This window comes from Trebonia kvetii, assembly GCF_007827045.1.
GTDB lineage: Bacteria > Actinomycetota > Actinomycetes > Streptosporangiales > Streptosporangiaceae > Trebonia > Trebonia kvetii.
The window spans coordinates 855,580-911,736 of record NZ_RPFW01000001.1 but is presented as its reverse complement, the minus strand read 5'-3'; the positions used below and the strand labels follow the sequence as shown (position 1 = coordinate 911,736).

General features: G+C 67.9%; 55 protein-coding genes, 1 tRNA gene and 4 pseudogenes (2 of these 60 cut by a window edge). 28 read left to right on the top strand and 32 right to left on the bottom strand.

The window, feature by feature from the left end; genetic code table 11:
* Together EAS64_RS04040 and EAS64_RS04035 are read left to right on the top strand one after the other, a co-directional pair.
* Positions 1–571, top strand: the 3' portion of a protein-coding gene (locus EAS64_RS04040) for a helix-turn-helix domain-containing protein (protein WP_145851327.1). It extends 35 nt beyond the left edge of the window; the window shows 571 of its 606 coding nt (coding positions 36–606); the start codon falls outside the window, past its left edge; the stop codon is at positions 569–571.
* A gap of 48 nt (positions 572–619) precedes the next feature.
* The gene (locus tag EAS64_RS04035) at positions 620–1,699 is read left to right on the top strand and encodes an LLM class flavin-dependent oxidoreductase (RefSeq protein WP_145851326.1); all 1,080 of its coding nucleotides are present in this window, start codon (positions 620–622) and stop codon (positions 1,697–1,699) included.
* A gap of 519 nt (positions 1,700–2,218) precedes the next feature.
* Here the strand turns inward: EAS64_RS04035 and EAS64_RS04030 are convergent.
* Positions 2,219–3,031, bottom strand: a complete 813-nt coding sequence (locus tag EAS64_RS04030; RefSeq protein ID WP_145851325.1) for an IclR family transcriptional regulator — start codon at positions 3,029–3,031, stop codon at positions 2,219–2,221.
* A 184-nt stretch (positions 3,032–3,215) separates the two neighbouring features.
* On the opposite strand from EAS64_RS04030, the gene EAS64_RS04025 reads away from it, so the two are divergent.
* Positions 3,216–4,424: an FAD-dependent monooxygenase gene (locus EAS64_RS04025; protein WP_145851324.1), complete on the top strand. Its 1,209-nt coding sequence runs from the start codon at positions 3,216–3,218 to the stop codon at positions 4,422–4,424.
* Positions 4,425–4,487: 63 nt separating this feature from the next.
* The gene (locus tag EAS64_RS04020; RefSeq protein ID WP_145851323.1) at positions 4,488–5,909 is read left to right on the top strand and encodes an aminomethyltransferase family protein; all 1,422 of its coding nucleotides are present in this window, start codon (positions 4,488–4,490) and stop codon (positions 5,907–5,909) included.
* A 70-nt stretch (positions 5,910–5,979) separates the two neighbouring features.
* Here EAS64_RS04020 and EAS64_RS47305 read toward each other — a convergent pair.
* The 3 genes and pseudogenes from EAS64_RS47305 to EAS64_RS04005 all read right to left on the bottom strand — a co-directional run.
* Positions 5,980–6,549: pseudogene (locus EAS64_RS47305) on the bottom strand (IS3 family transposase); the annotation flags it as partial.
* 737 nt (positions 6,550–7,286) lie between these two features.
* On the bottom strand, positions 7,287–7,895 hold the full coding sequence (locus EAS64_RS04010; RefSeq protein WP_145851322.1) for a TetR/AcrR family transcriptional regulator: 609 nt from the start codon (positions 7,893–7,895) through the stop codon (positions 7,287–7,289).
* An 84-nt stretch (positions 7,896–7,979) separates the two neighbouring features.
* Positions 7,980–8,267, bottom strand: a complete 288-nt coding sequence (locus EAS64_RS04005; RefSeq protein WP_222848970.1) for a hypothetical protein — start codon at positions 8,265–8,267, stop codon at positions 7,980–7,982.
* Between the two features lie 525 nt (positions 8,268–8,792).
* On the opposite strand from EAS64_RS04005, the gene EAS64_RS04000 reads away from it, so the two are divergent.
* Complete coding sequence (locus tag EAS64_RS04000) at positions 8,793–9,686, top strand: SDR family NAD(P)-dependent oxidoreductase (protein WP_145851321.1); 894 nt, start codon at positions 8,793–8,795, stop codon at positions 9,684–9,686.
* A gap of 212 nt (positions 9,687–9,898) precedes the next feature.
* A complete protein-coding gene (locus EAS64_RS03995; RefSeq protein ID WP_145851320.1) occupies positions 9,899–10,303 on the top strand; it encodes a VOC family protein in 405 nt (134 codons plus the stop codon).
* Between the two features lie 518 nt (positions 10,304–10,821).
* On the opposite strand, the gene EAS64_RS03990 is transcribed toward EAS64_RS03995, so the two are convergent.
* Entirely contained in the window at positions 10,822–11,064 is a 243-nt protein-coding gene (locus tag EAS64_RS03990; RefSeq protein WP_145851319.1) for a TetR/AcrR family transcriptional regulator, read from the bottom strand.
* On the bottom strand, positions 11,061–11,372 hold the full coding sequence (locus EAS64_RS03985) for a TetR/AcrR family transcriptional regulator (protein ID WP_145851318.1): 312 nt from the start codon (positions 11,370–11,372) through the stop codon (positions 11,061–11,063). The genes EAS64_RS03990 and EAS64_RS03985 overlap by 4 nt, the downstream gene beginning before the upstream one ends.
* A 212-nt stretch (positions 11,373–11,584) precedes the next feature.
* Between EAS64_RS03985 and EAS64_RS03980 the strand changes: the two genes are divergently transcribed.
* Together EAS64_RS03980 and EAS64_RS03975 are read left to right on the top strand one after the other, a co-directional pair.
* Positions 11,585–11,809, top strand: coding sequence for a hypothetical protein (locus tag EAS64_RS03980; RefSeq protein WP_145851317.1), 225 nt, complete (start codon positions 11,585–11,587; stop codon positions 11,807–11,809).
* A complete protein-coding gene (locus EAS64_RS03975) occupies positions 11,806–12,579 on the top strand; it encodes a DUF427 domain-containing protein (RefSeq protein ID WP_222848969.1) in 774 nt (257 codons plus the stop codon). Before EAS64_RS03980 ends, EAS64_RS03975 begins: the two co-directional genes overlap by 4 nt.
* On the opposite strand, the gene EAS64_RS47300 is transcribed toward EAS64_RS03975, so the two are convergent.
* The 4 genes from EAS64_RS47300 to EAS64_RS03960 form a co-directional block, all read right to left on the bottom strand.
* Positions 12,507–12,710, bottom strand: a complete 204-nt coding sequence (locus tag EAS64_RS47300; protein ID WP_369333556.1) for a DUF2461 family protein — start codon at positions 12,708–12,710, stop codon at positions 12,507–12,509. The two genes, EAS64_RS03975 and EAS64_RS47300, sit on opposite strands and share 73 nt — an antisense overlap.
* A 131-nt stretch (positions 12,711–12,841) precedes the next feature.
* Entirely contained in the window at positions 12,842–13,282 is a 441-nt protein-coding gene (locus tag EAS64_RS45520) for a TIGR03618 family F420-dependent PPOX class oxidoreductase (RefSeq protein ID WP_145851315.1), read from the bottom strand.
* On the bottom strand, positions 13,279–13,443 hold the full coding sequence (locus EAS64_RS45515; protein WP_187365677.1) for a hypothetical protein: 165 nt from the start codon (positions 13,441–13,443) through the stop codon (positions 13,279–13,281). Before EAS64_RS45515 ends, EAS64_RS45520 begins: the two co-directional genes overlap by 4 nt.
* Positions 13,444–13,562: 119 nt before the next feature.
* Positions 13,563–15,023 carry an MFS transporter gene (locus tag EAS64_RS03960; RefSeq protein ID WP_187365676.1) on the bottom strand — a complete coding sequence of 487 codons (1,461 nt, stop codon included), beginning with the start codon at positions 15,021–15,023 and terminating at the stop codon, positions 13,563–13,565.
* Positions 15,024–15,365: 342 nt separating this feature from the next.
* On the opposite strand from EAS64_RS03960, the gene EAS64_RS43280 reads away from it, so the two are divergent.
* Entirely contained in the window at positions 15,366–15,503 is a 138-nt protein-coding gene (locus EAS64_RS43280) for a hypothetical protein (RefSeq protein ID WP_187365675.1), read from the top strand.
* A gap of 55 nt (positions 15,504–15,558) precedes the next feature.
* Here EAS64_RS43280 and EAS64_RS03955 read toward each other — a convergent pair.
* Positions 15,559–16,176, bottom strand: a pseudogene (locus EAS64_RS03955) (SDR family NAD(P)-dependent oxidoreductase); the annotation flags it as partial.
* Positions 16,116–16,310: an SDR family NAD(P)-dependent oxidoreductase gene (locus EAS64_RS46650; protein ID WP_145851312.1), complete on the bottom strand. Its 195-nt coding sequence runs from the start codon at positions 16,308–16,310 to the stop codon at positions 16,116–16,118. The gene EAS64_RS46650 and the pseudogene EAS64_RS03955, both read right to left, overlap by 61 nt.
* 97 nt (positions 16,311–16,407) lie before the next feature.
* Here EAS64_RS46650 and EAS64_RS47295 point away from each other — a divergent pair.
* The 3 genes and pseudogenes from EAS64_RS47295 to EAS64_RS45510 form a co-directional block, all read left to right on the top strand.
* Positions 16,408–16,599, top strand: a pseudogene (locus EAS64_RS47295) (TetR/AcrR family transcriptional regulator); the annotation flags it as partial.
* Positions 16,600–16,682: 83 nt separating this feature from the next.
* Positions 16,683–17,012: a TetR family transcriptional regulator C-terminal domain-containing protein gene (locus EAS64_RS47915; RefSeq protein ID WP_439333584.1), complete on the top strand. Its 330-nt coding sequence runs from the start codon at positions 16,683–16,685 to the stop codon at positions 17,010–17,012.
* A 260-nt stretch (positions 17,013–17,272) separates the two neighbouring features.
* Positions 17,273–17,422 carry a hypothetical protein gene (locus EAS64_RS45510; protein ID WP_187365674.1) on the top strand — a complete coding sequence of 50 codons (150 nt, stop codon included), beginning with the start codon at positions 17,273–17,275 and terminating at the stop codon, positions 17,420–17,422.
* Positions 17,423–18,322: 900 nt separating this feature from the next.
* Here EAS64_RS45510 and EAS64_RS03940 read toward each other — a convergent pair.
* Both EAS64_RS03940 and EAS64_RS03935 read right to left on the bottom strand, forming a co-directional pair.
* Positions 18,323–18,395, bottom strand: a tRNA-Lys gene (locus tag EAS64_RS03940).
* 1 nt (position 18,396) lies between these two features.
* The gene (locus EAS64_RS03935; protein WP_145851311.1) at positions 18,397–18,789 is read right to left on the bottom strand and encodes a hypothetical protein; all 393 of its coding nucleotides are present in this window, start codon (positions 18,787–18,789) and stop codon (positions 18,397–18,399) included.
* A 116-nt stretch (positions 18,790–18,905) separates the two neighbouring features.
* On the opposite strand from EAS64_RS03935, the gene EAS64_RS03930 reads away from it, so the two are divergent.
* A complete protein-coding gene (locus tag EAS64_RS03930) occupies positions 18,906–19,550 on the top strand; it encodes a MarC family protein (protein WP_187365673.1) in 645 nt (214 codons plus the stop codon).
* Positions 19,551–19,771: 221 nt separating this feature from the next.
* A complete protein-coding gene (locus tag EAS64_RS03925; RefSeq protein WP_145851309.1) occupies positions 19,772–20,320 on the top strand; it encodes a hypothetical protein in 549 nt (182 codons plus the stop codon).
* A gap of 369 nt (positions 20,321–20,689) precedes the next feature.
* Here the strand turns inward: EAS64_RS03925 and EAS64_RS03920 are convergent, their stop codons facing one another.
* The gene (locus EAS64_RS03920; protein ID WP_145851308.1) at positions 20,690–22,078 is read right to left on the bottom strand and encodes a ricin-type beta-trefoil lectin domain protein; all 1,389 of its coding nucleotides are present in this window, start codon (positions 22,076–22,078) and stop codon (positions 20,690–20,692) included.
* A 306-nt stretch (positions 22,079–22,384) separates the two neighbouring features.
* On the bottom strand, positions 22,385–22,657 hold the full coding sequence (locus EAS64_RS43270) for a hypothetical protein (protein WP_187365672.1): 273 nt from the start codon (positions 22,655–22,657) through the stop codon (positions 22,385–22,387).
* Between EAS64_RS43270 and EAS64_RS03910 the strand changes: the two genes are divergently transcribed.
* Positions 22,641–23,156: a LuxR C-terminal-related transcriptional regulator gene (locus EAS64_RS03910; RefSeq protein ID WP_342782004.1), complete on the top strand. Its 516-nt coding sequence runs from the start codon at positions 22,641–22,643 to the stop codon at positions 23,154–23,156. The genes EAS64_RS43270 and EAS64_RS03910 overlap by 17 nt on opposite strands.
* Here the strand turns inward: EAS64_RS03910 and EAS64_RS03905 are convergent.
* Both EAS64_RS03905 and EAS64_RS03900 read right to left on the bottom strand, forming a co-directional pair.
* On the bottom strand, positions 23,153–23,884 hold the full coding sequence (locus EAS64_RS03905) for a class I SAM-dependent methyltransferase (RefSeq protein ID WP_145851306.1): 732 nt from the start codon (positions 23,882–23,884) through the stop codon (positions 23,153–23,155). The two genes, EAS64_RS03910 and EAS64_RS03905, sit on opposite strands and share 4 nt — an antisense overlap.
* Before the next feature lie 24 nt (positions 23,885–23,908).
* On the bottom strand, positions 23,909–26,119 hold the full coding sequence (locus EAS64_RS03900) for an MMPL family transporter (RefSeq protein WP_222848965.1): 2,211 nt from the start codon (positions 26,117–26,119) through the stop codon (positions 23,909–23,911).
* Between the two features lie 217 nt (positions 26,120–26,336).
* On the opposite strand from EAS64_RS03900, the gene EAS64_RS03895 reads away from it, so the two are divergent.
* Together EAS64_RS03895 and EAS64_RS03890 are read left to right on the top strand one after the other, a co-directional pair.
* Positions 26,337–27,530, top strand: a complete 1,194-nt coding sequence (locus EAS64_RS03895) for a sensor histidine kinase (protein ID WP_145851305.1) — start codon at positions 26,337–26,339, stop codon at positions 27,528–27,530.
* Positions 27,527–28,228: a response regulator gene (locus EAS64_RS03890; RefSeq protein WP_145851304.1), complete on the top strand. Its 702-nt coding sequence runs from the start codon at positions 27,527–27,529 to the stop codon at positions 28,226–28,228. Before EAS64_RS03895 ends, EAS64_RS03890 begins: the two co-directional genes overlap by 4 nt.
* Positions 28,229–28,255: 27 nt before the next feature.
* On the opposite strand, the gene EAS64_RS03885 is transcribed toward EAS64_RS03890, so the two are convergent.
* Positions 28,256–29,173, bottom strand: coding sequence for a serine hydrolase (locus EAS64_RS03885; protein ID WP_246115511.1), 918 nt, complete (start codon positions 29,171–29,173; stop codon positions 28,256–28,258).
* 257 nt (positions 29,174–29,430) lie between these two features.
* Between EAS64_RS03885 and EAS64_RS03880 the strand changes: the two genes are divergently transcribed.
* A complete protein-coding gene (locus EAS64_RS03880; protein ID WP_145851302.1) occupies positions 29,431–29,820 on the top strand; it encodes a hypothetical protein in 390 nt (129 codons plus the stop codon).
* 50 nt (positions 29,821–29,870) lie between these two features.
* On the opposite strand, the gene EAS64_RS03875 is transcribed toward EAS64_RS03880, so the two are convergent.
* On the bottom strand, positions 29,871–30,683 hold the full coding sequence (locus EAS64_RS03875) for a polysaccharide deacetylase family protein (protein WP_187365671.1): 813 nt from the start codon (positions 30,681–30,683) through the stop codon (positions 29,871–29,873).
* A gap of 133 nt (positions 30,684–30,816) precedes the next feature.
* On the opposite strand from EAS64_RS03875, the gene EAS64_RS03870 reads away from it, so the two are divergent.
* Positions 30,817–31,542, top strand: coding sequence for a DUF929 family protein (locus EAS64_RS03870; RefSeq protein WP_187365670.1), 726 nt, complete (start codon positions 30,817–30,819; stop codon positions 31,540–31,542).
* Positions 31,543–31,557: 15 nt separating this feature from the next.
* On the opposite strand, the gene EAS64_RS03865 is transcribed toward EAS64_RS03870, so the two are convergent.
* Genes EAS64_RS03865 through EAS64_RS03850 form a run of 4 tightly spaced genes read right to left on the bottom strand, consistent with a single transcriptional unit; the run spans position 31,558 to position 35,720 of the window.
* Complete coding sequence (locus EAS64_RS03865) at positions 31,558–33,333, bottom strand: sodium/solute symporter (protein WP_145851300.1); 1,776 nt, start codon at positions 33,331–33,333, stop codon at positions 31,558–31,560.
* Positions 33,326–33,775, bottom strand: a complete 450-nt coding sequence (locus tag EAS64_RS03860; protein WP_145851299.1) for a DUF485 domain-containing protein — start codon at positions 33,773–33,775, stop codon at positions 33,326–33,328. Before EAS64_RS03860 ends, EAS64_RS03865 begins: the two co-directional genes overlap by 8 nt.
* The gene (locus EAS64_RS03855) at positions 33,772–34,548 is read right to left on the bottom strand and encodes a LytR/AlgR family response regulator transcription factor (protein WP_145851298.1); all 777 of its coding nucleotides are present in this window, start codon (positions 34,546–34,548) and stop codon (positions 33,772–33,774) included. Before EAS64_RS03855 ends, EAS64_RS03860 begins: the two co-directional genes overlap by 4 nt.
* On the bottom strand, positions 34,545–35,720 hold the full coding sequence (locus EAS64_RS03850) for a sensor histidine kinase (RefSeq protein ID WP_222848964.1): 1,176 nt from the start codon (positions 35,718–35,720) through the stop codon (positions 34,545–34,547). The genes EAS64_RS03855 and EAS64_RS03850 overlap by 4 nt, the downstream gene beginning before the upstream one ends.
* 239 nt (positions 35,721–35,959) lie before the next feature.
* Between EAS64_RS03850 and EAS64_RS03845 the strand changes: the two genes are divergently transcribed.
* The 3 genes from EAS64_RS03845 (at position 35,960) to EAS64_RS03835 (ending at position 39,224) form a co-directional block, all read left to right on the top strand.
* Positions 35,960–36,595, top strand: a complete 636-nt coding sequence (locus EAS64_RS03845; protein WP_145851297.1) for an acetate uptake transporter — start codon at positions 35,960–35,962, stop codon at positions 36,593–36,595.
* Between the two features lie 19 nt (positions 36,596–36,614).
* Positions 36,615–38,594, top strand: coding sequence for an acetate--CoA ligase (gene acs, locus EAS64_RS03840; protein ID WP_222848963.1), 1,980 nt, complete (start codon positions 36,615–36,617; stop codon positions 38,592–38,594).
* A gap of 111 nt (positions 38,595–38,705) precedes the next feature.
* Entirely contained in the window at positions 38,706–39,224 is a 519-nt protein-coding gene (locus tag EAS64_RS03835) for a low molecular weight protein-tyrosine-phosphatase (RefSeq protein ID WP_439333580.1), read from the top strand.
* A gap of 187 nt (positions 39,225–39,411) precedes the next feature.
* On the opposite strand, the gene EAS64_RS46645 is transcribed toward EAS64_RS03835, so the two are convergent.
* The 4 genes from EAS64_RS46645 to EAS64_RS03815 form a co-directional block, all read right to left on the bottom strand.
* Positions 39,412–41,283 carry a sensor histidine kinase gene (locus tag EAS64_RS46645; RefSeq protein WP_145851296.1) on the bottom strand — a complete coding sequence of 624 codons (1,872 nt, stop codon included), beginning with the start codon at positions 41,281–41,283 and terminating at the stop codon, positions 39,412–39,414.
* 13 nt (positions 41,284–41,296) lie between these two features.
* A complete protein-coding gene (locus EAS64_RS03825; protein WP_145851295.1) occupies positions 41,297–42,019 on the bottom strand; it encodes a response regulator transcription factor in 723 nt (240 codons plus the stop codon).
* Positions 42,020–42,184: 165 nt separating this feature from the next.
* Positions 42,185–42,430, bottom strand: coding sequence for a response regulator transcription factor (locus EAS64_RS03820; RefSeq protein WP_145851294.1), 246 nt, complete (start codon positions 42,428–42,430; stop codon positions 42,185–42,187).
* A 213-nt stretch (positions 42,431–42,643) separates the two neighbouring features.
* The gene (locus tag EAS64_RS03815) at positions 42,644–43,960 is read right to left on the bottom strand and encodes an LCP family protein (protein WP_246115510.1); all 1,317 of its coding nucleotides are present in this window, start codon (positions 43,958–43,960) and stop codon (positions 42,644–42,646) included.
* Between the two features lie 194 nt (positions 43,961–44,154).
* On the opposite strand from EAS64_RS03815, the gene EAS64_RS03810 reads away from it, so the two are divergent.
* The 6 genes from EAS64_RS03810 (at position 44,155) to EAS64_RS03785 (ending at position 52,131) form a co-directional block, all read left to right on the top strand.
* A complete protein-coding gene (locus EAS64_RS03810) occupies positions 44,155–44,379 on the top strand; it encodes a hypothetical protein (RefSeq protein WP_145851293.1) in 225 nt (74 codons plus the stop codon).
* Between the two features lie 893 nt (positions 44,380–45,272).
* Positions 45,273–47,222: a glycosyltransferase family 2 protein gene (locus EAS64_RS03805; protein ID WP_222848962.1), complete on the top strand. Its 1,950-nt coding sequence runs from the start codon at positions 45,273–45,275 to the stop codon at positions 47,220–47,222.
* A 44-nt stretch (positions 47,223–47,266) separates the two neighbouring features.
* Positions 47,267–49,258, top strand: coding sequence for a galactose oxidase early set domain-containing protein (locus EAS64_RS03800; RefSeq protein ID WP_145851292.1), 1,992 nt, complete (start codon positions 47,267–47,269; stop codon positions 49,256–49,258).
* Between the two features lie 15 nt (positions 49,259–49,273).
* On the top strand, positions 49,274–50,347 hold the full coding sequence (locus EAS64_RS03795; protein ID WP_222848961.1) for a glycoside hydrolase family 6 protein: 1,074 nt from the start codon (positions 49,274–49,276) through the stop codon (positions 50,345–50,347).
* Positions 50,344–51,273 (top strand): hypothetical protein, encoded by a 930-nt coding sequence (locus tag EAS64_RS03790; RefSeq protein WP_145851290.1) that lies wholly within the window; start codon positions 50,344–50,346, stop codon positions 51,271–51,273. The genes EAS64_RS03795 and EAS64_RS03790 overlap by 4 nt, the downstream gene beginning before the upstream one ends.
* Positions 51,274–51,402: 129 nt before the next feature.
* The gene (locus tag EAS64_RS03785; protein ID WP_145851289.1) at positions 51,403–52,131 is read left to right on the top strand and encodes an alpha/beta fold hydrolase; all 729 of its coding nucleotides are present in this window, start codon (positions 51,403–51,405) and stop codon (positions 52,129–52,131) included.
* A 22-nt stretch (positions 52,132–52,153) separates the two neighbouring features.
* Here the strand turns inward: EAS64_RS03785 and EAS64_RS03780 are convergent.
* The 4 genes and pseudogenes from EAS64_RS03780 to EAS64_RS03765 all read right to left on the bottom strand — a co-directional run.
* Positions 52,154–52,960, bottom strand: a pseudogene (locus EAS64_RS03780) (mycofactocin-coupled SDR family oxidoreductase); the annotation flags it as partial.
* A gap of 70 nt (positions 52,961–53,030) precedes the next feature.
* Positions 53,031–53,819, bottom strand: coding sequence for a maleylpyruvate isomerase family mycothiol-dependent enzyme (locus tag EAS64_RS03775; RefSeq protein WP_222848960.1), 789 nt, complete (start codon positions 53,817–53,819; stop codon positions 53,031–53,033).
* Between the two features lie 16 nt (positions 53,820–53,835).
* On the bottom strand, positions 53,836–55,644 hold the full coding sequence (locus EAS64_RS03770; RefSeq protein WP_145851288.1) for a PLL family lectin: 1,809 nt from the start codon (positions 55,642–55,644) through the stop codon (positions 53,836–53,838).
* 83 nt (positions 55,645–55,727) lie between these two features.
* Positions 55,728–56,157 carry the 3' portion of a L,D-transpeptidase family protein gene (locus EAS64_RS03765; protein WP_145851287.1) on the bottom strand. The gene runs 374 nt beyond the window's last position, so the window shows 430 of its 804 coding nt (coding positions 375–804); its start codon lies beyond the right edge, outside the window; it ends in the stop codon at positions 55,728–55,730.

The window sequence follows — 56,157 nt, the reverse complement described above, 5'->3', positions numbered from 1 at the left end:
CTGGGCGGGGATGATCCGGCTCCTTATCGGCGACCTTGACGAGCCCTCGGGTCTCACCGCGGCCGGCGCGGAGATCAGCCCATGGTCGGACTTCCTGATGACCGGGCTCCTGCTGGCGCAGCCGCACAACTACTCCGAGCGGCTCGCACGCCGACGATCGGACGCCACACGTCCGCCATCCGTGAGGAGGGTGCTCGATCTCGTGGAACGCGAGCCTGCCGGGGATCTGTCGCTGGCGCGACTCGCCGCCGTCGCAGGCCAGGGGCCGCGGGCACTGCAGCGGAACTTCCGGGAGTACGTAGGCGTCTCGCCGCGGGAGTATGTCAAGTGGATTCGGCTTGGCCGGGCCCACAACGACCTGGTCGTTGGCGCGGGCGGCACGGTCGCGGAGATCGCGTTCCGCTGGGGTTTCACTCACGTGCCGCGCTTCGCCGGCGCGTACCAGGAGCGTTACGGGGTGGCACCCTCGATGACGCTGCGCGCGGCACGGCCCGGTCCCGCACGGAATTTAGGTCGCATTGTGGATCGGCAGGTCGCTCAGCGGATCGGCAAAGCGCCCTTGCTGTTCTAGCGTGTTCCGTGCGAGGGGACGGACACCTCGTATCGGAGGTCGGACCCCATGGGCGCGCTCAGCGACGAGACCGGCACACTCAAGTTCGTCCATACCTACGGCGTCGGCTTGCACTCGGGTGATAGCGACCCAGACGTCCACCAGCCGCGCTGGCAGCAGCGCCAGGTGAACGACTTCGTGGAGTTCGCGGTTCTTGCGGAGGAACTGGGCTTCGACGGGGTCACGGTCACCGAGCACCACGCCCCGCTGATGACGTGCCCGTCTCCGCACCTGCTGCTGGCCGCCGCCGCAGTGAAGACAAGCCGGATCCGGCTGGGCACCGCGGTGACCGTCCTGCCGCTATACAGTCCGCTCAGGGTGGCGGAGGAGGCCGGGACGCTCGACCTGCTCAGCGGCGGCCGGTTCGAACTGGGCCTGGGCCGCGGGATCCCGGGGGAGGCCCAGGTCGCCATGGGCCGGAACGTGAGCGACGACGACCTGCGGCGGGCCTGGCTGGAGGCCCTCGAGGTGGTGAACCTTGCGCTGACCGAGCGGGACTTCACCTTCGACGGGGAGTTCTACCCGGTCGAACGCCCCACCACGATCGCGACGCGCCCGCTGCAGGACCGGCTGCCCGTGTGGCTGGGCGGGGCGAGCCAGGCCACGATGCGGCTCGCCGCCGAGCGCGGCTGGAACGTGATGCGCAACTTCGGCAGCAACGCCGAGCATCGGGACGCGCTAGAGGACTACGTCAAGGTCGCTGCCAAGAGCGGGTACGTCCGCTCGGGTGCGAACATGATGCTCGAGCGCTTCGTGGCGATCGGCGAGACCGAAGACCAGGCGGAGCAAAACCTTGGCAGGCTGGCCCGTGCTTTCGGACAGTTCCTCTCGCTGTACAGCGCCGGCGGCCGGCGGGCCGTCCCGGAGACTGACGGCGAGTTCCACGTCGACAGCGGTGCCGCCACGAAGAACCGGCCAGCCATCGCCGTCTCCGGCACCCCCGGCCAGATCGCAGGCGCCCTCCAGCAGGCCATCGACGAGACCGGCGCACGTCGGCTGCTAGTCGAGACCTTCTCCCGTGACGAGGCGCGCCTGTTCGCCCGCGAGGTGATCCCGGTGCTGAAAGAACGGAATGCGACCACGGCCTGATGCCGGCCGGAGGGGATGGCCGGACTCACAGGTCCCGGCAAGTGTCGACAGTGGGACGGGAGCCTGCCGGGCCATAGTGCAGGAACCACGATTGTGCTTCGCGAGGAAGGAGGCGGCGATGGCGCCGCGAGTATCCAGTGACCTGCTCCTGGTAGGGAGCCTCCCGGCCGGATCGACTGAGGACGCCTTCCGGGCGTCAGCCGAATTGTTCGGTGATCTGGTCTTCGCCCTGCCCGACGGGGAGAATGTTGAGACACGCAGCGGATCTGGCGGCGGTTCCGCCTGTGTCTGGTAATTGGGGAGCCGGGCCTGGACCTTGCCGCGGGGTGGGCGAGGCGGTGGACGGTCTCGTTGCGGGCGGGCGGGCCGGAGGTGGCTTGCCCCGCCCGTGACCTGGGCTCGTTCCCGCAGAGAGGGCACGGCGTCGCCGGGTCGCCGCAGTCTATTACGGTCGCTCGAAGCGGCCACGGCTCCAACTGCTCGTCACGATATTGCGTAGTCGGTTCGCGATCATCGTCCTCAAGGCAGAATCACCTGGCTTCGGCAGGCCGTGCCCGGAGGCCGGACTCCGACTTCCGGCTTCCACCCAAGCCGCCTGGATATGCCGAGTCCAGAGGCCACGACGCTCGGGATCGCCGTCTGCAGCGCCACAGAGCCTGACCGGACAACCACCGACAAGGCGCCAAGCACGTGCCCGTCGGCGTCCATGATCCGGGTCGCGACCGAGTCGGCCAGCAAAGTCAGCTCCTCGCGCACCATCGCTGTGCCAGTTCGTCGGCAGTCGCCGAGCTCGCGGCGAAGCCGGGCCGGGTCAGCGATGGTATGGGCCGTGAACTGGGTGAGGCCGCAGCTAGCTACGGCGTCGAACAGTGCGTTGTCACCGTGGGCAAGCAGTATCTTGCCCACGGCCGAGCTGTGCAGCGGCAGCCGCCCGCCCACCGAGGAGACCAGTCCGACAGCACCGGGTGTGGAGAGCCGCTCGACGACGACCGCCTCGTGGCCGTCGAGCACCGCGAGCTGAACGTGCTGGTGAAGGGCCGTATAGAGGTCTTCCATGAATGGCAGGGCGACCGTGCGCAGCGGCTCAGTGAGCGGGGCGAGAGTGCCGAGCTGCCACAGCCGCGTGCCCACGGTGAGGGTCCCGTCAGGGGCCATGTCCAGTGCCCCTGCCGCCACCAACTCCAGAGCAAGCCTGCGCACGGTGGCTTGCGGCATTCCCGTCTGCCTGCCCAGGTCGGCGAGGGTAAGCCGGGAGTGCCCCGGCCCGAAGGCGAACAGAACCGCCAGAAGCCGCGAGCTGACACTCCGTCCCGGTTCACTGGTCCGCGGCATGGCTGCTCACATGTTCCGTCCCCGGTGGCACGGTGCCGCCCTCGGAACCCTGATCTCGTTCATTGAATGAATGTATGCCTTCCCTGCCTCGACGTTTACCCACATCATGGTGGTTGTCGGCAGCTGATGGCCCGGCAGGCCCGCTGCCTCTTCCCTGAAATCGCCGCAAGGAGTTCGCTCCGCCATGGTTTCCTCCTCCCCGGGTGCAGCACCCCGTCTGGCAATCGTGGGCGGCGGCATCGGTGGTCTCGCCGTGGCTGCCTTCCTGCACCTGGCGGGCTTGCCGGCCGTTGTCTACGAACAGGCGTCAGCGCTGAAGGAGGTGGGCGCCGGACTGGTGCTCGCACCCAACGTCGTGCGACTGCTAAGGCGCCTTGGCGTCATGGGCAAACTGGCCAGCCATGCCGTGCCGCTTGACGTGGGCTGGGAGTTCCGCCGGTGGGAGGACGGGCGGGTACTGTCGTCAGAGGATCTCGCGAGCTCGTGCGAGCGGCTCTACGGGGAGCGCACCTATACCGCTCACCGAGCCGACCTGCACAGCGCGATCGCCTCCGCCGTCCCGGCGGGGACGGTCCAGCTGGGCAGGCGTTGCACCGGTATCTCGGTCCGTGGCGATTCCGTCATGCTGTGGTTCGCCGACGGAACCTCGGTAGAAGCAGACGTAGTCATCGGAGCCGACGGCGTGCACTCGGTAGTGCGCGGCGCGGTGACCGTTCCCTCGCCGGCAACGTACTCCGGAATCTGCGCGTTCCGCGCCATCGTGCCAGTCGGCCGGGCTCCGGAATTCGCCCGCCGCCGCGCCCAGACGCTGTGGATCGGGCCTGGTCATCATCTCGTGCACTACCCGGTTTCCGGCGAGGCCGCGGTCAACCTGGTGGCGTTCGCCCCCGCTGGCGACTACACGACTGAGTCGTGGAGCGCCACCGCGACCGTGGAGGAGTTCCTCGCCGAGTTCGCGGGCTGGGATGAGCGACTGCGGGACCTTATCCGGCAGGCGGGCACGCCGGGGCGGTGGGCACTGCTCGACCGCGCCCCTCTCGCGCGCTGGAGCCACGGCCCGGTTACCCTGCTGGGCGACGCCGCCCACCCGATGTTTCCCTTCTTCGCCCAGGGCGCCGCCCAGGCGGTGGAAGACGCGGCGGTCCTGGCCCGCTGTCTTGCGGAGGACACGCAGGCGCCGCCTCAGGCGCTGCAGCGGTATGAGTCCCTTCGCATAGCGCGTACCACTCGACTGCAGCAGGTCAGCCACGCCCGCGCCCACGTAAACCACCTGCCGGACGGACCGGAACAGGAGGCCAGGGACCAGTCGCTGGCAGCCGCCGACCCGCTCACCGCAGGCGAGTGGATCTACGCCTACGACCCGGGAGCCGCGGACGCGGGCGCCGCGGACTGACACAGCTCATCGCCAGTGTGCCGCCGCTGACCGGCCGGCAATCTGACAGAAAGGAATTTCCCTATGGGTGCTGACGGCAGTTTCACGTCACTCCAAGACCTGATCGACGCTACTCCCGACCTCGCGTCCTACCTGTACAACGACACACCCGGCCCGCACAACCGCGCCCGGGCAGGCCTGTCGCCGGTGCCGGCCGAGTTCTCCAACTGGCGCGACGAGCAGCGTGCCTGGCGCGAAAGCGCCATCCTGTTCGACCAGTCACACCACATGCCCGAGCTCTACGTGAAAGGGCCCGACGCGTTCCGCCTGCTGAACCGCATCGGGGTCAACAGCCTCGCGAATCTCAACCCGGGCATCGCCAAGCAGTTCATCGGCTGCAACGCCCGGGGCCAGCTGATCGGTGACTGCATTCTCTACGACCTCGGCGACCAGACCTACGAACTCGTCAGCAGCATGCCGCTGCTGAACTGGGTCGAATACCAGGCGCAGGCGAGCGGCGCGAACGTGACGATCGAGCGGGACAACAACACCTCTGACAACCCCACCGGGCGGCGTCGCAACTTCCGGTTCCAGCTCGACGGCCCGTCGGCGAGCGAGATCTTCGACGAGGTGGCCGAGGGCGGCACCCCGGTGATCAAGTTCTTTCACACGGCGCGGGTGACCATCGCCGGCACCGGGGTACTCGTGCTCCGGCACGGGATGGCGGGGCACGCGGGCGTGGAGATCTCCGGGCCCTACGAGCAGGGCGAGACGGTTCGCGCCGCGATTCTCCAGGCAGGCGCGAAGTACGGGCTGCGCCAGGGCGGGACCAGGGCCTACTTCAGCACCCTGTACGAGCAGGCCTGGCTGGCCTACCCGCTGCCGGCCATCTACACCGGCGAGGACCTGCGCGAATACCGGGAATGGCTGCCCGCCGACGGCTGGGAGGGGAAGTTCTCGCTCGCCGGGAGTTTCGTATCGCCGGACATCGAGGACTACTACACCACGCCCTACGACGCCGGGTACGGCCACATCGTCAAGTTCGACCACGACTTCATCGGCCGGACGGCGCTCGAGGAACTGGCCCAGAACCCGCCGCGCAAGAAGGTGACGCTCGTCTGGTACAACGAGGACGTGCGGCGCATCACCGGCTCACTGCTCGAACCCGGAGTGCCGTACAAGTACCTTGACCTGCCCGTCGCCGACTACGGCAACATGCAGCACCGCGACGAGGTCCGCAGCTTGGACGGACAGCTCATCGGGCTGTCCGCCTACACCGGCTACACCGTCAACGAGCGGAAGATCCTGTCGATCGCCGTGCTCGATGCCGCGCACGCCACCCCAGGCGAGGAAGTAACCATCCTGTGGGGCGAACCCGACGGCGGCTCCCGCAAGCCGCGCGTCGAACTCCACCAGCAGACCCTCGTCCGGGCAACAGTGGCCCCCGCCCCGTACGCGTCCGCCGTCCAGCAGATGATGCGAGCGCCCGTTGGGCCCAGCGCCTGACCGCGCCCGGCGCCTGCCGCATGCCCTGGTGCGGGCGGTGACCGTTATAGTGCTGGACATACTCGGCCAGCACCTTCCGCAGGTGCTGCTCGCTGAGGATGAGCACGTGGTCCAGGCACTCGCGGCGCAGCGTCCCTACGAACCGTTCCGCGAAGGAGTTCGCCCGCGGCGACCGGACGGGCGTCTTGATCACCCGCATGCCGTTGCCGGCGAAGACGTGGTCGAATGCCGTGGTGAACTTGCTGTCCCGGTCGCGGATCAGGAATCGGAACTGCCCGGCCCGCTCGCCGAGGTCCATCAGGAGGTTGCGGGCCTGCTGGACGGTCCAGGCCCCGGCCGGATGGGCGGTGACGCCCAGGACGTGCACCGTACGGGTCTCGATCTCCATCGCGAACAGCACGTACACGCGCCGGAGCAGCACGGTGTCGACGTGCAGGAAGTCGCAGGCCAGGATGCCCGAGGCCTGGCCAGCCAGGAACTGCCGCCATGTCGGTGACGTCCGCCGCGGCGCTGGGCCGAGGCCGGCGGCTGCCAGGATCCGGCGGATCGTTCCCTCCCCCACTCGGTGGCCCAGGCCGAGCAGTTCACCCTGGATGCGCCGGTAGCCCCAGCGGGGGTTCTGCCGCGCCAGCTGCTCCACGAGAGCGCGTACCTCGGGTGGGACCGGCGGTCACCCGGCTTGCCCGGGTAGGTGCACTTCTTCCTGACAAGGCGACGGTGCCAGGCCAGCAAGGTTCCCGGCGTCACGATCCGGTGCAGCCGCAGGTGCCCGGGCAGCAGCCTTGCCAGGCCGGCGAGCACGGCACGGTCAGCCCAGTTCGGCTTCGGGTGCCCTGCCAGCCGCCGCAAAACGGCGACCTCATGCCGTAGCACCAGGATCTCCGTTTCCTTCGCGGCGTCGCTCCGCGCCAGTCGTACCAGCCAGCCGAACACCCGGACCATGAACAGATAGATAAGGCGAATAGGCACGAGCGCCGAGCTTAGAGCAGCAGGTCAGGCCTGAGACGGAGTTCCGGCACGGCACAGGGTCGGTGCGCATCGGGCGTTTGCACGGACGGCCGCGGACTGGGCGCGCCAAGGCGTGTTCTGGTTCGACGAGCGCCGTTTAGTCGGGTTTGTGGGCGCTTCGGCGATCGTGTTGATGGCGTGGCGCTCATCGGCCACCGTTTGCCCGTGCCCGTTGGAAACGCGGGCTTGATGACATCCGCCGCACCCGGCCGTCTTGGCACCGTCCCGCGCCGCATGGGGGCCACGTTGCCCCGTCACCGGGGCAGCCGCAACCCGCACGGCGTCCGGCGGCATCGGCCTGCCGCCACGTTCGCGCTGACTTCACCAGCCCATGTACCCGTCAAGATGAGCTGGCGGATGGCCTTGGGCTCATCCGCCGATGGTAAGGGCGAGGAGGGTATCGACCGCAGTTTCGAACGGGCGGGTGCTCCGTTGTACCTGGGCGAGGAGAAGCCCTCCCTGGAGCGTGGCGAGCAGGGTGACGGCGAGGTCATCCGGGTCGAGGCTGGGCGGGAGCTGCCCGCGGGCCTGAAGGGACCTGAGCCCTTCGCTGATTTCCGCTGTCCACCGTTGGAACCCGGCGGCGATCAGGGACCGGGCCTCCGGGTCGCTCTCGGCGAGCTGGCCGCCGAGCGAGCCGAGGGGGCAGCCGCCCTTTGCCTGGACGCGCTCCGCCGCATAGATCACCATGTCCCGCCAGGCTTGGACCCCTTGCACGCTGCCGAGATCCGCGTGCCGCTGGTTACTGACGGTGGCGTCGGCCTGGTAGTCGACGACCGCCTGCACGAGATCATTCTTGTCGGGAAAGTAGTGGTAAAGCTGCGAGCCGCTTACTTCCGCCGCCGCCTTGACGTCGTCCAGGGTGGTGCCCGCGACCCCGCGCTCGTGGATCAGGACGGCGGCCTCCTGCACTATCCGCGCCCGGGTGCGCTCGCCCTTGGGGGTGAGCCTCGGCCGGCCACTCATCTTGTTGACCATTCAGCCATTCTAGCAACATTTTGAGTTTGGCAACTCAGCGGGTCAACCAGCGTCCCGTGCAGGTCAAAGGCCAGTACCTCGCGGTCAGTCACTGGCGGCAGCCATCAGGAGGCCGGCGAAATCCTCGGCGCACGCCCCGCATGCCGCGAAGTGGGCGGCGACGCCGGGGTAGCGCTCCGCCGGGTCCTGTCCGGCAGCGGCGAGGTCGACGTAAATGTGCAGGACGGCCATCGCCTCGTCGCAGCCGACGTCATCGAGCGTGGTGCCCGCTGCGCCTAGCTCGCAGATCAGCCGGGCCGCGTCGATGATGCGGACCCGGGTCCGCTCCCCCTTCGGGATCAGCCGGGACCGGGCGTGCACGTCATTCGTCATGCCAGCAGGGTAACTCTTTTTCTGAGTTTGATGACCCAGTCGCTGTCCGTCATAGTGAGTCGCGTAATCCATTTATCGACCCGACGAGAGAGGCACGCGATGGTTCTCGTAACGACGGCAGGGGAGGTCGGCGCCGAAGCCGCGCTCCCGCTCAGTCGGCAGGACGGCACCTCACGTGTCACGGCGGGCATCGACCTCTCCGATATCCGGGGGCTTGACCGGGTTCCCGAGCTGCCGCTCAGGTCTGAGCACGCACTCGGCGAAGAAACCCGGGAGCACCGGCGTACACAAACCCGGCAAGAGCAGTCCAGCCTGGCTGGACCTGCAGAAGATGAGAGGGAATCACGATGAGTACACTCCCCGCCTCCTGGCAACCGAGTCAGGGACCTTACCTCCGACGCCAATCTGCGGCTCGCCAGGTCAACTCCATGCAACCCGCCGGCCTATGAGTTTGACAGCCCACTTCGAGGCTGACAGAGTGGGCTACACGACTCACTCTTACTGCACATCTTTCGAGGAGAGACCATGAGCAGGTTCGATGCTCAATTCGCCGGTCGGCTGGACGGACAGACCGTGCTAGTCACCGGCGCCAAGGGCGGTATCGGCCATGAGACAGCCCAAGGCATTGGGAACTGTGGGGCGACTGTGCTGGTGCACGCCCGCGGTGCCGACCACGCCCGACGCGCTATCGACCTGCTGGTCACCAACGGCAACGGCAAAGGCCAGTACCTGGCCGTAGCCGGAGACCTCGGATCTCTAGCCGGTGTTCGGGAACTGGTCGACGCTGTGCACGAGGCCGCGCCGAAGGGACTCAACGGACTGGTAAACAACGCGGGCGCCGCGTTCTCCAGCAAGGCACTGTCACCCGACGGGTACGAGCGGACCATCGCCATCAATCACGTCGCGCTGGCGGCACTGACCGACGGGCTGCTCGACCTGCTCCGCAAGGGCGCTGATGATTTCGCCGCGCCCTCGCGGGTGGTCAACATGACCGCCCTGATCGAGTCGCGGGGCAAGCCGGTCACCGACTGGAGCTACCCGGGCAAGTACAAGCAGATCCAGGCCTACGCCGATGCCAAACTGCTGGCCCTGATGTACACCTACGCCCAAGCTCGCCGCCATGAGGGCGAGGGCCTGACGTTCAACGCCGTCAGCCCGGGCGCGGTCAAAACCACTCTCGGCAGCAAGGCCGGCGGGCCGTTCAAGATCATCGAGGCGCTGACCAATCCGTTCGTCGGGCCTCCGGAGAAGGGGTCACGCGGCTGCGTGCGGCTGATGGCCGATCCCGAGCTCGCGGCCGCGACCGGGGGCTACTACAGCTCCGCGAAGCTGAAGAAGTCCTCGAAGAAGTCCCAAGACGCCGAAGGCCAGGACCGCATCTACGCCCAGACCGAACGGGAACTGCGCGCCCACCCCTGAGCCGGCGGTCACCTACCGATGAGACCCGCCGACAAAGAGCTCACACAAGCGGCGCGGGCACTACGTGATCCTCGCGCCTGGGGTCGGTGGGGCGTTCCTGGGCCCGTCGCCAAGCGCGCCGACGCCATCGCCGGAGCTGCCGCTCACACCCAGGGCCCAGTCCGTGACGGGGCGGCACTCGCCCCGCCCACATCACCTATAGGAGTTGCGTCGTGGCAGACTTTCCCGCCCCAGCCGAGGGCATCGTGCTCACCCATTTCCTCGTCTCCGACGATGTCGACCGCTCGCGGGCCTTCTACACCGAGGTGCTCGGCGGCGAGGCGCTGATGGATGGCGAGCCGACGATCGTGGCGCTGGCCAACAGCTGGATCATCATCAACACCGGCGGCGGCCCCACGGACGACAAACCCTCGATCACGCTCGAGGCCCCGCACGATCTGGACCGGGTCAGCGCGTTCCTGAATATCCGTGTCGCCGACATCGCCGCCGTATACGCCGACTGGTCGGCCAAGGGCGCGCAGTTCCTCACCGAACCGATCGATCGTGGCCCGGAGATCCGCTGCTACCTGCGTGACCCCGACGGTCACCTCATCGAGGTCGGGCAGAGCCGACGCTGAGTGCCATCCCCGCCATCACTCCTAACACTTGGAGTTAGATATGCAGGACAAGTGATTGCCGTCACTAGAGCCAACTGGGGGTTGGCACAGACGGTCACACCTGACCTGACACCGGATAGTGCGGCGGACCCAAGCCCCTGTCGCGGACATGGGATGGTCAGACCTGAAGCATGATCTCCAACGCTTCCTCGAGTGGACGGACGTCTCCGTGAATTGCGCTGAGACCGAATCCGCCATGCAACACGGTCGACGCGGCGAGGCCAAACATGGATACGTCTGGTAGTCGCAGAACCGGTTCGTTGGAATGGACCCTCTCGAAGCTCTGCGAGAGCGCGAGTCCCCAGCGCACGTACATCGTCCGGATGATGTCCTGATGTTCGTTTGACTCTGAAGCGAGTTCGCCCCACAGGCTTGCCGGCAGGTAGCCGGTCTCGCACGATCTGGATTGGAACGCTTGGATGACGAACTCGCGCCAGCCAACAATGTCGCCGGTCGAGACAAGGGCTTGGAGCGCGGCTTCATGGGCTGCCAGGACTGGGCCGCATTGGTAGGTAAGGCACGGCCGAGATGAGTGCGTTCTTGTCGGCGAAATAGTGGTAGATCTGGGATCTGCTCACGCGCGCCTCGGCATTGACTTGGTCAAGGCTGGTGGCTGCACCGTTCGTCATCATCAGCCGGGAGGCGGTCGTGATGATCCTGGTTCGCGTGAGCTCGCCCCTCGCCGTGATCGATGGCTGGGTCCGCTGATGTTCGGTGCTCACCCGTGGAGTCCGCGAGTGGGTAGCTCTCGGGCGCTCGGCGCGCAAGTCACATTGCCGAGCGCCTTCCGATGGTGCTTGACGATGGTGTCGGCTTGGTAGTCGATGACCGCCTGCACGAAGTCGTTCTTGTCGGGGAAGTAGTGGTACATCTGAGAGCCGCTGACTTCCGCCGCCGCCTTGACGTCGTCCAGGGTGGTGCCCGCGACCCCGCGTTCATGGATCAGGGCGGCGGCCTCCTCCACTATTCGTGCCCGGGTGCGTGCTCCCTTGGGGGTGAGCTTCGGCCGGTCACTCGTCTTGTTGACCATCCACTCATACTAGCGATATTTTGAGTTTGACAGCCCAGTCTGATTCGGCATAATGAGTTCCGAAACCCATTCTTTTTAAGATCAGAGGGAATCACGATGAGCACACTCCCAGGAAAGACCGTGCTGGTCACGGGCGGGCTCGCCGCTAACGGATATCTGACCAGCGTGGGCCCCTCAGGGGATTCCAACGATGTGGATGCGGCGAGGCGATCATGAGCGACTCGCCCGGGCTGGATCGGTTCCTGGCCGCCGATCCCCGCGATGTCGACTGCGAGCAGGCACTGGAGATCCTGGACGTTTACGTCGAGATGGTCCTCGAGGACGCCCCCGGCTTGGCGGCCCGCCGCTTCCCTGGCGTCGCCGTGCATTTGGCGGCCTGCGGACCGTGCGACGAAGACTTTCAGGGTCTGCTCGCCGCGGCCGGAGCCACCCCGTGACCGGCGGCTATCCGCCGGCGCTGCCGCCGGTGAACCACACCGCGCCGGTCCCTCGCCGGATCAGGGCGACGCTGGCCGGGCAGACCGTTCTCGACACGATGTCGGCGCTGTATGTATGGGAGTGGTCGCACTACCCGCAGTACTACATCCCGCTAGCCGACATCGACCCCGCGGTGCTGGTCGATGAGCAGCACGAGCAGAAGCTCAGCCGCGGCACCGCCCGCCGCTACAGCCTGCAGGTCGGGGACGTGACCCGGCCCGCGGCGCTGCGGGTCTACGGCGACGACGCCGTAGTCGAGGGACTGGCCGGACGGGCGCGGTTCGAGTGGGATTCCCTGGACGCTTGGTTCGAGGAGGACGAGCAGGTCTTCGTCCACGCCCGCGACCCCTACACGCGCGTCGACGCGCTGCGGTCCACCCGCAGCGTCCGTGTCGAGCTCGAAGGCGTCGTGCTGGCCGAATCGAGCTCGCCGGTGATGGTGTTCGAGACCGGGCTGCCGACCCGCTACTACCTCAACCGCACTGAAGTCGACTTCACCCACCTCGCCCCGACCAACACGTTGACCGCCTGTCCCTATAAGGGCACCACCAGCGGCTACTGGACCGCGCACCTCGGTGACACGAGCTACTCCGACATCGCCTGGACCTACGACTTCCCGATCCGCCAACTGCTGCCGATCGCCGGGCTGATCGCGTTCTACAACGAGAAAGTCGACACCTTCCTCGACGGTCGCCTCCTTGACCGGCCTGTCGACCTGCCGTCCCGATAGCTGGCACCGATGATGGATCCGATGTGCGTCTTGTACGGGGACTTGTCGGTACTGAAGCGGACGTCCCGATTGGGACGGAATACCTTGCCGTCTCCGAACGCGGGGGTCAATTCGGCAGGGATCGCCTTCATCGGAGAGAGCACGACCGTCTCGTAGACGTCCTTATGCGCAGTCCACTAGGCCTTGGAGTTGTCGGCTTCGAGACCTTCGTAGAACTCCAGGGCCTCGGCAGGCCAGCCGCGGAACATCTTCGTGTCCGTGCTCATCGGTTGGTGTAGACCCGGTCGGGGCGGACGAGCACGGCGGCTCGGCGTTCCTCGGCCATGGCTCGGTCGTAGGTGTCCCCGTCGTCGTGCTCGCCGCCGGCAGCGGAGAAGATCTCCCGGAGCAGTAGGCGGAGTCGTTCGGGGTCGAGCCAGGGATGGGGATCGTCCGGCCCAGCCAGCTCGGCGTGTCCTTCGACTGCCGCCCACTGCCAGCCGTTGCGGAACGTGGCGGTCACCTGGGGCCGGGCGCACAGGTTGGCGAGCTTTACCGGGCCGTTGGTGACGAACGCCAGAGTGGACTCGCCAGTGGCTGGGTGAGGGACGATGCCCGCGTTGACGAGGGATGACTGGATCGTCCCGTCGCCGCGCAAAGTGGCGACGATCACCAGGCCAGGTTCGTTGCGGGCCAGGGCGGCGGCTTCTTCCAGGGTCGTCACCGGACCTCCTTGCTGTCCAAGTTCCCTTCGCCAGGGACGAAGGGTCGCGCCTCCCGGGCGCTCTCGAAGTAGCCGGCGGCGGGGACCGTGAAGTGCGAGGCGAACACCGGCGCATCGAGGTAAGCGTGGTTCTCGATGCGGGTTTGGCGCGTCTCTCGCATCACTGCTCGATTGGTGTCGAAGATACTCAGAATCTCGGGGTCGGCCAGTAGGGAAACCGCACCGACTGGGCGCTTCATGGGCATGACCCATCGGCCAGGCGCGGACGGTCGGTGCAGACTCATGCCACTGAACTGTTGGTACTGTCGGTCGCCGCGGCGACTACCGGAACCGTGACGTCGGCCTTGGCGGGTTGGCGTTTGGGGGTGAGCCCGAGGGAGACAACAACAGCGGCGGCGCACAGGGCGACGGCGACCCACCACAGCTCGTAGAAGCGGCTGGGATCCCCGGTGACCTCTGCCTTCCCGAGGACCACAACCAGGATCGACGCGCCGAAGACGCCGCCGAACTGGCGGCCGCTGTTGACCACCGCGCTGCCGGTGGCGCTCTGCTCAGGCGGCAGGTCAGCGGTGGCCGACCCGATGATGGTCGGGACGGTGAAGCCCAAGCCGAAGCCGATCACCACCCATCCAGGCAGGATGGCTGCGGCGTAGTTGTGGACACCGTGGCGGAGCGTCAGGACCATGAGTACCTGGCCCACAGCGGTGAGGACGAATCCGGAAGCGACCACGGCTCCGATCGGGAACCGCTGGTTCAAGCGCGGGACGATGAGGGACGCTCCGAGTACCGCGGCCGGCCCGGGCGCTAGGGCGAGTCCGGTGGTGATGGTTGACCAGTGCCACGACTGCTGGAGGAAGAGGCTGAGGCCGAGGAGCTGTATCCCCAGGATCGCCGCCGCGATGACAATGGCAATGTTCGAAGCGCTGAACACCCGGCTCCGGAACATCTTCAGGTCGATTACGGGTACCGCGGCACGCCTGGTGCTCACGACGAAGGCCACGGCAGCCGCAACGGCCACCACCCAGCTCCCGATGATCTTGGCTGATCCCCATCCCCAGGAGGACCCGTTGAGCAAACCAAGGGATATGGCGCCGATGGTGACGACGATCATGAGGCTCCCGAACAGGTCCGGCATGCGCGTCGTGCGGTCGTGGCGGACGTTGGGGATCAGCTTCCAGGTCACGAGGACGGCCGCGATGCCGATAGGGAGGTTGATGATGAAGATCCATCGCCAGCTCAGCGCGGTGAGCAACCCTCCGACTACCGGGCCGATGGAGCCGGCTGCTGCGCCGCTCACTGCCCACACTCGCACGCCGTGTTTGACCCGGTCCGGTGGGAGCGTCGTCAGGACGAGACCGAGACTGGCCGGGATGATCATCGCGGCGCCGGCCGCCTGGACGCACCGGAACCCTACGAGGACCCACAAGTCGGGGCTTACCGCACAGGCCAGGCTCGCCACGGTAAAAACGGCCAGCCCGAGGATGAAGGTGGCCTTGCGCCCGTACCTGTCGGCGAAGCGGCCGGCGGGGATAAGGAGCGCCCCGAAGAACAGGGCGTAGGCGTTGAGCACCCAGGCAACGTCGGAGAGCGAGGACTGGTAGTGCAGACCCACGCCGATGTCGTGCAGGGCGACGTTGACGACGAAGAGGTCGAGCAGAGCCATCACGTTGGCCAGCGACAGCGTGGCCAGCACGATTCCGGGGTGGCCGTGCTGCGTCTCGATCGACGGGGAACCCGTCAACGCATCTCCTTGGAACTCGTGACGTGGGCTGGCCGGCGCACGTTCGCCCGGACCGGCGAGGCGGGGAGTGGACCACTGTTCGGTCCTTCGCTGCCATGGAGGTGTCATAGATGCGGCTGCAGGGCGCCGGGGAAGGAATGAGTCCCGCACCGCTTTGGCGGTTCCCTTCAAAAGGTCGGCCCGATGGCCTGCTTCACCGTGTCTGGCCAGCCCGGAGATCGCCGTCGGCGACCTGGACGTGACGGCCTCCGTCGACGCGGCGATGGAGGCCGACACGTCCGTCATCCTGGTCAGCCCGGCCGTGCCCGCGCAGGAGCCCGGCGTCCCGGCGCCGTCGCGGAGATGAGCGCCCGGGCCTTCACCCTGATCGCGGGCGGCGACGCCGGATGGCTCAGCGACGACGTCCCGTCGATCCCCGGCCGCCCGGTCCGCTCCTGCCAGCAGTTCGCCGGCTACGCCGTCGTATCTCCTCGGCTGTGAGTTTGATCTGCCTTCTGTGTCTTCACACCTAAACGTCGCCGCAGCACGACTGGTGTCATGTCGCGACCCGGCCCCCGTCGACCGCAAGAGTGACGCCGTGGACGAAGCTGGCATCATCACTGGCGAGGAAGACGATCGCCGCAGCAAGTTCCTCGGGCTGAGCTACGCGCCCTGCTGGCGCTAGCGCTGCGAGCTGGTTCACCATCTCCTCGGGGACTGCTTCCATCATGCGGGTGCGCGTCGGGCCGGGGGCAACGGCGTTGACCCGGACACCACTCGGGCCGTATTCGGCGGCCCAGGCCTTGGTCAGCAGTTCGAGAGCCGCTCGGCTGGCGCCGTACAGAGCCATGCCGGCCTGTCCGAAGCTCGCGACCATCGTGGAGACGTTGACGATCGAACCCCATCCGCGTTCGGCCATGGCTGGCGCCAGTGACGCGACGAGGAAGAACGGAACCTTGACGTTCAGTGCAAAGCTCTCGTCGAACTCTGCTTCGGTGGCTGCGCTGCTTGGCCCGAGCCAGGCGACGCCAGCGTTGTTGATGAGGATGTCGACGTGACCGTCGCCTGCCTCATTGGCCCACTCGACCAGCTCCCGGGCCGATTCGAGGTCGCTCAACGTAGTGAGCCGGAACGTCGCGCTGCCTCCGCTGCCTTCGATCTCGGCGACCACATCTTTGGCTCGTGGTTCACATTGCGCCCGACTACCAGTACGTGAGCGCCGCGGGCGGCCAAGCCGATGGCCGTAGCCTTGCCGATCCCGCTCGTCGAGCCCGTTACCAGAGCTGTCTTGCCCTTTAGGTCAGTCATGCGCTGTGTCGTCCTCTCGCTCCAGAATGGGTGGTGCGACTCACTCTGGCAGCTCGGAACTGAGTTGTCAAACTCAAAATCCTACTAACATTGGTGCATGGTCAACGAGACGAGTGACCGGCCGAAGCTCACCCCCAAGGGAGCACGCACCCGGGCACGAATAGTGGAGGAGGCCGCCGCCCTGATCCATGAACGCGGGGTCGCGGGCACCACCCTGGACGACGTCAAGGCGGCGGCGGAAGTCAGCGGCTCTCAGATGTACCACTACTTCCCCGACAAGAACGACCTCGTGCAGGCGGTCATCGACTACCAAGCCGACACCATCGTCAATCACCAGCGGCACGCGCTCAGCAGCGCGAACGGAGTCGAAGCCTGGCGGAACATGGTGATCACCGCAGCGAAGCGCACCGAAGCAAAGGGGGGCTGCCCACTCGGCTCGCTCGGCGGCCAGCTCGCCGAGAGCGACCCGAGGCCCGAGCCCTCATCGCGGCAGGGTTCGATCAGTGGGCAGCCGCCATCGGCGATAAACTCAGATCCCTTCATGCTGACGGGAAACTCCCGTCCGACATCGACCCGGACGACCTCGCCACTACTCTGCTCGCCACGCTCCAGGGAGGGCTTCTACTCGCCCAGGTGCAACGGAGTACCCGTCCGTTCGAAACTGCGGTCGATACCCTCCTCGCCCTTGCCATCGGCAGATGAGCCCAAGCCGGATTCATTCACAGCCACCGCCGAGGTCGGCTCACGGCTCTTGGATAAAAGCAGTTGCGTGAGCACGATGCGCTTGTTGACCCGCTGCGATTACCAGTGCCGGACACCTGGTTGCGCCCGGTGGGTTGCTCCGAGATGGCACTCTGTGAGCCCATCTCGCCGACCTGACTGCCTGTCGACTATGGCCCCATGGCCAAGCTCGCGGACGGATTACTCAGCGGCTCGCCGGAACCCGTGGCGTACTCCTGTCCATGTCGGGCTATTCAGACGAGGCGCTGGAGGGCATCGTCCGAGGCCAGCAGCTGGACATGCTACTGCTCGACCGGACGCACCTGGAAGCAATGCTCTCTGGCCTCCGGTCTCCGGCGGACCTGCCGGCGACGGCCACGTCGGCGTCGTAGACCTCGACAAGACCTCCACGGTTCCGATCGACGACCGGCTCCGCTCACCGCACCCACACGGGCACGGCTTCGCGGTCCTGCTCAAGATCTACGCCCACTGCATCGACGGCCAGGCCACCGCGGCCAACCAGCGCATCGCCGAGGCCCTCGGCACCCGGGACACCGAGCAAGACCTCGGTGACGAGGGCGACGGCGACATGGAGCAGGCATCCTGAAATGGCAGGTCAGAGCGGGAATCCGGGTGAGAGGGGTCTGTATAACCGCTCCTGCCGGCCCCGTCCGTGGCCTTCTCCGCCCCCGTCCGTGGGCTGGTCCGTGGCCGTCCGTGAGCCGGTCCGTGCCCGTCCGTGGCGGGTTCCGCCTCGGTCCGTGGACCACACGGACCCCGAAACCCGGCACCCACGGACGCATAGCGGACGGCGGCGGGCCCGCTAACGCGCCTCGAAGCGCGTCCGCGCTGGTCAGCGGGGGGTGACTCGGGCGGAGCGAGCGTGCTGTAAAACCGTCGGCTCAGACACCTTCGACACAACACCTTCGACCTGAGCGACCGTCGGCCCGTAATCCCTGCCCGAGGCGTGGCGTCGCCGGCGTATCGCCATGCGAGTGCCGGTTACCAGCGGTCTCACTGAGCGTGATGGCATCCGCATAGGGGACTCGGGCGCGCTCCCGCTGCCCAGATGGAAGGTCTAGACCATTGGTCTAGTGAGCCCGAGGCGGCGTCGGCCAGGCATGGCGGGGTGATTCTTGGGCGCGCGCCCTCGCATCCGGCCCCGCATGGGCCGCTTTTGACAAGCCCCGGATTGCTGGGTCCGTGCGCGCGAGCAACCACGGAGCAGCCATCGGGACAAAACGGGCACATAAAAAATGACCTGGAGCGATAAAACCCCAGGTCAGAACGGGTGCGCCGCCAGGGACTTGAACCCCGAACCCGCGGATTAAGAGTCCGCTGCTCTGCCAATTGAGCTAGCGGCGCGCTAGCAACGTCCAGATGTTAGCAAGGATCGGCCGCTGCGGCGAATCGGACGCGCGCCCGCGGGTGAAGCCGCGCGGTCCAAGGCTGCTGCCTGCGCGGACGTCGCGAGCATCTGCGCCCGGTTCGCGGTAACACCGGGCGGGGAATGCCCGGTCGTCGGCAGGCACAGAAAGGCCCTTCCAATGCCCTGCCGACGGGGGCGGCCGTGACGGCTGGTGCCGGCCAGCCGGCGCACGTAAACGGGCCCGGTGCCCGGATCCCAGTCCAGTTCCCCGGCCACCGCCATGTCTCCGAACGCGGCGGCATGGAAGACGCCTTCCTGCTCCAGCAACCGGTCGACACTGGCCCGGAGGATGCCGGCGAGCAGTTCCGCGTCGCTGGTCCTGTTCGGCACTCCGGGTCTCTTTCCGGCTGGCAGAGGCTCGTGAGAGTCCATGCATTTCACCCGCAAAGACATACCACCCGGATCGGATGAGGCACCGTGGCCTGGTCCGTTGCCACACTCGCGGGATGGACCAGACGTCGATCACCGCTGCCGGCGCGATCGATACGTTCCTTGTGCTGCTAATCGGTATCGGGCCGAAGATCGCACTGGTCCCGTTCCTGGAAATGACCGCTTCCCTTGACCAGACCGTCAAGCAGCGCGTGCTGCGCAAGATGATGACCACGGCGGCCGCGGTGGCCGTGGTACTCATGGTGCTGGGCGAGCTGCTGCGCGCACTGCTGCACTTCACGATCGGATCCTTGTCGATCGCTGGTGGCGTGATCTTGCTCGTGCTTGCGGTGTGGATGGTGCTCGCGCCGCCCGCTAGCGACAGCAGCGAGCGCAGCGCCGGTAAAGACCCGATGCAGCTTGCGGTGTTCCCGCTAGCGGTGCCCTACCTGCTCAACCCGGTGGGCATCGTCGGCCTGATGACGATCTCCGCGGAGGCGGACTCGATCGGCGTTTTCGCCGTGGAGTTCGGCATCCTGGTGTTCGTCCTACTGCTGGACCTGGTGGTGTTCCGCTGGGCGAACCGGGTGAGTGAGAAGCTCGACCAGAACCGCATGCTAGTCACCGAGAAGGTCTTCGGGTTCCTGATCGCCGCGGTCGCCGTGCAGCTGGTTCTTGACGGCCTGGCCTCGGAAGGAGTCATCGGGCCGGTCCCGCACTAGAAGTTCAGGATGGTCGTGATGTCGTCGGGCCTGCGGGCATCCTCCCAGGTCTGCCGCACCATCGGCATCGGGCAATTCCCGCCCGCCTGGAGCTACCTCGGAACTGAATCATTCCTTACGGGTGAGGCCTGATCTCGGCGGCCGGTCATAGCGTCTAGTCACCTGCTGGGTCGTCACAGGCGACCCGCGGTTCGAACTCAAGCCAGAAGAAGGGTTTTTACATGGCTATCGGACCGGTACAGCTCATCGTCTTGGGGTTTAACCATCCCAACTTCCACGGTGAGATCATCAGCGAGCTTGAGCGGCTCCGCAACAGCGATACGGTACGCGTCATCGACTCGCTGGCCGTTTACAAGGATCAAGCCGGTGAGCTGGAGGTTGAGCATCTCAGCAACCTGACCGAACAGGAGGCAATTGAACTCGGCAGCAAGATCGGCGCGCTCATCGGGCTCGGCATCGCCGGGGAAGAGGGGGCGGAGGCCGGCGCGGCCGCAGGCGCACAGCAGGCCGAGGCCGAGGGCATTGATGTGCTCGGCGAGGCCGGAGCATGGGATGTGATCGAGGACATCCCTAACGACTCGGCGGCGGCGCTCATCTTGCTGGAGCACCACTGGGCGGTACCGCTGCGGGACGCCATCGCCCGCGCGGGCGGGTTCCGCATCAGCGACGGATTCATCAGCCCGCTCGACCTGGTCGAGATAGGGCTGGTGTCGGCCGAGGAGGCCAAGGAACTTCACGAGCTGGAAACCGCTGCTGCGAGCAAGCAGTGAGCAGGCCCAGCGCGACAGACCGGAGGAAATGAAGATGTTCGGATCCCGCAGGGTCGCACGCCGGACGTCGCGGCGCACCGCGCGCCGCGTCTCCCGCCGCCGGTGAGCGCGGTCGCGAGCCCGTTCCCGAGCTCAGCGGCTGCCACCGTGGCGTCCGCTCGCCCATGAGGTCAAGATCCGCGGTACCACGGGCTTGACGCCGCACTGGTGTCGGAGGGGACTAGTCATGCCCGTGACAACTGAGCCGATCGTCGGCTTCGCCGAAACCTACGCCGACCAGAACGAACGCAGCTACGCGGCGTTCCAGGCCGCCGTGCCGTGCTGCTGCGGGCCCGGTGCAGCAGGGATGCCTGCTGCACCGGGGCCGGGTTACGGCAGGTGCCACACTTGGGCAGCGTCGCCTGCAGTGCAGTCCCAGATCTGCAGCTGGGTGCCTGAGCCGCCGAAGTTGGTGTCGTCGAGGCACTTATTCGATTGCGGGTTGTAGAGACTTCCGTTGGATTGGGGGATGAAGACCTGCGCGCCGGTGTTGTTGCAGTCGTACAGGTCCACGGTGGTCCCGTCGGCGGTGCCGCCGCCGTTGATGTCCAGGCACTTGCCGAGGGCGTGCAGGGTGCTGCCCGCCTGGACCACGGTCCACTGCTGGGCGTTGGTCCCGTTGCAGGTGTACACCTGGACGGGCGTGAAGTTGGCGCTGTTCGCGCCGCGGACGTCAAGGCATAGGCCGTTGTAGCCGGTGACAGGACCGGTGCCGCTTCCGCCGCCACCCCCGCCGCCACCACTGCCGCTGGTCGAGTACGCGGCCACATAACCCACGCGCATCGTGCCGCCGGACGTCGTTGAACTGGTCGGTGAGGTGCAGCCGCAGACGCCGTTCGGATAGCCGCCGCCCATTGCCAGGTCCAGGATGATGGACAGATTGTGGTCGAACGCCGCCTGCCATGTCGACGTGCCGACCTGCGCCTCGGTCACGGTGAAGTAGGCGGTGCCGTCCAGGTAGAAGGTGACGGACTCACTGGAGGTGTTCGTCCGGTTGAGGATCATCGTGTAGGTGTGGTAGCCGGACTGGCAGCCGGAACACGAGCGCAGTCCGCTGCCGACGCCGTTCGGCTCGTTGCACGGGCCGCCGGGATCGGTGCCGCAATGGACGGTTCCGGAGACCTCGGACAGCGAGTTGACGTCCTCGATGATGTCGATCTCGCCGTTTTCCGGCCACTGGCCCGGGCCGAGCATCCAGAACGCCGGCCAGTAGCCAAGGCCGCCAGTCGGCTGCTGGATGGAGGCGGTGACTTCCAGCTCGCCGCCCGCCGGCGCGCCGACGTTGGCGCTGGTGGTCTGGATACGGCCGGACGTCCACGAGCTGCCGCTGCCGATGGCCGTGATGTCGAGATTGCCGCTGCCGTCGAGATGGACGTTGCTGGTCGAGTTGGTCATCGTCTCGATTTCGCCCGTGCCGAAGCTCGAGCCTGGCCCAGTGTCGTACATCCACTGCGAATCCACGCCGGACCCGGACCCGCCGTTGAAGTCGTCGCTGAAGATGGTGGACCAGCCGGATGGCGGCCCCGGCACCGCAGCAGGCGCTGCGGCAGCAACCGCCGGCGTGGAGGCCGCTGGTGCGGCGAGAGCCGAGGCGGCGGGCACTGTGGCCCCCGTCACCGCGATGACCGGCGCGATGATGGCGAGCGCCAGCCCGCCTCTTAGGCGCCACCTGGTGGCGCGCTTGCAGATACCCGTGACGCGTTCCGATACGCCAGGCATGTACCCGGACTCCTTACCCCCGCTCCAGGGGTGTAAATAGGAAACAAACTTTCCTATTTGTCCAGAAATGTAACGTCACGGTTTCGCCGCGTCAATAATGCAAGTCGTAAAAAATCTGTAAATCCCCATCCTCCATCGACAGTGCTCAGAACGGACCGGGCGTGCTCTGCCGGCTCCCGGATCTGCGGCCGTGACGGGGCCGTCCCGTGGCCCTTAGGAAGATTTAAGATTGTGACGATTAAGTATTAAGAAACTTTGTTATTTAATTCAGCTAACGCGATGGGCCGATTGGGGAGCCGACCTCGACTATCCAGGAGGAACGATGGGTCCAGCCGTCCCGGAACCGCGCCGAAGCGCCAGGAGCAGGCGGGGCCGGGTGCCCATTGCGATGACGGGCGCGGCGCTGCTCGCGGTCGCCTGCGTCCAGGTCACGGGCTCATCGGCATCCGCGAGCGCGTCCGGCTGTATGACGGTGAGATGACCACGGGCACGCCCGACGGCGGAGGTTTCCTGCTCCGACGGGATCGAGGCAGTCGCGAAGGCCGCGCGGACGGACCCGGCGGTGATCCTGATGGACATCAGGATGCCCGAGCTTGACGGCCTCGAGGCGACCCGGCGCATCCTCGCGGCCAACGGCGCCGCGCGGGTCCTGATCCTCACCACTTTCGGGCGCGACGAGTACGTCTACGAGGCGCTCAGGGCGGGCGCCAGCGGGTTCGTGCTGAAAGACGATCCGCCCGAGCAGCTGATCAGCGCGGTCCGCATCGTCGCCGCCGGCGACGCGCTGCTGTCTCCCGCCATCACCAAGCGCGTGATCAGGCAGTTCACCCGCATCCCGCGCCCCGCCCCGCCGAAGGAACTCAGCGAGCTCACCGAACGGGAGCTGGAGATTCTCCGGCTGATCGCCACCGGCCTGTCCAACGTGGAGATCGGCCGCACCCTGTTCATCGGCGAGACGACCGTCAAGACCCACGTCACGCACATCCTGCAGAAGCTCGGCCTGCGTGACCGGGTCCAGGCGGTCGTGCTCGCCTACCAGGCAAGGTTGTTCGGGCAAGGACACGGTGATGCCAGTTAGCTCTCCTTGACGGCATGCAGCAGTGTGATGCTGAGCCAGGGGCCGCCGTACCAGTAGCCGGGGCCGAGCCCGCGCAGCGTGCCCTGGCCGATGTGCGCGGCATATTTCCTGGCCATGGGCCAGGGATCGGCGATGAGCAGCTGCCCGCCTGGGCGCAGCACCCGCATGGCCTCGTCGACCGCGCGGTAGCGCCCCTCGGGGGACGGGATGTTGTGGATCGCCATCGCGCTCGTCACGACGTCGAAGGAGCCGTCGGGGAACGGCAGCGCGGTCATGTCGGCCGTGTGCACCTCCACCCGGTCGGCGACTCCGGCAGCCGCGGCGTTGGCGAGAGTGGCTTCGGGTCTGTTGCCGCTCTGGTCCGTTGTCCACCGGTCCGCGCCGACGGCGCGTCCGGCCGGCAGCCGCCTGGCCGCCGCGATCAGCACCGCGCCACGGCCACAGCCCAGGTCAAGCAGCTGCTCGTCGCCGCGTAGGCCGGCGCGGTCCAGTTCCCGCTCCCAGATGCGCAGCTTGCCGCGCAGCGTGGTGTGCAGGTAGACGCCGGCGTTGGCCAGCAGTACCGTCCCGGCAGCCGCCATCGCGATCCTGCCTGACCGCCGCCGGGCGGCGGCCAGGCAGCATGCCACCCCGGCGGCGCCGAGAACCGCCGGGATCGGTGCCGCGTCAACGCCGTACCGCGGGCGCTGAAGAGCCGGCGCAGAGGATTCATTCGGGTACTCGGACACAGGTGATCCTTCCGGTAAGGCGAGCTAGGCGCGGGCGGACTCGGGGACGGGGGCAGGCTGCTCATCCGTGGGCGGCTCGATGGCCAGGTGCGGCAGGCGGCGGTCCAGCCAGCGCGGCAGCCACCAGTTGGCCCGGCCGCCCAGGTGCATCACGGCAGGCACGAGCACCGTCCGCAGCACGAACGCGTCAAGCGCCACGGCGGCGGCCAGCCCGATGCCAAGCTCCGCCACGTTGACCTGGCCCATGAACACGAACGCGATGAACACGGCAATCATGATCATCGCCGCGGCGGTGATCACCCGGGCGGTCTGGTTCTGGCCGACGAGCACTGACCGCGCGTTGTCGCGGCTGTGCGACCATTCCTCGGCCATCCTGCTGACCAGGAACACCTGGTAGTCCATGGACAGGCCGAACAGGATCGCGAGCACCAGCTCCGGCATGTACCCCTCGACCGGGCTTGGCGCGCCGAGGCCGAAGGCCCTGGTTCCCCAGCCCCACTGGAAGAAGGCGGTAAGCACGCCGAACGCGGCCGCCGCCGACAGCAGGTTCAGCACCGCAGTGATCGCGGGGATGAGCAGGCTGCGGAAGGCGAGCAGGAGCAGCAGGGAGCTGAAGCCCACGATCGTGGCGAGCAGCCAGGGCAACTTGGCGCTTGTCACCGCGGCCAGGTCGTCGAACGTGGCCGTCGCGCCGCCTATGTAGACCTTGATCGTGGTGCCGTGCGTGTAGCGCGGTATGACGGTGTTCCGCAGCCGGCTGATCAGGGCGGAGGTGGCCTGGGCTTCGGGTGCCGTGGTGGGCAGCACCTGTGTCACCTGCACCGCAGGCCCGCCGGCCGGCAAGGGCCGCCCAGCGGCCGGCACGGCCCGGACAGCGGCCGGCAGGGTCCGCACGGGGGCAGGCCCGGCCTGCACGGCGGCCACCCCGGGCACGGCGGCGAGCGCCCGGTCGAGCCGGCCGAGCGCGGCACGGTCGGCCGCCGACTGAGTCTGGGCGACCAGGAACAGCGGCCCGTTGAAGCCGGGCCCGAATCCCTTGGCGAGCATTTCGTATGCCTTGTAGGTGGTGCTTGACGTGGGGTCGTTGGAGTTGTCCGCGAAGCCAAGCCGCAGGTGCAGCACGGGAGCGGAAATCACGATCACCAGCGCGAGCCCCGCTGCGGCAAGCACCGCGGGGAACCGCTGCACGGTGCGCGACCACCGCGCCCACGTGCCAAGACCGCCGCGGCTCTCCGCGTCGAACGGCCCGCCGGTGCGCAGCCGCACGCGCTGCCTCCGGCTCAGTACGCGCACGCCGAGCACCCCGAACAGCGCGGGCAGCAGCGTGACGGCCGCGGTCACGGTGCACACCACGGTGATCGCCGCCGGGACGGCCAGCCCGTCGATGAACCCCACGCCGACGGTGAGCAGGCCGAGCAGGGCGATGCACACTGTGCCGCCGGCGAAGAGAACCGCGCGGCCCGAGGTGTTGAGTGCCTGCACGGCCGACCGCTCCGGGTCGAGACCCGACTGCAGGCCGCGGCGGTACCTGGTCACGACGAACAGGGCGTAGTCGACGCCGACGCCAAGGCCGATGAGCGCGCCGAGGATCGGCGCGATGCCGTTGACCGGCATCACGTGGCTGAGCGGCCCCACCAGCAGCAGGCCGCTGCCCACGCCGGCCACCGCGGTCACGATCGGCAGCGCCATCGCGAGCAGCGAGCCGAACGCGAAGAGCAAGATGACGGCGGCCGCGCCGATGCCGATCGCCGACGCGCTCGACAGCGACTCCTCCTCGGCGTGCGAGATGGCCAGCCCGCCAAGCTCGACCGCGAGGCCAGGCTCCCTAGCGGCGGCGGCCACCGCGACCACCCGGTTAATGTCGGCCTTGTCGAGGTTGTCGGACGTCTTGGTGAAGTTGATCGTCGCGTACGCCGTGCGTCCGTCCGAGCTCACCTGCACCGCGGCGCCCGGCCGGTAGGGACTGGCGACCGACGCGACCTCGGGCAGGTGCGACACCCGCGCGAGCATGGCCGACATCCGCTGCTCGATCGCGCGATCTCTTACGCTGCCACGGCTCACCCGCCACACGATCTGGTCGGCGTCGCCCGCCTGGGCGGGCACGGACCGCAGTAGTTCCTGGGCGCTGCCCGAGCCCGTTCCTGGCAGGGTGAGCGAGTTGTCATACGACGTCTTCACCGCCTGTGACATCACCGCCAGGCCGATGAGCAGGCCTAGCCAGGCAGCGATCACCACGAAGCGGTGCCTGTAACACCAGCATGCAAAAGCTGACATCATCCTCCGTCCTCCGGTTCAGCTCCCTATCGTCCGGATCGGAGGTGCCCTGGTCGTCGGCCAGCCGCAGTGATCGCCGCGGGAATCACCGAGCCATACGGAACGGTTTCCTGCTTCGCCTACTGCGCCCGCAGTAGTTCAGTTGTGTGCGGCGACGGCGGGTGCTTACAGTCCAGCTATGTGGGCGAGTGCCTGGAACAGGGTGATGGCCCGGCAGCAGCTGCTGCTGATGTCGGCGTTCATGGCGATGGTGCTGTTCGCGGTGGTGACCATCCCCGCCGACATCCGCCACGAGCTCAACTCGGGGCAGCCGCTCGGCTGGGTGGTTTCCGTCGTGGTGTACGCGGCCCTGGCGGCGCGCAGGCGGTTCCCGCTCGGCGTGGTGGCGGTCACCGTCATCGGGTCGGTGGTGCTGATGGCCGACGGGATGGCCTACCCGCTGACCTTGCCGGCGGTTTTCTACGCGCTGTACGCAGTCGCGCTCGGCGCCACCCAGTTCCGGGCGCTCGCTGTCGGCGTCACCGCCAAGGCGGCGCTGCTCACCGCCTCGCTCATCACCCATCCCGGCATCACGGGCTTCGTCATCCTGCTGGTGGCGGCCCTGGCGGTCACCACCGGCACCGCCGCCCGCAGCCACCGTGCCTGGGTCGCCGAGGCCGAGGAGCGCGCCAGGCGCGCCGAGCGGGCCAGGGAGGATGAGGCGAACCGCCGCGTTGCCGAGGAGCGGCTGCGGATCGCACGGGAACTGCACGACGCCGTGGGGCACCATGTCGCTCTGATCAACGTGCAGGCCGGCGCCCTGGCCTGCCTGCTTGACGACGAGAACCTGCTCCAGGCTAAGGAGTCGGTGGCGCACATCCAGCGGGCCAGCGAAGAGGCCCTGGAGGACCTGCGGCTGACCGTCGGGCTGCTCCGCGAGCCAGGCGCGGCCGAGCCGGGCGAGCCAGGCGTGCCGGCGGAGCCGGTACCGGGACTTGACCAGCTCGAGGAGCTGATCTGCTCGTTCGCCGACGCGGGCCTGCGGGTCACCCGCACGGTGACCGGCCAGGCCAGGCCGCTGCCCGAGGCCGTGGAGCTGACCGCCTACCGGGTCATCCAGGAGTCGCTGACCAACACCCGCAAGCACGCCGGCTGCGACGCCGCCGTGGTAAGGCTCGGCTACACGCCAGGCGCGCTCAGCCTGGCGGTCGAGGACGAGGGAAAGCCGGCCACCGGGAGCAGCAGGCAGCCGCCCGGCGGACACGGCATCGTGGGCATGCAAGAGCGGGTGGCGGCCCTGGGCGGACGGCTGTCGGCGGGTCCGCGGCCCGAGGGCGGGTACCGCGTCGCCGCGGAGCTTCCGCTGCGGCCGGCCAGGATCGAGGGGTCATGACCCAGACCGCACCGGCCGTGCAGCCGACCCGCGTGGTCCTCGCCGACGACCAGGACCTGATCCGCACGGGCCTGCGGCTGGTGATCGACCGCGCGCCTGGGCTGACGGTTGTGGGGGAGGCGGCCAACGGCCACGACGCGGTCCGGGTCGCCCGTGAGGCGCGCGCCGACGTCGTCTTGATGGACATCAGGATGCCGGGCCTTGACGGGCTGGCCGCGACCCGGCGGATCGCCGCCGACGACAGTCTCGCCGGGGTACGGGTGCTGATCCTGACGACGTTCGAGGTCGACGACTACGTCTTCGAGGCGCTGCGGTCAGGAGCCAGCGGTTTCCTCGGCAAGGGCGCGCGCCCGGACGCCCTGATCGACGCGATCCGCACGGTCGCCCGCGGCGACGCGCTGCTCTCCCCGGCTGCCACCAGGGGCCTGATCGCCAGGTTCCTCCGGCTGCGCGACAGCGAGCCGGTCCAGGCATCACCGCTGCTCGCCGCCCTCACCGACCGCGAGCGGGAGGTGACCGTCCTGGTCGCCGACGGGATGTCCAATGCGGACATTGCCCGCCAGCTCACGCTCAGCCCGCTCACCGTCAAGACGCACGTCAACCACGCCATGACCAAGCTCGGCGCACGCGACCGCGCGCAGCTCGTCGTGCTCGCCTACCAGACTGGCCTGACCCGCCCGCCAAGGCTCGCGCCCTGAGCTACCGGGTTTCCAGCAGCCGGATTGCTACGGGGTGGCGGGGAGTGCCGGGATCAGCTCGTCCGGCGTTCCCCAGCTCGGGCTCGGCGTGGACGGCGGGACTACGGACTTCACCGTCGGGTTCAGGTCGCGGTGGATGACCCGGGCGACGGTCTCGACGGTAGTAATCCCGTAGGACATGGTCGGGTTGTCCATGGACAGCACCACGATGCTGTACCAGCCCTTAGACCAGGTGAAGCCGCCGATGCTGTTGATGCGCCAGCCGTGGGTGGCGCGAGGAAGCCATCCGTTCTTCACGTGGACGGTGACGGTGCGCGGCGCGCCCGCCGGGACGCCCCACCGCTGGGAAGAAATGACCTGGGCCATCAGGCCGAGCGCGTAGGCGCGGGAATTGTTGGAGAGCACCGTGTTGGACTTTAGCAACAGCCGCAGCAACAGCATCTCGTCATGCGCGGTGACCTGAGTCAGGCCCCAGTAGCCGCCGGGCCCAAGAACCGTCTGCCGCATCCCGGCGAGGTTAAGGAAGTGCTGCAGGTACGAGTGCCCGAGCCGTGCCCACAGCGTGGACGCGGCGTTGTTGTCTGACTTGGTGATCATGGCGCGCAGCAGGGTCACCTCGTTGCCGGTCAGGTACCGGTCCTGATCCAGCGCCTTGCGCAGCACCGCGCCGAGGATGGTCACCTTCACGATGCTGGCCGAGTCGAAGTGCGCGGACCCGCTCAGCGAGCAGGTAATCCCCGCGCCGGGATCGTCGACCCATACCGCCACCGTGGAGGAGCGGCCGCGCCGCGCTGCCTGGATGTCACGCGTGAGCGCGGCGGCTACCACAGGATGCGCTGTCGACGTGCACGCGACCGTGGCGGCAGCCAGACTGGCGCCGACTGGAGTCGCGCTGGCGGCAGGCGCGCCCGGAGCCAGCAGCGCGATGAACGATCCGAGCAGCACGGCCGTCGCTATAGCCGGCAGCCGGTGCCGCGACGTACCTCCGAAATTCAGGGCGTGCATATCCCGACCCCCTTTATCTCAGTAGATGCCAGGCGAACTCACACCACCAGTGTCGGACGTCAGTACGTGCGAGGCCTATAGTCCGGACTTCTGCACCACGACCGGCTTGACTCTCCTGTAACGGGAGCGTCGAGGCTCGTCTTGTCGGCCTGAACAGGCCGTCAGCCAGGACGGACAGCCGGAAAGGACGCAGCACCATGTCACAGACCACCGATCTAGACACCACCGCGATTGCGGCCCGCTACCTCGCCGTGTTCAACGAGCCGGACGCCAGCACACGCCGTGCGGCCATCGAGGACATCTGGCTGCCAGACGCCACGGAATTCGTGTTCGAAGTCCAGTTCCACGGCTACGAGGAACTCGAGGCGAGGGTCATCCGCGCACACGAGGCGTTCGTCGCCAGCGGCAAGTACACGGTCCAGGGCGCCGGCGACGTGACGTGCCACGGTGACATCGTCATGTTTACCGCTCAACTGGTCACGCCCGACGGGGTGGTCGACTGGACATCCCGCGTCTTCCTGCTGGTCGACGACGACGGCCGCATCAAGGAGGACTACCAGCTGACGACCAAGCCGCTGCCTGGGTAAGCGCTCAGGAATGGCCATGGCCAGCTAAGGCCAGGCCAGGCTGGCCATGGCTAGAGCGTGACGAACCGGTAGCCGTGAGAGCGGAAGTACTTGATGATCACGGGAAGCGCCTTCACGGTCGCCGGGTTCCCCGCCGCCTGGTTATGCATCAGCACGACCGGATGGTGCAGCCTGCCGCCCTCGGTCTCGGCAAGCCGGATGATGCGCTGCACCCAGTAGGCGGAGTCGGAGCCCGGACCGTGCGCCTTCCAGTCCTCGGTATCGACCGACCACAGCCACACGCTCATCCGGCGCTGCTGCGCCAGTCGCAGCGTGGTCGCGTTATAGGTGCCGTACGGAGGGCGGAACACGCACGCTACGGTGCCGGTGAGGGTGCGCTGCTCGGCGTTTGCCCGGTCCATCTCCGTGGCTTGCCGTGCCGCGGACAGCCGCGTCATGTCCGGGTGGTCCCAGGTGTGGTTGCCAAGCACGTACCGGTCCTTGGCCTCGGTGCGGACGGGCGTCGGGCGGCCCGCCATATTCGCTCCGATGTTGAAGAACGTCGCGGGAACCTTGTACTTCGCCAGGATGCTCAGGACTGCTGCGGTGGTCTTGCCGGGTCCGTCGTCAAAGGTGAGAGCGACGGTCTTCCCGGTGCCCGGCGCGTAGTGCCGCGGCCCGTAGGGTGGCGCGGGGCAGCGTGCGGTGGCCGCGGACAGTCCGGCAAGCGGCGGCGGCTGCGCCAGGCTTCCGCCGGGCATGGTCGCCAGCGGTCCGGCTGGTCCCTCCGGCAGGGGACCCGGGCCGGCCGCGGCAGCCGTCCCGCTCAGCACCGCGGCAGCAAGCGCCAATCCGCAGCAGGCGGCGGTTATGGAACGCCACATGGGGACATCACCTCGTCCATTAGCGGCGCATGTCCAGTTGCTGATTCCAGCGTCGCGAAGGCCGCAGGTCCGCACCAGAGTCCTAGGTCGCCAGTGCCAGGGGCTTCCGCCGGGAGCGGCACTGGCCGCCACGGTGCATGACCTGACCACGGTGCCCGGGCGCACCCTGGACGCTGTCGGCGGCGGGTCTCTGGCCACCGGCGACATCGGATCTGCGACCGCGGTCGGCGGCGGCTACCTCGCCCCGGTCACCGGCCCGCCGCTCACCGCTGGTGGTAAGCCGGAGGTGCTGTACGTGGGCGCGGGGTTCTGCCCGTACTGCGCTGCGCTGCGCTGGCCGCTCATCGTGTCGCTCAGCCGCTTCGGCTCGTTCTCAGGGCTCACTTCCGACCGTTCCGCGGTCACCGCGGGATCCGGACAGCGGGAGCCGTACCCGGCGACGCCGACCTGGACGTTCTACGGCTCGTCATATGCCAGCAGATACCTCGCGTTTACCCCGGTCGAGATGAGCAGCAGCGTTCCCGACCGTGCCACCGGTGGCTATACCCCGCTGCAGAGTCCGTCGGCACTGCAGCAGGCGACGCTGGCCAGGTACGACGCCGGCAACGCGATTCCCTTCATCGACATCGGCAACCGGTACGTCGAGATATCGGTGCTCATCCCGTACGGCCCCCAGGACCTGGCGAATAAGACCTGGAGCCAGATAACCGCGGCCGTGCGCGACCCCTCCAGCGCACTGGGCAGGGAGATCGACGCCTCGGCGAACTACATCACCGCAGCGATCTGCACGCTGACAGGAAACAAGCCTGTCAGCGCCTGCACGCAGGAGATCAGGCTGCTCCAGCCGCGGCTGAGGTAGCAGAAGCCCGTTCCGTCACGGGCCAGGTGCCCGCCGGTCTGGTGCGTGCCACGACGCCTGGCTCGCCGTCCGGTAGGCCACCTGCCTGCTGAGCGCCTCGGGCAGGTGCATCCGCAGCATCACCTGGCCGACGTTGGCGGGGAGGGTTCGCGGCGTAAGCAGCGACACCACGGTCATCACGCCGAACGCCAGCGGGACCGTCCAGATCGCGGGCTGGCCGGTGAGCACCGCGCCCCAGCCGGTTTGCGCCACGCCGAGCATCGTCGACACAATGGCCGCCAGGCATGATCCGCCGCCGATGACGATGCCCGCCATGGCGCCGATCCTGGTGAGCCGGCGCCACCATATGCCGAGCACCATCAGCGGGCAGAACGACGACGCCGCGATGGCGAAGGCCCAGCCCACCAGGAGGGCCAGCGAGAAGCGCTCGACCAGGAGGGCGGCGATGGTCGCGATCGCGCCCGCGCTGATCGCGCACCAGCGGAATGTGGTGACTCCGCGCTTAAGGAAGTCGTGCGACAGTGCGCCGGCCACGCTGACGAGCAGACCGGACGAGGTGGACAGGAAGGCGGCGAACGCCCCCGCGGCGACGAGCGCCGCGAGCAGTTCGCCAGGCAGCCCGGGTAGCAGCACCGATGGCAGGGCAAGGACGATGCTGTCGGAGTCGCTGGAGAGGTAGAGCTGGGGTGCCTGCGCACGGGCCAGCACCGCGAGCACCGTCGGGAACAGGTAGAAGCTGCTCAGCAGCAGGACCACGATCAGCGTCGTCCGCCTGGCCGCCTCGCCGTCCGGGTTGGTGTAGAACCGCACCAGGATGTGCGGTAGCCCGATCGCGCCGAAGAACGTGGCGATGATGACGCCGTACGTCGCCGCCAGCGGGTGGGCGCCGCTTGTGGTCGAAGTCAGGAACGGGGAATCCCACGATTCGCTCGAGGACGGTTCCATCGCCAGGCTGACCGGGACGGGAGCGCCGGCGGCGAAGCCGATGCGGGTGCTCGCGCCCGCGACGTGCCGGCATGCGCATAGCCGCACGGCCTGGTCCCGGTACGTGCGCTGGTCGAGAAGGCCGGTAACCGTGGCCTGCGCGGAGCTGGTCAGGGTGAAACCGGTCTCCTGCGTCATCGTGACGACGGTGGCCCGGGTGAATACCGCGGCGCGGTCCGGGGTCAGGTTGGGACTGGAATGGTGCCCTGCGGCGATCAGCAGCACGAGCGCGGGAATGCCGATCGCGCACAGCTTCAGCCAGTACTGAAAGCACTGCACGAAGGTGATTCCCTTCATGCCGCCCATCGCGATGTTGCAGCTCACGACCACGCCGAGCGTCGCCGCGCCCACCCAGTACGGCGTGCCGAGCACCCATTGCAGCGTGATGCCCGCGCCCTTCATCTGCGGCAGTAGGTAGAACCAGCCGATGACGAGCACGAGCGCGGTCGCCGTCTGCCGCAACCCGCGGGATCCCAGCCGGCCGACGGCGAAGTCGGGGATGGTGTACGCGCCGAAACGCCGCAACGGCGCCGCCACCAGCAGCAGCAGGACCAGGTAGCCGGCGGTGTAGCCGACCGAGTACCACAGTGCGCCGAGGCCTTGCACCACGACAAGCCCGGCAATGCCGAGGAAGGAGGCGGCGGAGAGATACTCGCCCGAGATGGCGGCCGCGTTGAGGGCCGGCGGAACCCGGCGGGCGGCGACCATGAAGTCATCCGGTGTCCTCGCGACCCGGATGCCGCGCGCGCCGACGATGATCGTCAGCAGCGTGACGAAAGCGATGGCACCGACGGCCGCGTCAGGCATCGGGCCGTCGGCTCACCGGGTCGACCAGGCTGGTAAACCGGGCCTCGAGCTGCCGCGCGTGACGGTTGTAGAACCAGCCGACCGCGAGAAAGACAGGGTAGAACGCGAACCCGAGGACGATCAGCGTGAGCGGGACGCCGGCGACCGTGATCCTGGCGACGGCCGGCACCATGGCCGCGATCAGCGGGAACGAGGCGGTCACCGTGAGCGCGAACGTGAGGCACATGAGGGACAGGCCAAGCTGCGCGCGCACGAACGACTTCAGCAGCAGGCGGCCGGCACTCGTATCGTCGCGCAGGTCGCTCAGTCCCGGAATGTCGTGCTGTACAAGGACCTGATCGGGCCGCCAGACAACGCGCTGCCTGCCGGGCGCGGGATCGCCGAGGCCGGGCGCGGTATCGCCGAGTGCAGGCGCGGTATCGCCAGGCTCGGGTGCGGTCACGTTAAGCCACGCCTTCCGGCCCGGAGGATCCGGTCGCGGACGTCCCGCACGTGACGCCGGCTTACCGGCAGGGAACGGCCGGCGACTGTTACGGCATGAACGCCATTAGTCACCGAGAATTCGGTGATGTGCTTGAACTGCACGAGGAAGCCGCGGTGTATGCGGATGAACCCGTAGGAAGACCAGCGTTCCTCCAGATGAGAAATGGGCATGCGCAGCAGGTGAGCGCCGCCTTCCGTGGTGTGCAGCCGCACGTAATCCCCCTCGGCTTCCACCCAGCGCACCTGCTCGCGGGGGATGAATCTGGTGCGTCCCGCTGTCTCGACCGGGATCGTGGCGAATGGGTCGTCGTCCGGCGAATCCGGGTGATCGGGCGAGCGTTTGAGCGCACGCCCCAGTGCGGTGCTCAGCCGCTCCGCCGATACCGGTTTCAGCAGGTAGTCGCATGCGCCGAGCTCAAAGGCGCGGACCGCGTATTCCTCGAAGGCGGTGACGAAAACGATAGCCGGGGGAGTGGCGAACCTGCGCAGGATATTGCCGAGTTCGATCCCGTTGAGCGCGGGCATCCTGACATCGAGGAAAACGACATCATAAGACCGCTCCTGCAGGTAGCGGAATGCATCGCTTGAATTCTGCGCCGCATCCACCGGCGCGATGGAGAATGTGGTGCGCAGCAGGTAGCTCAGCTCGTCCCTGGCTGGCGCCTCGTCGTCGATGACCAGCGCCGACGCGGTGCGTGGGGTGGCGGGCGGTGAGGCCGGCAGAGGGCTCATTGCGCGCTCACCTCCGGGGCGAACTTAGGCAGGCGCATCGTGACCTTCGTCCCCGCGCCTACCCCGGTTTCTATCGTCAGCCCGTGGTCGTTGCCGAAGGTGGCGCGAAGTCGCTCGTCGACGTTGCGCAGCCCGACAGACTGGCCGCCTGTCCGCCCCGTGAGCACGTCGGCGAGGTGCTCCGGATCGACTCCGATGCCGTGATCCTCGACCGTGACGATGGCCTCGTGGCCGCCGTCTTCCGCGGAGATCTGCAGCCGGGCGGTTCCGGCGAACCGCTCAAGGCCGTGCCTGACGGCGTTTTCCACCAGGGGCTGCAGCACGAGCGACGGCACCCGCACGGGAAGTACCTCCGGGGCTACTCGCAGGCTGACCGCGAGGCGGTCGCCGAAACGTGCGCGCTCCAGTTCCAGATAGGTATCCACGAACCGCAATTCCTCGGCCAGGGTTGCATACTGGCTGTGCTCGCGGAAGGACCAGCGGATGAATTCCGCGAAACCGACGAGAAGGTCCCGCGCCCGCTCCGGATCAGACCGGACGAACGATTCGATCGCGGTAAGCGCGTTGTAGACGAAATGCGGGCTTATCTGGGCCCGCAGAAAGTTCAGCTGGGCCTGCACCGTGCGCGTGCGGGAGGCGTCGAGTTCGGCAAGCGCGAAGTGGGTGGACAGGAAACTCGCGACCTCGGTCGCGGTGCGCATCAGGGCCGCGTCGGCGGACGGGCCAAGTGCCGCGAGTGCTCCGATGACCGCGCCGTCGACCGCGATCGGCACGGCGACGCCGGCCCGCATCAGGCAGTCACTGCCGTGTCCGCAGCCGAGATCGGAGGCGGACAGCCACTGCGAGCGGCCGGATGCCACTACGCCGCGCAGGTGGCGGCCGAGCGCTTCGGCGTGCTGGTCGGAACCGTGGCAGGCGAGCAGGGCTGACTGGTCGGCGATGGCGACTGTCGGGGTGCCGAGCAGGTGACGCAGGGTCGGTGCGGCCTTGACCGCCGTGGCTTGGGTCAGGCCGTCGCGCAGCACGGAGACCGCCTGGCTTGCCGTGTGCAGGACCTCGTAGGTGGCTCGTTGCGGCGGTGCCCCAACGCGGCGCGAGCTTGCCTTCCAGAACAGGAACGCGCAGCAGAGCGCCGCGGCAACGGAAACGAACATGATAGTGAGCACCACCATCGCCGCACTATAAACCCGCAGGCACTTTCCCGGATACCCCTCGAAAATGCCGGCGTTACCCCGCCTTTTGCTAAAAACCTGCCTCATGACCGCTTGCCGGCGGTACACGACCGTTCCTCGCCCCGGCATGCCCGTTCCGCGCATTATCCGCGGCATTCATCGCACGGCTTGCCTGCGGTCGCGGCCGGCACCGTACTTTCCGCCTTAGTACCCAGGGCAACGACGCAATGGAGCAAGCCATGTCAGAAGAAGCACGTACTGTCCCCGCCGCCCCTGTCGCCGACCCGGCCCCGCTCGGGCTAGCAGCCTTCGCGCTGACCACGTTCCTGCTGTCGGCCGCCAACGCCAACTGGATGACCGCCGCTACCGGCAGCGCCTGGCTGGGTTACGCGCTGGCTTACGGCGGTGCCATCCAGCTGCTCGCCGGCATGTGGGAGTTCAAGAACAGGAACGTCTTCGGCGCCACCGCGTTCTCCACGTACGGCGGATTCTGGATCGGCCTGTTCCTCTGGGTCCAGTTCGTGGCGCCGCACGCCGCGAGCGCCTCCGCCGCGGACCACGACCTCGGCTGGATCCTGCTCGCGTTCGCGATATTCAACACCTACATGCTCATCATGTCCACGGCGCTCAACCTGGCGGTGTTCGGCGTTTTCCTGACCCTGGAGATCACCGAGATCGTCCTGTTCATCGGGAACTTCGCGGGGAACACGTCGGTCGTGAAGGTCGGCGGCGTCATCGGCGTCATCACTGCGGTCGTGGCCTGGTACGCCTCCGCCGCCGGCGTCTCCAACGGCATCGCGGGCAACAGGCTCAGGCTGCCGGTCGGCCCCCCGCTCCTGGCGCCCCGCACAGTTCGCGCGACCGTAAACGCCTGAGCCCGGAGACGTGACGGCCGTGCCCGAGACTGACGACAGCCCGCTTTCCCGCGATATCGATACGGCGCTCGCCGAGGACCGGCGATTCCCGCCCGATGAGGTATTCGCGGCGACAGCGAATGCGGACGCATCGATCTATGAGCGTGACTTCGAGGAGTTCTGGACCAGCGAGGCCCGCTCGCGGATCAGCTGGTTCCGTGACTTCGAGACCCTGTACGAATGGCAGCCGCCCTATGCCAAGTGGTACCTCGGGGGGTCGCTCAACGTCTGCTACAACTGCGTCGACCGTCACGTCGAGGCCGGGAACGGCGACAAGGTCGCGTACTTCTGGGAGGGCGAGCCGCTCGGAGACCGGCGGGCGCTGACGTTCGCCGGCCTCCAGCGGGAGGTCGTCCGGTTCGCCGCGGGCCTGCGCCAGCTCGGCGTGCGCAAGGGCACCCCGGTCGGGATCTACATGGGCATGGTTCCCGAGCTGGCGATCGCCATGCTGGCCTGCGCGCGCCTCGGTGCGCCGTTCACGGTCGTGTTCGGCGGTTTCTCCGCCGAGGCCCTGGCCGGGCGGCTCACCGACATGGAGTGCGAGGTCCTCATCACCCAGGACCAAGGCTGGCGGAAGGGCCGCACCGTGCCGCTGAAGGCCAACGCCGACGATGCGGTCAGCCGCGCGCCGAAGGTCACCACGGTGGTCGTACTCGAGCGCACCGGCCAGGGCGCCGCGCTGACCGAGGGCCGCGACCACACCTGGGCGTCCGTCGTAGCGGGGCAGCCGGACGATCCCGCCGCCTGCCCGTGCGAGCCGATGGACAGCGAGGACCTGCTGTTCCTGCTGTACTCCTCCGGCACCACGGGCAAGCCCAAGGGGATCGTGCACACGACAGCGGGCTACCTCACGGGCGTGGCCACCACGCATCACTACATCTTCGACATCTCGCCGGCGACGGTCTACTGGTGCGCCGCCGACATCGGCTGGATCACCGGGCACAGCTACATCGTGTTCGGGCCGCTCGCCAACGGCACCACCAGCGTCCTGTACGAGGGCGTACCCGACTTCCCCGAGCGGGACCGGTGGTGGGACATCATCGAGCGTTACCGGGTCACCGTCCTGTACACCGCGCCGACCGCGATCCGCACGCACATGAAGTGGGGACCGCAGTACGCGGAGCAGCACGACCTGTCCTCGCTCCGGCTGCTCGGCTCGGTAGGCGAGCCGATCAATCCCGAGGCATGGATCTGGTACCGGAAGCACATCGGCGGCGACCATACCCCGGTGGTCGACACCTGGTGGCAGACCGAGACCGGCATGATCATGATCACGCCGCTGCCGGGCGTCACGACGCTCAAGCCGGGCTCGGCCACCCGGCCGTTCCCCGGCGTCCAGGCGGCCGTCTACAACGAGAGCGGTGAGCCTGTCGGGCCTGGCGCGGGCGGTTACCTGGTGCTCAAGCGCCCATGGCCGGCGATGCTTCGCGGTCTTTACAAGGATGACGAGCGCTACCGTGCGACCTACTGGAGCCGCTACGACGGCGTGTACTTCACTGGCGACGGCGCCCGTGTCGACTCCGACGGTGACCTGTGGCTGCTCGGCCGGGTCGATGACGTCATGAACGTCTCCGGCCACCGGCTATCCACCATCGAAGTCGAAAGCGCGCTGGTCGATCATCACGATGTGGCCGAGGCCGCGGTGGTCGGCCGGGCTGACGCGCAGACCGGCCAGGCCATCGTCAGCTACGTCACGCTGAAGGCCGGCGTTGACGCCTCGCCAGCCAAGCTGACCGAGCTGCGTGAGCACGTGGCCATGCGGATCGGGCGGATCGCGATGCCTGCCAACATCGTCTTCACGCCGGAGCTGCCGAAGACCCGGTCGGGGAAGATCATGCGCAGGCTGCTGCGGGACGTCGCGGACAACCGCGAGCTCGGCGATACCACCACGCTGGCCGATCCGGCCGTGGTCGAGGAGATCAAGACCAGGGCGGTCACGGAGGCATCCACGGAAGACTGACCACCCCCGCCCAGCCCCGCCAGCCACCCGCCTCCTTCTCCCCTCCAAGGAGCGGGTGGCTGGCGGTTCCTGCGGGCGGGGCCGCCCAGGCACTACGGCATCATTGACGTCATGACGCATCCCGCCGACCTGACCCTGCCGCCACCGCGCACCCCGGGCGGTCCCTACCGCATCTGCTGTGTCTGCCTCGGCAACATCTGCCGCTCGCCGATGGCCGAGGTAGTCCTGCGCGCGCAGCTCGACAAGGCAGGCCTCGCGGACAAGGTCGTGGTGGACAGCGCGGGCACCGGCGACTGGCACATCGGCGATGCGATGAACGGCCGGGCACGCGACCAGCTGGCCCGCGCCGGCTACGACGGCGAGGCGCACCACGCCCGCCAGATCGACGCCTACTGGCTGCCGGGACGCGACCTTATCCTCGCCATGGACGAAGCCAACCTCCGCGACCTGCGCGCACTCGCCTCCGCCACCGACGCCGGCCGCATCAGGCTCTTCGGCGAGATCGCGGACCTCGGCGGCCGCGACGTCCCCGACCCCTACTACGGCACCGCCGACGACTTCGCCGCCGTCCTCACCCTCCTGGAAACAGGCATGGCCAACCTGGTGGCCCAGCTCAAGCAAATCCAATAATCCCGAACGGGATGAGCTGACTCTCCACCCCCACGAGTCACCCTCACTCGGCCACCGCCAGCCCGCCGCGAAGCCTGACCGCCGCCCTCACCTGCCCCCGCCCGAGACATGTACTGACTTCGGGGGGACAAACCAGGTCAAATAGACCCGATTCTTGCCCCAAACGCGGTATATGTCTGCGCGCGCGCTAGGCGGGCAGGTCGTCGTCGGCCTCGTCCACGGCCGCCAGCGCGTCGGGGGACAGCGGCAGCTTCACCTGGAAGTCCGCGCCCCGGCCGGGCGCGGTGCGCACCGAGACGGTGCCGCCGTGCGCGGCCACCAGTCCGGCCACGATCGCCAGGCCGAGTCCCGTTCCGCCGGAAGCCCGGTTGCGGGCCGCGTCGGCACGATAGAACCGCTCGAAGATGCGCTGCGCCTGATCGCCGGACATTCCGGGGCCGTCGTCCTCGACATCGAGGACGACCGCGGACACCGCGTGCTCCCCGTCAGGGCGCTCGCCGTCCCGCCGCGACTCGTCGGCCCCGGCGCCCCCGGCGCCCTCGTCGGCCGCCATGGTGCCGCGGCCGATCTTCACCCGGACCGCAGTCCCGGCCGGCGTGTGCGTGAGCGCGTTGTTGACCAGGTTGCCGAGCACCTGGCGGAGCCGGGCCTCGTCGCCGTCCACCAGGAACGCGGTGCCCGGCGCCACCGACAGCGAGATCGGCCGGTCCGGCTGGACGATCCGCGCGTCCTGCACCGCGTCGGCGGCGACAGAAAGCACGTCGACAGGCGCCTTGGCCAGCGGCCGCTGCTGATCGAGCCTGGCCAGCGTGAGCAGGTCCTCGACGAGCAGGCCCATCCGCGTCGCCTCGGACTCGACCCGGCCCATCAGGTGGTCGAGCTCCTCAGGCGTCAGTTCACCGGATGGGAGATCGTTTCCCTGGGCGCCAGGCGAGCCGGGGGAGTTGCCGGCGCCGGCGGAGTAAGCCGCACCCGTTCGGGACGATGAAGGAGCCAAGCCCTCGGGGACCGAGACCTTCGACCGGGTGCCGTTCGCGCCGCCCCGCTGCCGGTAGTGCGCGGCGAAGCCGCGGATCGTGGTCAGCGGCGTGCGCAGCTCGTGCGACGCGTCCGCGATGAACCGCCGCATCCGCTCTTCGGACTGGTGGGCCGCCTGCTCGGACGCCTCCTGCGCGCGGAACGCCCGCTCGATCTGCGACAGCATCGCGTTCAGCGACCGGCCGAGCGAGCCGACCTCGGTCCGCGGGTCGCCCTCGGGAACCCGGTGGTCCAGGTGCCCGGCGGCGATCTGCCCGGCGATCAGCTCGATGTCGTCCAACGGCCGCAGGTTGGCCCGGACGACCCCGGCGCCGACCGCGGCGAGCACGATCACGATCGCGCCGCCCACGATCAGGTCGAACATAATCAGCCGCATGGTCATCGCGTTGATGTTGCCGAGGTCGACAGCGAAGACGAGGGTGAACTTCTCCTGTGTTCCGTTTTCCAGGGGATACTTCTGCGTTTGCGCGATGACCCGCCAGCTGTCGGGGCCCGACTGGGCTGGCACCGTGAGCAGCACGCTATTGGGCGAGTTCGCCCAGGTCTTGCTTGTCGGCAGCTGCGGCAGCGGTGCCTGGTGGGTCGGCTGGGTGTTGCCGGTGGTCGGCCCGGGGGGGTTGTACCAGCTCACCTGCTTGCCCGGCACCTGGAGCGCCCAGATCACGTCGGAGTTCGACGAGTACGCGGTGCCGGGATGGATCTGCTGACGGCCGCCAGGCCCGAAAATCGTCGGAAGGTTGGCGCTACCGTCGGGGAACGTCGGTGAGTTGAAGTAGTAGCCGGCGGCCGCCTTGAGGTCGCTGTCCTGCCTGGTCTCCACGTAGCTGCGCAGCATCACGACGCTGGCCACGCTGATGGCGGCGATCGCGATGATCACCAGCCCGAGCAGCGCCGTGATCAGCTTGGTGCGCAGCGAGGTGCGATCAGAAAGGTTCCGCAACCGCCGGAACCGCTGGTTCCCGCGCCGGCTAGGCGGCGGGGGAGGCGTCGCCGCCTCGTTAAGGATGTCCGGTTCCGGCATGCCAGTCACCCCGTTACGACGAGGGGAGCCGCAGCACGTACCCCACACCGCGCAGGGTGTGGATCAGCCGTGGCTCCTTGGTGTCGATCTTCCGCCGCAGCACCGACACGTAGGACTCGACGATCCCGGTGTCACCGCGGAAGTCGTAGTCCCAGACGTGGTCGAGTATCTGCATCTTCGACAGCACCCGGTTGGCGTTGGACATGAAGTAGCGCAGCAGCTTGAACTCGGTCGGCGACAGCTGCACCTGTGCGCCGCCGCGCCACACCTCGTGCGACTCCTCGTCGAGCTCGAGGTCGGCGAACTTCAGCCGCGGCGTCGGCTCAACGCCGTCGCCGCGGGTGCGCCGCAGCACGGCCTTGATCCTGGCGATGACCTCTTCGAGCGAGAACGGCTTGGTGACGTAGTCGTCGCCGCCGAGCGTGAGCCCGCGGATCTTGTCGTCGGTGCCGTCTCGCGCGGTCAGGAAGACGACTGGGATGCGGGCGCCGCCGCCCCGCAGCCGCCTGATGACGTCGAAGCCGTCCATGTCGGGGAGCATCACGTCGAGCACGATCAGGTCGGGGCGGTGCCGCTGGGCGGCCTGAACCGCCTCGGTGCCGCCGGACGCGGTGATCACCTCGAACCCGGCGTAGCGGAGCGAGGCCGAGAGGAGCTCCAGGATGTTCGGCTCGTCCTCGACGACGAGCAGCCGGGCATCGGCCGCTGTTCCCGCTTCGCTGATCGACGTGTTCATGGTGCCATCATCGCTCGCCTTGCTGAAGGAACCCTGAATGTTTCCTCGGGGACGACTGTCGCATTCCAAATGTACGCCGAAGCGACAGCATGGGGACGAGCGGGCGCCCAGGGAAGAGCGCCCGGCACTTGACGTGCCGGGCGCCCGCGCGGTGCCGGATGGGGGCTAGGAGTCTGGTGCGGGTGTGCGAGCGGTGCGCGCCGCCAGCCAGTGCGAAATGGCGGCGGAACGGTTGTGTACTCCGAGTTTCGAGTAGATGCGCCTCACGTGGTTCTTGACCGTCTTCTCCGCTAGGAACAGGTGTGCCGCTATTTCGCCGTTGGTGTGCCCGCCGGCGATCAGCGACATGACCTCACTTTCGCGTGAGGACAGGCCGAGGCTGGTTTGCTCATCAACCCCAATGCGGCTCATGAGACCCTCCGGTTAAGCCAGATCGCAGCACGCCGGAGGGGTTTATGGCGGCATGCCCCGGCCACCGCGAGCCGGGGGGACGCCGCAAGCACCGACGCAACACGATGTCAAGACCTACCTTTACAGGTACAGATACACCAAAACAGCGTTCCTCAAACCGCCAGAAACGGAGCAGGCGTTGCCGCCTGCCCCACTGGCGACGGGGCGCTAGCTCTAGGATCCGACCTTGGTGCCGGTCAGCAGCCCCTTAGGCACCGGCTTGTTGTCCTTCAGTGCGGCGAAAAGTGCCAGCGCCTTCGCCCGGTCCCACTGCACCGCCTCGCCCGCGCTGGTCGGCAGGGCCGCGTTGGCGATCGGCACGGTGCCCGTTTCCGGGTTCTTCAGCGCCATTGCCGCCTGGATCAGGTCGTACAGGCTGCTGCCCTTGTCGACGGCGATAGAGCCCGCCGCCGTCGAGGCGAACGGGAGCGCGGTGAACGGGTTGAGGTAGACGCCAGGCGAGGTGGCCTTGGACAGCAGCGCCTTGAGGAACGCGCGCTGGTCCTCGATCCGCTGCAGGTCCGAGGTGGCGAACGAGTGCCTGTCGCGGACGAAGGCGATCGCCTGCGAGCCGCTGAGGTTGTGGCAGCCGGCCTTCATGCCCTTGAAGCCCGAGTACGAGTCGGGCGGGATCGCGGTCGTGACGCAGATCCGCACCCCGCCGACCGAGTTCACCACGCCGGCCAGGCCCACGAAGCCGATGCTCATGTAGTGGTCGATGCGCAGCCCGGTGACCGATTCCACCGTCTGCACGAGCAGCTTGGGCCCGCCGAACGCGAGCGCCGCGTTGATCTTGTTGTAGCCGTGGCCGGGGATGGGCACGTAGGAGTCGCGCGGGATGCTGACGAGCACCGGCTTGGGGCCGCCCATGTGCAGCAGCATCAGGGAGTCGGATGCGTCCGCGCCCGTCGAGCCCAGGTGCAGCTTGGCCCGTTCGGCGCGGCTGATGCCAGTTCGCTGGTCGGAGCCGGCGATCAGCCAGTTCGTCCCCGCGGACGTCCCGGTGAAGGCCGGAAGAGTGACGGTCTTGTGCAGCTTCCCATCGACCCAGAAGTACGTGCCGGCCACCGAGGCGATGAGCAGGAGCACGACGATCCCGATGATCAGCGCGATCCGCCGCCCGCGGCGGCCCGGCTGCCCCCAGAACCGCCAGCGCCGGCCGCCCTTCACCGGCGTCGTGCCGTACTGGGTGCCGTAGGAGTATCCGCCGGGCCCGCCGGGTGAGGAGGTCGCGGGGGGCTGTGCGGGCCATGCGCCGCCCTGCGGCGTGCCGCCGCCGGGGCCACCGTATCCCTGGCCGCCGTATCCCTGGCCGCCGTTTCCCGGGCTGTTCACGCCGGGTCCGGCGACTCCGGGGCCGCCGGTTCCCGCGCCGCCGCCCGGAGCGGGCATCGGCGACGCGATCGTCATGTCGCGTGTCTCGTCCGCCGGGTTGCCAGCGGGCGGCTGCTGCTGTTGGTACCAGCCCTTAAATGGGTCCTCATCGGTCATCGGGGATCCTTCCGCCAGCTATCGACCCGCCCATCGAACGCTTCCCGCCGCCCGCCTTTCCAGTCAGGCCAGGGGACCCAGATCGTCACGCGCGATACGCGTCAGTGTACTTGCCGTTCGCATGGCCACTGGTTAAGCCGACTTACGGAAGGGAAACATGCTCCCCAGGTGCTGGTGCGGAATGAAGGGGAACCGTGTCAACACAAGTAATCAATGATGACGGCTCGGAAGCGGACATCATCGAGCATCTGGGCATCGTGCACCAGAAGGGCACCAAGGGGTTCACCGAGGACTACCTGGCGAGGCTGCACAAGACCCTCCACCAGCGCAGGCGGGACCCGCTGCCCGAGCACACGCATCCCGGGGACGAGAACCAGGACCCGGATTCGGATTCGGCGGGCGAGTTCGCCGGGGTCTAAGACAGCACAAGGCAGGCGTCTGGCTAACCCAGACGCCTGCTTGTGCTCCGGCCGTGCGGGCGACGCCAACTTCAACGGCTCCACGGCCAGCAAGACCGTCACGGTCTCCAGCTAGGCCAGGCCCCCGCCGCCTCCAGGCGGATCATCGGCTAGGGCGTAAAATATGTCAAATATCACATTGCTACGGCATTATTGATCAACGAGTTCATCAATGAACGTCCTCCCATAACCAAATAGTGAGAATGGCCCGGAGCCTTCTTGCCGACGGCGGACGTGATTGGAGCACTGCGATGATGCCGGTGTTCCCGCCTGTTAACTTGCCCGTTTCATCCCTGACATGTCGAAATCACACTGGTCGGTCATTATGGTCTTGAAGTTCACTGTGGGTATCACGCAAGGCGAACCTGCCTTGTCTGAAAAATTAACCTTATGGGCGTGAACCGGTCGTCGCCGGCAGGTGTCTCTCATATGAGTGGGAGCTCGCGTGCCTGCCGGACGGTGGAGGTGGGCACTCGACGGCGGATGCGCCTGAGCTGGGGGGAGAGTCATAGGGTCAATGAGAACGTGCCTGCTTTGCGGCGAGCGTTAGGTGGGCGGGCGCAGTCGCGCAACCCATCGCCGCGGTTTATCGAGACGTTACTCACTTGGGGCGAGGCAACCCGCGGCCTCGCAAGCTGACGCTTCGCGCACCGTCCGCGCGTGAGTCATTTCACCGTCACTAACGGCCGTTCGTGTTGCATTTTTCGGATGCGCCACGTCGGCGGCTGTTTGCTGCTCCTTAACAGCCCATTTTCAAACAGCCTTCTCCTTACGTGATGGATTCACTGCGCATGATCAGCTGAACTGCCGCATTGACCTCGATGGAACGCGTCGATCCCGATAGGAAGCAAAAAATGTGGACACGTCAAGGATCTTCCGCCCAGGCCTCAGCCGAGGCAGACGAGACACCTGACACCTCCCCGGCGCCCGGAAACCCGGGCAGCGAAGTGCTTGCCGAAGATCCCGCCGACACACGGACGTACATGACGGCCGGCGGTGAACGCGTCCAGGCCGATGAGGGACTGGGCCGCTCGGGCTATGCGTACGAGCAGTTCTCCGCCCTGGCGGGGCCGCTGACCAGCCTGCCGGAGGGCCAGCCGTACCGGGTGCAGTACCGCAGCATCCATCACAGCAGGCGGGAATGGCTGCTGACCCGGCTCATCGCCTTCGTCCTCGTTGCGCTGGACATGGGGTTCATGTACTGGCTGGTCTTCAAGTCGCAGTACCCGGATCTCGGCGGCTGGATGTGGCGCGGTGGCATGCACGGCATCGGCATGGACGCCTACATCCTGCTGCTCGCTGGCATGGCGGGCGGCTCGATCCTGATGCAGCTGTTCCTCCTGGCGAATGTGCTCACGGTTTCGCGAGCGTGCCTCGTCGCCTGCGACCCCATCCCTGTGGCGCCGGACACGAGGCTCCGCGTCGCGTTCATCACCACGATCGTCCCTGGCAAGGAACCGGTCGAGATGGCCGAGCGGACGCTGCGCGCCGCGAAGAAGATCGTCTACGACGGCAAGCTGGACGTCTGGCTGCTCGACGAGGGCGACTCGGCAGAGGTCAAGGAGATGTGCCAGCGCCTCAACGTCCGGCACTTCAGCAGGAAGGACCGTGGCTACCTGGACTTCGACGCCGGTACCTTCGCCGCCAAGACCAAGCACGGCAATCACAACCGGTGGCTGTGGGAACACGGCGGCTGGTACGACGTGGTGATGTTCGTGGACACCGATCACGTGCCGCTGCCGAGCATGGCCGAGCGGCTGCTCGGCTACTTCCGTGATCCGGATGTGGCGTTCGTCGTCGGGCCCCAGTTCTACGGCAACCAGGAGAGCCGGATCACCCGCTGGGCGGAATCGGCACAGTACCTGTTCCACAGCATCATCCAGCGGGCAGGCAACCACCGCCGCTGCGCCATGCTCGTCGGCACCAACGCGGCCGTGCGGATCAGTGCCATCAAGAAGGGGTACGTCGCGTCGATCACGGAGGACATGGCGACGAGCCTGCGGATCCATGCGACGAAGAACCCCGCCACCGGGAGGTACTGGCGGTCGGTCTACACGCCTGACCTGGTCGCCGTCGGCGAGGGGCCGCGATCATGGACAGAGTTCTTCGGCCAGCAGACACGCTGGTCGGCGGGCACGTTCGACGCCATACTGCACCAGGTGTGGCGCGTCGGGTTCAGGCTCCGCCCTGGCGCGATGCTGCACTACTTCCTGATGCTGACCTACTATCCGTCCGTCGCCATCGGCTGGCTGCTCGGCATCACCATCAGCGCCTGCTACCTGGGCTTCGGTATCAGCAGCCTGCACAGCAACGAGGGCTGGTGGCTCAGCTTCTACGCCGACATCGCCTGGCTTCAGTTCATGCTCTACCGGTTCATGCGGCGGCACAACGTCAGCCCGCATGAGCCTGCCGGGTCATCAGGACTTTCCGGCATGGTGGTCTCCGCGCTGACCGCGCCGATCTACGCGCGCAGCCTGCTCAAGGTGCTGTTCCACCGGAAGCTGGCCTTCAACGTTACCGCCAAGGGTGACTCGGCGAGCCCGGACCGGCTGGCGACGTTCCGGTACTCGCTGATCTGGGCGGTCGTGCCCGTGGTCATCCTGACCATCGCGGAAATACGGCACCGGCCCTATCCCATGATGATGGCCTGGACGGCGATCATCTTGACGGTCTGCCTGGCGCCGATCGGCGTCTGGCTCTTCGACGAGCACCTGGTCAAGCTCGGCAAGCGCCGGGGGCGCAAGGCGCCGGCGCCGCAACGTCAGCGCAGCCCTCGTGAGGAAGCGACCGAAGTCGCCGCTTAACAAAGATCTTCTGTCTGGCAGGGCATTCGAAAGGCGGGAATCAGATGAGCAATGTACTGCAGTCAGGCGACCTTGACGCGCCGGCACCGCCGGCACCGCCGGGTCTCCGGCCGCGTCGCCGCGGCAGACGCCTGATCAGCGCGCTTGTCGGCGTCGTGGCGGTGTGCGGGGTGATCGGCGCCAACGTGCCGACCGTCGGCGGGGCCGTCGAGGACTGGTACCACCACTACCAGATCACCAGGCCGGCCTACGAGGCGAAGTACGGGCTGTGGAACGAGTTGAACATCCCAGCCGGATTCCGGGTCAACGGAATCCACGCGACCTTGCTCTACAACGGAGACATCCTGATCATGGCGGGCTCCGGCAACAACCAGTCCTTCTTCAACGCGGGGACGTTCAAGACGCTCCTGTTCAACCCTGCGACGATGCGAATGAAGCTGATTCCCACGCCGTGGGACGTGTTCTGCGCCGGGCACATCGAACTGCCTGACGGGAACATTCTTGTCGCGGGTGGCACCGCCAGGTACGAGAACCTCAACCCGGTGTACGCCGGCGGCAGCATGACCGTCACCAACTACGACATGAAGGAGGCACTCACCCTCGGGAAGGGCACGGTCTTCACCGCTCCCGACGGCGCGAAGTTCAAGTCGGCGTTCCCGCTGAGGGTGCCGAGGGCGACCGTCGGCAAGGCCGCTGCCAACGGCGCGAACCCGGTCATCACCCCCGGGCAGCAGAACGTCTGGGTGGACGCCGTCAAGAAGGGCAAGGGATCGCTTCAGTCCAAGAGCGTTCGCTACCAGGTCCAGGGCCTGATCGGCTCGCAGTCGAACGCGCTGCTGTTCGGGATCGGCACGCCCATGACACTCCAGAAGCAGAACTTCATGGGCACGAACGACGCCTACGTCTTCGACGTCAAGACTGAGCGGTTCGTCAAGGTCAACTCGATGAACTACGCCCGCTGGTACCCGACGCTCGCGGAGATGGGCAACGGCATGGTCATGACCATGTCGGGCCTTAACGGGCAGGGCCAGGTCACCATGCAGAACGAGATGTACAACCCCAAGACCGGCAACTGGACCAAGGGCCCGACCCGGGGGTTCCCGACGTATCCGGCGACCTTCCTGACCGAGAACGGGCAGTTGTTCTTCACCGGTTCCAACTCGGGGTACGGCCCGGCGACACCCGCCTGGCGGACGCCCGGGTTCTGGAACATCAAGACCAACGCCTTCAAGCCGGTGCCAGGGATCAAGGACCCGCAGGACCTGGAGACCAGTGCCTCCGTCCTGCTGCCGCCGGCGCAGAACCAGACCGTCATGGTTCTCGGCGGCGGCGGGGTGGGGCAGTCCAACTCGGCGACCGCGCGGACGGCCCTGCTCGACATGGCGGCACCGAGCCCGCAGTGGACGCCGGGCCCGAGCCTCGCCGAGCCGACCCGCTACCCCATCACGGTGCTGCTGCCTGATGACGATGTGCTCGTCACCGGCGGCTCGCGGTACTACCGAGGCATGCACGGCAGCGACAACAGGGACACCCGCATCTACAACGTGGCGGGCAAAGCGTTCTCCCGGGCTGCCGACTCGATCACCGGCCGCGACTACCACTCGGGCGGGATCCTGCTGCCCAACGGCAGCGTGCTGACCCTGGGCGGCAACCCCCTGTTCGGCAACGCGCAGGACACGCTGCCGCAGACCTTCAACCAGGAGATCGACGTTTACGATCCGCCGTACATGTTCCAGGGCTCCCGGCCGTCCATCATCGGCGCGCCCACGGCGATGAAGCTCGGTGACGGCTACGTCATCAAGGTGTCGCAGGCTTCGCGGATCCGCTACCTGCGGCTGATGCGGCCGGACAACCCCACGCACGTCACCGACGTCAACCAGCGCTCGATCGCCGTGAAGTTCAGCAACCTCGGGAATGGCTACCTGAAGGTGTCCGTGCCGCCGAACCCCAACCTGACGCCGCCTGGCTACTACATGCTCTTCGCCGTCAACGACAGGGGGGTTCCTTCGACGGCCTCCTGGGTGCGGGTTTCATAGGGATCCTGAATGCAGATGCGGACAATGTTCAGGTCACGGCGCCACTGGCCGGCTCTCGCCTTGACGGCGGCGCTAGTCGCCGTGCTGAGCCTCGTCGCCGCCTGCGGCTCGGGATCGCCCGCCGGCGTCAGGCCGAGCCCGACGGCAGCGAGCAGGTCAAGCACCGCCGCGGGGAAGCCCGCGCCAAGCGGCCCCCTGTACGCATACCGGGAGCAGCAGCTTTATGACACGGTCGCGCTGCTTGAGCGAAACCGCCGCACCGGCGAGGCGGCCGCGCTGACGGCGATCGCACGGACGCCCGCGGCCCTGTGGGCAGCAGGGCAGCAGTGGGAGATGCAGGAGGTCAGACAGGCCACGCTGGCGGGCAGGCGCGCGGGCTCGATTCCGGTCATCGTCGCCTACAACCTGCCCGACCGCGACACCTGCGGAAAGTACTCGGCCAATCGCGGGACTGACGGAGCGGCCTACGAGGCATGGATCAACCAGCTCGCGGACGCCATCGGCTCGGGCCGTGACATCGTGATCGTGGAGCCCGACGCCCTGCCCGACATCGTGCGCGGCTGCCTCAGTTCCGCACGGGCGGCGCTTCGGTATCGGCTGCTCGATTACGCGATGAGCCGCCTGAGCCGGCTGCCGCACGTCTATGTCTACCTCGACGCGGGTAACCCCGGCATGTTCGCGGATCCCGAGGTGCTCGCGGGCCCCGCGGTCAGGGCGGGCATCCGGTACGGCCGGGGCTTTGCCGCGAACGTGTCGAACTTCCAGTGGACAGCCGTCACGGTCGCCTGGAGCCAGCGGCTTGAGGCGGCGATCGGCGGCAACCTAGGCGCCGTCGTCGACACAAGCAGGAACGGCAACGGCCCGTATAGCGGGCCGGACAGTCCGCAGTGGTGCAACCCGCCGGGCAGGGCGCCAGGGCCCGATCCGCGACTCGCGCCGGGCCCGGCCGGGATCGACGCCTATCTCTGGATCAAGGACCCGGGCGTCAGCGACGGGCCGTGCAACGGCGGTCCCGTCGCGGGCCGGTACTGGGCCGCGTACGCCGAAGGACTCGCTCAGGCGGCGAGCCGTTCCGGCGGCACGACGTGATCGCCTACGCCCTGCGCCGCACCGGGCTCGGCGCCGGTTCCGCCGCGCGGCCAGGCACCCGTCCCGGCGCCGGGACGGCGCTGCGGCTGGGCCTGGCGGGCGTGTGGCTGCTCGACGCCGCGCTCCAGTATCAGCCCTTCATGTTCACCAGGGCCTTCGGCAAGGCGCTGGCCACGACCGCCATGGGCAACGCTGCCGTGGTAAGCGACCCGATCCTCTGGAGTGCCAGCCAGGTTGAACAGAACGCCGTGCTGAGCAACGCGGTGTTCGCCACCATCCAGCTCCTGCTCGCCGCCGGGATCGCCTGGCCGCGCACGGCCCGCATCGGTCTCGCCGCCTCTGCTGTGTGGTCTCTCGCCGTGTGGTGGCTCGGCGAGGGCTTCGGCGGCATGCTCGCGGGCATGGCGAGCCCGCTCAACGGGGCCCCGGGCGCTGCCATCCTCTACGCGCTGCTCGCCGTGCTGCTCTGGCCGTCAGAGCGCCCGGCGCAGCAAGCGCCGTTCACCGCGGCGGGAGCGGTCGGCGTCCGCGCCGCCCGGTCGCTGTGGTCCGCCTGCTGGCTGATACTCGCCTCCGCCGCCCTATGGCCGGGCAACCGCGCACCGCAGGCCCTGGCCCTGCAGATCCTGGACGCCGGTGACGGCGAGCCGGCCTGGCTCGCCGCCCTCGACAGGCACGCCGCCGTCTTTACCGCCACCCTGGGGCTGGCAGCTCCGCTCACGCTGGCGCTGGTCCTCGCGGTGATCGCGGTCGCCGTGTGGCTGCCCGCGCCTGCCGCCAAGGCGGGCCTTGTCCTGGCCATCGCGACGGCGGGCCTCATCTGGGTGCTCGGGGAGTCATTCGGCGCCATCCTGACCGGACAGGCCACGGACCCGAACACGGGCCCGCTTCTCGCGCTTCTGGCCCTGGCCTACTGGCCGGGATAGTCGCGCACCAGGGCCGTCAGCCGCCGCTAGCCGTGGCCAACCTTTCCGACCAGGGGGGACTGGCATGGCGAGAGGATATATTGCACACTTAGCTAACTGAAACGCCTCTTCACTGGGAGTGGAAGCAGCGTGGCTATATATGTCCTGGTTCACGGCGGCGGGCACGGCGGATGGTGCTACCAACGGGTCGCACGGCTGCTGAGGGCGGCCGGGCACGAGGTTTACGCCCCCTCGCTCACCGGACTCGGCGAGCGCTCGCACCTGGTAAGCCCGCAGGTCGACCTGGACACGCACATCCGCGACATCACCTCGCTGCTGCACTACGAGGACCTCACCGACGTGATCCTGGCGGGCCACAGCTACGGCGGGATGGTCATCACCGGCGTCGCCGACCGGGCCGCCGGCCAGGTGCGGCGCCTGGTCTACCTCGACGCCGCCAACCCGGAGGACGGCCAGTCCCTCGCCGACGTGGCCGGCGATCACATCAACTGGACCAGGCAGTTCGGCAAGACCATCGACGGCACCGAACTCGTGCTGTGGCCGGAGACCACGGACGTCGGCATGTGGTACGGCGTCACCGACCCCGCCGACGTCGCCTGGATGAACGACCGGCTGACGCCGCATCCGTGGAAGTGCTTCGAGCAGCCGCTTGTCTTCACCGACGAGGCCGCCTTCCGTGCCATACCGCAGTACCACGTCGTCTGCACCTCGACGATCGCCACCAGGGACCCGGGGCTCATCGACCAGGCCAGGGCGGCCGGGCGGCTGTGGGACATCGACACCGGGCATGACCTGATGATCACCGAGCCGCAGAAGGTGGCCGACGCTCTCCTGGAAATCGCCGCAGGCGCCGCCTAGCGAAATCGGGCACCGGCAAACGTCACCGCGTTATAACCGGGTTATAGCCGGACAGGGTCAGGTGCCCCGCGTCGACAGGCAGGGTCGCCCCGGTGACCTTCGATGCCAGCCCGGAGTTCAGGTACAGTGCGGCGTTCGCTATGTCCTGCGGGTCCAGCCAGGATGTGCCGGCGAGCAGCGTGTAATGGTGCCCGGCCTCGGTCATGTCCTCTTCAGTTCCGCCTGGGTGGCCGGCGAACATGTCCCAGGCACCCTGATGGTTGGTCATCGGCGTCTTGACCGCGCCGGGGCAGATGGCATTGCACCGGATGCCGTACGGCGCGAGTTCCAGCGCGATGTTGCGCATCAGCCCGATGAGACCGTGCTTCGCGGCCACGTAGTGCGCGGTGTACTGGCCAGCTTCCAGGGCGTTCACCGACGCGGTTATCACAATCGACCCGCTGCGGCGGCCGATCATGTGCGGCGCGACAGCCTTCGCCGCCTTCCAGACGCCGGTGAGGTTGACGCCGATCATCTCGTCCCACTGCGCATCGGTGAGTTCCCAGAACGAGCCGAGCGTCCAGATGCCGGCGTTCGCGATCAGAATGTCGATCTTGCCGAACTCGGCCAGGCCGGCCGCCACTGCCGCGTCGAGCTGCTCCTGCGAGCGGACATCGGCCTTCACCGCGACCGCGCGCCGGTCGTGCGCCTCGACGAGCCGCACCGTCTCCTCGAGGTCGTCCACGGTCGCGAGCTTGTAGGGCACGGTCGGCAGCTGATCGGCGACGTCGGCGACGATCACGTCGGCACCCTCGCGCGCGCACGTAACCGCGTGGGCCCGTCCCTGCCCGCGAGCGCCTCCGGGTGATGAGGGCTACCTTGCCGTCGAGCAATCCCATCGCGACTCCCGTCGTATTCGGTCAGATGGTGAACCTCAGGTTGCGGGCGGCCCGGTCGCCAAGCTGGTCGTTCCCTGTCCAGGTCACCAGGCCGGCGTCGATCTGCCGCTGCGGGTCGATCCGGCCCGCTGCCAGCTGGATGAAGGTCACCGTGTCGGTGGTCAGTTCCACGTCCGGGTGCTCGACGTGGTCCACCGCCTTGGCCCGGCCGTCGACCACGACCGGCAGGTCGCGCCCCGCCGGCCCGGTGAGGTGGAACACGATGCTGGCGCCGTCAGGCAGTCCGATCTTCTTGCCGACGATGTAGCCGATCGAGTCCGTTACCTGGCCGAGGGCGATCTCCGCGCGCGGCCCGGCGTCGTCGCACGGCCAGCCGAGCGGGGTGCTGATATCGCGCTCGTGCACCCAGAAATCGAAGACCCGGATCTTCAGGAACTCCCCATAGCCGCGCGGCCCGATCGGCGTCCAGGACGACCTCGCGAGGTCGGCCTCGGTCAGCAAGGCTAGATCGGCCCGGCGGCCGGCGAAGATCTCGCCGACCCGGGCCGCGAACGCCGCGTCGTCAAGCGCGGCCATTTCTTCGTGGTACGGGCCGACCCGGTCCAGCGGCGGCGTGTCGTCTGCCGACTCGGGCAGCCAGCCGGTCAGCACCCGTTCCATCATCCCGAGATGGGTGACCACGCCCCGCATGTCCCAGTCCGGGCACAGGGACTGCGCGTGCCACTGGGCGTAGTCCATCCGGCCGGCCAGCGACTCGATCGCGTCGTAGCACTGCTCGAGCGAAGTCCGGATGGTGGCCAGTTCGGTCACGGCGTCTCCTTGAGAGCTATGGCTTCAATTGCTGAAGGTACGGCCAGAACTCAGGCTTCGTAGTCCGGTAGTCGAAGAAGCTGCCGCCGGCCGCGGCGGTCTCCCGGGCGGCGCGGACAAAGTCGGCCACCTGGGCGACCGTCACCGTGTCCCCAGATCCGCCGATCACGTGCACAGGCAGGCCCGTGTACTGGCGCGATAGCAGTACGTTGTCGCGGGTGTACTGGTACGCGCAGTACTGCGCGTCGCCAGCCGCGCAGCGCGGCGCGGGCGTGTATGACGTCCAGTAGTCCATCGGCGCGACGGCATTCGCGTACGCGGCCAGGGACGACCACGGGAACGTCGACCAGCGATCGGGGTAGAGCCGCATGAACACCGGCGGCAGCACGATCGCCGCGAGCGGCACCACGGTGCGCGCGCGGACCTGGGCCAGCTGCGTACCGACCGCCTGATTCCACGCGTTCACGTTGGGCGGATTAAGCGGGTACTCGATGTCGAGCCCGATCGCGTCGAACCGCTGCCCTGCCGGGCTGACGTAGCCGGCTATCGCGAGCGTGCGACGCACGTCGCGCGCTGTATCGGCGTAATCGGGTACGTACCAGCCGACTACCCTGATGCCGGCGGCGTGTGCCGCGGCGAGCCAGGCCGCCACGTCATCCGGGTAGAGGATGTCGGCGGCGCTGTCATACCGCGCGGTACCCAGGTACAGGGTGCGCACCCCATGGGCCTTCAGGTCCGCGACCGTGGTCGCCGGGTCCAGTGCCGTGTAGTCGTACACGTCCACCCAGGCGCCCAGGCCGCGGAACGTCAGCGCGGCATCGGCAAGCTGCCAGCCCGACCATGTCAGCGCGGCTGAACGCTGCAGGTAGTAGTAGCCGCCGTTGGCGTTGCGTACGAACACCGTCACGACGCCCGCGGCAGGCACCGTCGCGCTAGGGCTGGAGGCCAGGGCGCCGCCCAGGCTTGCCCATGCCGACCAGCCGGTCTTGGTGACGTTGTAGTTCCTGTTGAGCAGCGCGTTGCCGGTACCGCGGGCGAACAGGTCAATCTTGCCTGTCCCGGTCGACGCGGCGCCCGGCTCGCCGACGATGACTCCGCCGAGCGACTGCCATCCGGACCACTTGCCGCCGCTGAACCACTTGTGCCACACGGCCCTGTCGGCACCGCGGACAAACACGTCCAGGCGCCCGGGCCCCCACGACGCCACCGCGGGCCCGGATGTCAGGATGCCGCCGAGGCTGCTCCACCGGGACCAGCCAGTCGATGTGGTGTAGTGCCTGGTGTAAAGCTGGTTGTTGGTGCCGCGGACGAACACGTCAAGCCTGCCGGTGCCCCATGCGGCCGCGGCAGGCGGCGATGTGGCCACCTGGCCAAGCGATTGCCATGCAGACCACTTGCCGCCGCTGAACGACTTGTACCAGATGGCGTTGTCGGTGCCGCGGGCGAAGACGTCATAGCGCCCGGCGGCCCACGAGGCGACGGCGGGCTGTGAGGTGAGCGCGCCGCCAAGCGATTCTGCTGCTGTCCAGGTAGCCAGCGCCCCCGGCACGTACCGCTGGTGGGCCAACTGGCCGTTACGAGCGTTCCGGTAGAAGAGATCCAGCCGCCCGCTTCCCCACGTACCTGCCGCCGGGCCGCTTAGCGCAGCAGGTGCCGCCGCGGTAACCGTCGCCGCGCCGCCGTTTGACCGCAAGGCTGCAGATGAGTTGTGCTGGGCCGCGCCGCCGAACCCGCAGGCAGGCGCCAGCAGCGCAAGGCCGGCAAGCATTGCGGTAGTTACGCCGAGCCGGACTCGCCTCGGCCGGCTCGTAGGCGGCGCACCCATGCCTCAAGTATCACGGGGAAGCGCAAGCTTACAAAGCTGCCGGAAGTCCCTCCTGTCACAGACGTAAGCCACCTGGTCGGGGCCTAGTAGATGTACACCGGCGTGCCAGGAGTCTTCACCAGCGTGTGGAAGAACTGCGCGATGTCGTATGGGATGCGCACGCAGCCGTGCGATACGGGTTCCAGCGGCACGTCGCCGCCGTTGGGTCCGTAGGTCAATTCGCCGTGGATCGCGTACGAGGTCCCGATGAAGAGCACCGAGTTGTACATCGTGCCCAGCGGCACCGTGATCCAGCCTGGCATGTAGACCGTGGTGCGGAAGTGCCCGGTAGGCGTGATGGCACGGGCCCCATGGTCGTACACGTAGCCGCCGCCGGCCGAGATGTGGCTGATCAGCGCCACCGCGCCGGCGCGGTAGACGACGAGCACCCGGGTTCGCAAGTTGACCTCGACGCGCATCCGGCCGCCGCTCGCGTGCCGGGCGGGGTAGGCGCTCGGGTGCTGCAATGCCCGG

Coding starts and splice junctions, on each gene's coding strand:
- EAS64_RS04035 (WP_145851326.1), top strand. CDS start 620: ATGGGCGCGCTCAGCGACGAGACCGGCACACTCAAGTTCGTCCATACC.
- EAS64_RS04030 (WP_145851325.1), bottom strand. CDS start 3,031: ATGCCGCGGACCAGTGAACCGGGACGGAGTGTCAGCTCGCGGCTTCTG.
- EAS64_RS04025 (WP_145851324.1), top strand. CDS start 3,216: ATGGTTTCCTCCTCCCCGGGTGCAGCACCCCGTCTGGCAATCGTGGGC.
- EAS64_RS04020 (WP_145851323.1), top strand. CDS start 4,488: ATGGGTGCTGACGGCAGTTTCACGTCACTCCAAGACCTGATCGACGCT.
- EAS64_RS04010 (WP_145851322.1), bottom strand. CDS start 7,895: ATGGTCAACAAGATGAGTGGCCGGCCGAGGCTCACCCCCAAGGGCGAG.
- EAS64_RS04005 (WP_222848970.1), bottom strand. CDS start 8,267: ATGACGAATGACGTGCACGCCCGGTCCCGGCTGATCCCGAAGGGGGAG.
- EAS64_RS04000 (WP_145851321.1), top strand. CDS start 8,793: ATGAGCAGGTTCGATGCTCAATTCGCCGGTCGGCTGGACGGACAGACC.
- EAS64_RS03985 (WP_145851318.1), bottom strand. CDS start 11,372: ATGGTCAACAAGACGAGTGACCGGCCGAAGCTCACCCCCAAGGGAGCA.
- EAS64_RS03980 (WP_145851317.1), top strand. CDS start 11,585: ATGAGCGACTCGCCCGGGCTGGATCGGTTCCTGGCCGCCGATCCCCGC.
- EAS64_RS47300 (WP_369333556.1), bottom strand. CDS start 12,710: ATGAAGGCGATCCCTGCCGAATTGACCCCCGCGTTCGGAGACGGCAAG.
- EAS64_RS45515 (WP_187365677.1), bottom strand. CDS start 13,443: ATGCGAGAGACGCGCCAAACCCGCATCGAGAACCACGCTTACCTCGAT.
- EAS64_RS43280 (WP_187365675.1), top strand. CDS start 15,366: ATGAGCGCCCGGGCCTTCACCCTGATCGCGGGCGGCGACGCCGGATGG.
- EAS64_RS46650 (WP_145851312.1), bottom strand. CDS start 16,310: ATGACTGACCTAAAGGGCAAGACAGCTCTGGTAACGGGCTCGACGAGC.
- EAS64_RS45510 (WP_187365674.1), top strand. CDS start 17,273: ATGTCGGGCTATTCAGACGAGGCGCTGGAGGGCATCGTCCGAGGCCAG.
- EAS64_RS03930 (WP_187365673.1), top strand. CDS start 18,906: ATGGACCAGACGTCGATCACCGCTGCCGGCGCGATCGATACGTTCCTT.
- EAS64_RS03925 (WP_145851309.1), top strand. CDS start 19,772: ATGGCTATCGGACCGGTACAGCTCATCGTCTTGGGGTTTAACCATCCC.
- EAS64_RS03920 (WP_145851308.1), bottom strand. CDS start 22,078: ATGCCTGGCGTATCGGAACGCGTCACGGGTATCTGCAAGCGCGCCACC.
- EAS64_RS43270 (WP_187365672.1), bottom strand. CDS start 22,657: ATGTCCATCAGGATCACCGCCGGGTCCGTCCGCGCGGCCTTCGCGACT.
- EAS64_RS03895 (WP_145851305.1), top strand. CDS start 26,337: ATGTGGGCGAGTGCCTGGAACAGGGTGATGGCCCGGCAGCAGCTGCTG.
- EAS64_RS03890 (WP_145851304.1), top strand. CDS start 27,527: ATGACCCAGACCGCACCGGCCGTGCAGCCGACCCGCGTGGTCCTCGCC.
- EAS64_RS03880 (WP_145851302.1), top strand. CDS start 29,431: ATGTCACAGACCACCGATCTAGACACCACCGCGATTGCGGCCCGCTAC.
- EAS64_RS03875 (WP_187365671.1), bottom strand. CDS start 30,683: ATGTGGCGTTCCATAACCGCCGCCTGCTGCGGATTGGCGCTTGCTGCC.
- EAS64_RS03865 (WP_145851300.1), bottom strand. CDS start 33,333: ATGCCTGACGCGGCCGTCGGTGCCATCGCTTTCGTCACGCTGCTGACG.
- EAS64_RS03855 (WP_145851298.1), bottom strand. CDS start 34,548: ATGAGCCCTCTGCCGGCCTCACCGCCCGCCACCCCACGCACCGCGTCG.
- EAS64_RS03850 (WP_222848964.1), bottom strand. CDS start 35,720: ATGGTGGTGCTCACTATCATGTTCGTTTCCGTTGCCGCGGCGCTCTGC.
- EAS64_RS03845 (WP_145851297.1), top strand. CDS start 35,960: ATGTCAGAAGAAGCACGTACTGTCCCCGCCGCCCCTGTCGCCGACCCG.
- EAS64_RS03835 (WP_439333580.1), top strand. CDS start 38,706: ATGACGCATCCCGCCGACCTGACCCTGCCGCCACCGCGCACCCCGGGC.
- EAS64_RS46645 (WP_145851296.1), bottom strand. CDS start 41,283: ATGCCGGAACCGGACATCCTTAACGAGGCGGCGACGCCTCCCCCGCCG.
- EAS64_RS03825 (WP_145851295.1), bottom strand. CDS start 42,019: ATGAACACGTCGATCAGCGAAGCGGGAACAGCGGCCGATGCCCGGCTG.
- EAS64_RS03820 (WP_145851294.1), bottom strand. CDS start 42,430: ATGAGCCGCATTGGGGTTGATGAGCAAACCAGCCTCGGCCTGTCCTCA.
- EAS64_RS03815 (WP_246115510.1), bottom strand. CDS start 43,960: ATGACCGATGAGGACCCATTTAAGGGCTGGTACCAACAGCAGCAGCCG.
- EAS64_RS03805 (WP_222848962.1), top strand. CDS start 45,273: ATGTGGACACGTCAAGGATCTTCCGCCCAGGCCTCAGCCGAGGCAGAC.
- EAS64_RS03800 (WP_145851292.1), top strand. CDS start 47,267: ATGAGCAATGTACTGCAGTCAGGCGACCTTGACGCGCCGGCACCGCCG.
- EAS64_RS03795 (WP_222848961.1), top strand. CDS start 49,274: ATGCGGACAATGTTCAGGTCACGGCGCCACTGGCCGGCTCTCGCCTTG.
- EAS64_RS03770 (WP_145851288.1), bottom strand. CDS start 55,644: ATGGGTGCGCCGCCTACGAGCCGGCCGAGGCGAGTCCGGCTCGGCGTA.